48 protein-coding genes (2 of these 48 cut by a window edge) are annotated in these 57,671 nt (G+C 68.8%); 20 read left to right on the forward strand and 28 right to left on the reverse strand.

Annotated features, from left to right (window positions below; all coding sequences use genetic code 11):
- The 8 genes from WME97_RS35900 to WME97_RS35935 all read left to right on the forward strand — a co-directional run.
- Positions 1–495, forward strand: the 3' portion of a protein-coding gene (locus WME97_RS35900) for a hypothetical protein (RefSeq protein ID WP_437544414.1). 339 nt of this gene lie to the left of the window's left edge; only the last 495 of its 834 coding nucleotides appear in the window; its start codon lies off the left edge, out of view; the stop codon is at positions 493–495.
- A 249-nt stretch (positions 496–744) separates the two neighbouring features.
- The gene (locus WME97_RS35905) at positions 745–3,162 is read left to right on the forward strand and encodes a type VI secretion system Vgr family protein (RefSeq protein ID WP_437544416.1); all 2,418 of its coding nucleotides are present in this window, start codon (positions 745–747) and stop codon (positions 3,160–3,162) included.
- Between the two features lie 649 nt (positions 3,163–3,811).
- Positions 3,812–6,229, forward strand: coding sequence for a type VI secretion system Vgr family protein (locus tag WME97_RS35910; RefSeq protein ID WP_437544418.1), 2,418 nt, complete (start codon positions 3,812–3,814; stop codon positions 6,227–6,229).
- A gap of 82 nt (positions 6,230–6,311) precedes the next feature.
- Complete coding sequence (locus WME97_RS35915; protein ID WP_437544419.1) at positions 6,312–9,425, forward strand: DUF2169 domain-containing protein; 3,114 nt, start codon at positions 6,312–6,314, stop codon at positions 9,423–9,425.
- Between the two features lie 171 nt (positions 9,426–9,596).
- On the forward strand, positions 9,597–10,688 hold the full coding sequence (locus WME97_RS35920) for a pentapeptide repeat-containing protein (RefSeq protein ID WP_437544421.1): 1,092 nt from the start codon (positions 9,597–9,599) through the stop codon (positions 10,686–10,688).
- A 7-nt stretch (positions 10,689–10,695) separates the two neighbouring features.
- A complete protein-coding gene (locus tag WME97_RS35925; RefSeq protein WP_437544423.1) occupies positions 10,696–11,346 on the forward strand; it encodes a DUF3540 domain-containing protein in 651 nt (216 codons plus the stop codon).
- A gap of 33 nt (positions 11,347–11,379) precedes the next feature.
- On the forward strand, positions 11,380–11,736 hold the full coding sequence (locus WME97_RS35930; RefSeq protein WP_437544425.1) for a DUF4150 domain-containing protein: 357 nt from the start codon (positions 11,380–11,382) through the stop codon (positions 11,734–11,736).
- Between the two features lie 92 nt (positions 11,737–11,828).
- Entirely contained in the window at positions 11,829–12,299 is a 471-nt protein-coding gene (locus WME97_RS35935) for a hypothetical protein (protein ID WP_437544427.1), read from the forward strand.
- 76 nt (positions 12,300–12,375) lie between these two features.
- On the opposite strand, the gene WME97_RS35940 is transcribed toward WME97_RS35935, so the two are convergent.
- The 8 genes from WME97_RS35940 to WME97_RS35975 form a co-directional block, all read right to left on the reverse strand.
- A complete protein-coding gene (locus tag WME97_RS35940) occupies positions 12,376–13,431 on the reverse strand; it encodes a glycosyltransferase family 4 protein (protein WP_437544429.1) in 1,056 nt (351 codons plus the stop codon).
- Positions 13,422–14,288 carry a PIG-L deacetylase family protein gene (locus WME97_RS35945; protein WP_437544431.1) on the reverse strand — a complete coding sequence of 289 codons (867 nt, stop codon included), beginning with the start codon at positions 14,286–14,288 and terminating at the stop codon, positions 13,422–13,424. Before WME97_RS35945 ends, WME97_RS35940 begins: the two co-directional genes overlap by 10 nt.
- Positions 14,285–14,407 carry a hypothetical protein gene (locus WME97_RS35950; protein ID WP_437544433.1) on the reverse strand — a complete coding sequence of 41 codons (123 nt, stop codon included), beginning with the start codon at positions 14,405–14,407 and terminating at the stop codon, positions 14,285–14,287. Before WME97_RS35950 ends, WME97_RS35945 begins: the two co-directional genes overlap by 4 nt.
- Before the next feature lie 174 nt (positions 14,408–14,581).
- Positions 14,582–15,466, reverse strand: a complete 885-nt coding sequence (locus WME97_RS35955; protein ID WP_437544435.1) for a beta-xylosidase — start codon at positions 15,464–15,466, stop codon at positions 14,582–14,584.
- Complete coding sequence (locus tag WME97_RS35960) at positions 15,463–16,266, reverse strand: TIGR04290 family methyltransferase (RefSeq protein WP_437544437.1); 804 nt, start codon at positions 16,264–16,266, stop codon at positions 15,463–15,465. Before WME97_RS35960 ends, WME97_RS35955 begins: the two co-directional genes overlap by 4 nt.
- An 11-nt stretch (positions 16,267–16,277) precedes the next feature.
- Positions 16,278–17,006 carry a sugar phosphate nucleotidyltransferase gene (locus tag WME97_RS35965; RefSeq protein WP_437544439.1) on the reverse strand — a complete coding sequence of 243 codons (729 nt, stop codon included), beginning with the start codon at positions 17,004–17,006 and terminating at the stop codon, positions 16,278–16,280.
- A 40-nt stretch (positions 17,007–17,046) separates the two neighbouring features.
- Positions 17,047–18,117: a CgeB family protein gene (locus WME97_RS35970; protein ID WP_437544441.1), complete on the reverse strand. Its 1,071-nt coding sequence runs from the start codon at positions 18,115–18,117 to the stop codon at positions 17,047–17,049.
- Positions 18,114–19,091, reverse strand: coding sequence for a DUF4202 family protein (locus WME97_RS35975; RefSeq protein ID WP_437544443.1), 978 nt, complete (start codon positions 19,089–19,091; stop codon positions 18,114–18,116). Before WME97_RS35975 ends, WME97_RS35970 begins: the two co-directional genes overlap by 4 nt.
- A 462-nt stretch (positions 19,092–19,553) precedes the next feature.
- On the opposite strand from WME97_RS35975, the gene WME97_RS35980 reads away from it, so the two are divergent.
- The 3 genes from WME97_RS35980 (at position 19,554) to WME97_RS35990 (ending at position 22,054) form a co-directional block, all read left to right on the forward strand.
- Positions 19,554–20,681: an STAS domain-containing protein gene (locus tag WME97_RS35980; protein ID WP_437544445.1), complete on the forward strand. Its 1,128-nt coding sequence runs from the start codon at positions 19,554–19,556 to the stop codon at positions 20,679–20,681.
- A 15-nt stretch (positions 20,682–20,696) separates the two neighbouring features.
- Positions 20,697–21,731 carry a calcium-binding protein gene (locus WME97_RS35985; RefSeq protein WP_437544446.1) on the forward strand — a complete coding sequence of 345 codons (1,035 nt, stop codon included), beginning with the start codon at positions 20,697–20,699 and terminating at the stop codon, positions 21,729–21,731.
- Positions 21,732–21,901: 170 nt separating this feature from the next.
- The gene (locus WME97_RS35990) at positions 21,902–22,054 is read left to right on the forward strand and encodes a hypothetical protein (protein ID WP_437544447.1); all 153 of its coding nucleotides are present in this window, start codon (positions 21,902–21,904) and stop codon (positions 22,052–22,054) included.
- Between the two features lie 241 nt (positions 22,055–22,295).
- On the opposite strand, the gene WME97_RS35995 is transcribed toward WME97_RS35990, so the two are convergent.
- A complete protein-coding gene (locus WME97_RS35995; protein ID WP_437544449.1) occupies positions 22,296–23,543 on the reverse strand; it encodes a LuxR C-terminal-related transcriptional regulator in 1,248 nt (415 codons plus the stop codon).
- A 457-nt stretch (positions 23,544–24,000) separates the two neighbouring features.
- Between WME97_RS35995 and WME97_RS36000 the strand changes: the two genes are divergently transcribed.
- Positions 24,001–26,466, forward strand: a complete 2,466-nt coding sequence (locus WME97_RS36000) for an arylsulfatase (RefSeq protein WP_437544451.1) — start codon at positions 24,001–24,003, stop codon at positions 26,464–26,466.
- Between the two features lie 341 nt (positions 26,467–26,807).
- Positions 26,808–27,269, forward strand: coding sequence for a macro domain-containing protein (locus WME97_RS36005; RefSeq protein ID WP_437544453.1), 462 nt, complete (start codon positions 26,808–26,810; stop codon positions 27,267–27,269).
- A gap of 54 nt (positions 27,270–27,323) precedes the next feature.
- On the opposite strand, the gene WME97_RS36010 is transcribed toward WME97_RS36005, so the two are convergent.
- Positions 27,324–27,554, reverse strand: coding sequence for a VF530 family DNA-binding protein (locus tag WME97_RS36010; RefSeq protein WP_437544455.1), 231 nt, complete (start codon positions 27,552–27,554; stop codon positions 27,324–27,326).
- A 110-nt stretch (positions 27,555–27,664) separates the two neighbouring features.
- Positions 27,665–28,111, reverse strand: a complete 447-nt coding sequence (locus WME97_RS36015) for a DUF2147 domain-containing protein (RefSeq protein ID WP_437544457.1) — start codon at positions 28,109–28,111, stop codon at positions 27,665–27,667.
- Positions 28,112–28,822: 711 nt separating this feature from the next.
- On the opposite strand from WME97_RS36015, the gene WME97_RS36020 reads away from it, so the two are divergent.
- Positions 28,823–29,863, forward strand: a complete 1,041-nt coding sequence (locus WME97_RS36020; protein WP_437544459.1) for a MerR family transcriptional regulator — start codon at positions 28,823–28,825, stop codon at positions 29,861–29,863.
- Between the two features lie 25 nt (positions 29,864–29,888).
- Positions 29,889–31,331 (forward strand): carotenoid oxygenase family protein, encoded by a 1,443-nt coding sequence (locus WME97_RS36025; protein WP_437544461.1) that lies wholly within the window; start codon positions 29,889–29,891, stop codon positions 31,329–31,331.
- Positions 31,332–31,423: 92 nt separating this feature from the next.
- Here the strand turns inward: WME97_RS36025 and WME97_RS36030 are convergent, their stop codons facing one another.
- Positions 31,424–32,557, reverse strand: coding sequence for an ABC transporter substrate-binding protein (locus WME97_RS36030; RefSeq protein WP_437544463.1), 1,134 nt, complete (start codon positions 32,555–32,557; stop codon positions 31,424–31,426).
- Between the two features lie 173 nt (positions 32,558–32,730).
- Positions 32,731–34,026 (reverse strand): S1 family peptidase, encoded by a 1,296-nt coding sequence (locus WME97_RS36035; RefSeq protein ID WP_437544465.1) that lies wholly within the window; start codon positions 34,024–34,026, stop codon positions 32,731–32,733.
- 251 nt (positions 34,027–34,277) lie between these two features.
- Between WME97_RS36035 and WME97_RS36040 the strand changes: the two genes are divergently transcribed.
- The gene (locus tag WME97_RS36040) at positions 34,278–34,967 is read left to right on the forward strand and encodes a hypothetical protein (protein ID WP_437544466.1); all 690 of its coding nucleotides are present in this window, start codon (positions 34,278–34,280) and stop codon (positions 34,965–34,967) included.
- Between the two features lie 69 nt (positions 34,968–35,036).
- On the opposite strand, the gene WME97_RS36045 is transcribed toward WME97_RS36040, so the two are convergent.
- Positions 35,037–36,494, reverse strand: coding sequence for a formylglycine-generating enzyme family protein (locus WME97_RS36045; RefSeq protein ID WP_437544468.1), 1,458 nt, complete (start codon positions 36,492–36,494; stop codon positions 35,037–35,039).
- Positions 36,495–37,050: 556 nt separating this feature from the next.
- A complete protein-coding gene (locus WME97_RS36050; RefSeq protein WP_437544470.1) occupies positions 37,051–38,307 on the reverse strand; it encodes an FG-GAP repeat domain-containing protein in 1,257 nt (418 codons plus the stop codon).
- Between the two features lie 229 nt (positions 38,308–38,536).
- On the opposite strand from WME97_RS36050, the gene WME97_RS36055 reads away from it, so the two are divergent.
- On the forward strand, positions 38,537–41,602 hold the full coding sequence (locus WME97_RS36055; protein ID WP_437544472.1) for a hypothetical protein: 3,066 nt from the start codon (positions 38,537–38,539) through the stop codon (positions 41,600–41,602).
- Positions 41,603–41,763: 161 nt separating this feature from the next.
- Here WME97_RS36055 and WME97_RS36060 read toward each other — a convergent pair whose 3' ends face one another.
- The 9 genes from WME97_RS36060 to WME97_RS36100 form a co-directional block, all read right to left on the reverse strand.
- Entirely contained in the window at positions 41,764–42,888 is a 1,125-nt protein-coding gene (locus WME97_RS36060) for an alpha/beta hydrolase family esterase (RefSeq protein WP_437544474.1), read from the reverse strand.
- Positions 42,889–44,041: 1,153 nt separating this feature from the next.
- A complete protein-coding gene (locus tag WME97_RS36065; protein WP_437544476.1) occupies positions 44,042–44,806 on the reverse strand; it encodes a hypothetical protein in 765 nt (254 codons plus the stop codon).
- Between the two features lie 295 nt (positions 44,807–45,101).
- Complete coding sequence (locus WME97_RS36070; protein ID WP_437544478.1) at positions 45,102–45,734, reverse strand: glutathione S-transferase family protein; 633 nt, start codon at positions 45,732–45,734, stop codon at positions 45,102–45,104.
- Positions 45,735–45,909: 175 nt separating this feature from the next.
- Positions 45,910–47,643, reverse strand: coding sequence for a hypothetical protein (locus WME97_RS36075; RefSeq protein ID WP_437544480.1), 1,734 nt, complete (start codon positions 47,641–47,643; stop codon positions 45,910–45,912).
- 321 nt (positions 47,644–47,964) lie between these two features.
- A complete protein-coding gene (locus tag WME97_RS36080; protein ID WP_437544482.1) occupies positions 47,965–49,200 on the reverse strand; it encodes an RNA polymerase sigma factor in 1,236 nt (411 codons plus the stop codon).
- Positions 49,193–49,588: a YciI family protein gene (locus WME97_RS36085; protein WP_437544484.1), complete on the reverse strand. Its 396-nt coding sequence runs from the start codon at positions 49,586–49,588 to the stop codon at positions 49,193–49,195. The genes WME97_RS36080 and WME97_RS36085 overlap by 8 nt, the downstream gene beginning before the upstream one ends.
- 62 nt (positions 49,589–49,650) lie before the next feature.
- The gene (locus WME97_RS36090; protein WP_437544486.1) at positions 49,651–50,367 is read right to left on the reverse strand and encodes a DUF899 domain-containing protein; all 717 of its coding nucleotides are present in this window, start codon (positions 50,365–50,367) and stop codon (positions 49,651–49,653) included.
- Complete coding sequence (locus tag WME97_RS36095) at positions 50,336–50,584, reverse strand: hypothetical protein (protein WP_437544488.1); 249 nt, start codon at positions 50,582–50,584, stop codon at positions 50,336–50,338. Before WME97_RS36095 ends, WME97_RS36090 begins: the two co-directional genes overlap by 32 nt.
- Positions 50,585–50,630: 46 nt before the next feature.
- Positions 50,631–51,419 (reverse strand): penicillin-insensitive murein endopeptidase, encoded by a 789-nt coding sequence (locus WME97_RS36100; RefSeq protein ID WP_437544490.1) that lies wholly within the window; start codon positions 51,417–51,419, stop codon positions 50,631–50,633.
- A 222-nt stretch (positions 51,420–51,641) separates the two neighbouring features.
- Between WME97_RS36100 and WME97_RS36105 the strand changes: the two genes are divergently transcribed.
- Positions 51,642–52,499, forward strand: coding sequence for a CvfB family protein (locus WME97_RS36105; protein ID WP_437544492.1), 858 nt, complete (start codon positions 51,642–51,644; stop codon positions 52,497–52,499).
- An 82-nt stretch (positions 52,500–52,581) separates the two neighbouring features.
- Here WME97_RS36105 and WME97_RS36110 read toward each other — a convergent pair whose 3' ends face one another.
- The 3 genes from WME97_RS36110 to WME97_RS36120 form a co-directional block, all read right to left on the reverse strand.
- Positions 52,582–53,841, reverse strand: a complete 1,260-nt coding sequence (locus tag WME97_RS36110) for a formylglycine-generating enzyme family protein (RefSeq protein ID WP_437544494.1) — start codon at positions 53,839–53,841, stop codon at positions 52,582–52,584.
- A gap of 145 nt (positions 53,842–53,986) precedes the next feature.
- Positions 53,987–54,454 carry a Dps family protein gene (locus tag WME97_RS36115; RefSeq protein ID WP_437544496.1) on the reverse strand — a complete coding sequence of 156 codons (468 nt, stop codon included), beginning with the start codon at positions 54,452–54,454 and terminating at the stop codon, positions 53,987–53,989.
- A gap of 25 nt (positions 54,455–54,479) precedes the next feature.
- Complete coding sequence (locus WME97_RS36120) at positions 54,480–55,076, reverse strand: YqgE/AlgH family protein (RefSeq protein WP_437294584.1); 597 nt, start codon at positions 55,074–55,076, stop codon at positions 54,480–54,482.
- Positions 55,077–55,238: 162 nt separating this feature from the next.
- Here WME97_RS36120 and WME97_RS36125 point away from each other — a divergent pair, with 162 nt between their 5' ends.
- Positions 55,239–55,649 carry a 6-pyruvoyl trahydropterin synthase family protein gene (locus tag WME97_RS36125; protein WP_012239418.1) on the forward strand — a complete coding sequence of 137 codons (411 nt, stop codon included), beginning with the start codon at positions 55,239–55,241 and terminating at the stop codon, positions 55,647–55,649.
- A 55-nt stretch (positions 55,650–55,704) separates the two neighbouring features.
- A complete protein-coding gene (locus tag WME97_RS36130; protein ID WP_437544499.1) occupies positions 55,705–57,201 on the forward strand; it encodes a DEAD/DEAH box helicase in 1,497 nt (498 codons plus the stop codon).
- Between the two features lie 200 nt (positions 57,202–57,401).
- Here the strand turns inward: WME97_RS36130 and WME97_RS36135 are convergent, their stop codons facing one another.
- On the reverse strand, positions 57,402–57,671 hold the end of the coding sequence (locus WME97_RS36135) for a sensor histidine kinase (protein WP_437544501.1). 5,373 nt of this gene lie beyond the right edge of the window; only the last 270 of its 5,643 coding nucleotides appear in the window; its start codon lies beyond the right edge, outside the window — the gene reads right to left on this strand; it ends in the stop codon at positions 57,402–57,404.

The following is a 57,671-nucleotide window of genomic DNA, read 5'->3' on the forward strand; positions in this document are numbered from 1 at the left end:
GTGGCGTCGCATTTCAATCAATCGACGCTGTTCGACGGGGCGGTGTTCGCGCTCATGGGCATCGCCATCCTTGTGAACACGGCGCTCGCGGCGTACCTCGCGACCAGGTTCTGGGCGACGCGACCTCCGCTGCCGGCCCCGTATCTCTGGGGCATCCGGCTGGGTCTCGTCCTGTTCCTGCTGGCCTGCGCGGAAGGCGGCTTCATGTCCGCGCACAACGCGCACAGCGTCGGCGTCGCCGACGGCGGGCCAGGGCTTCCCGCCGTCAACTGGAGCACGCGAGGAGGCGACCTGCGCATCGCCCACTTCTTCGGGATGCACGCGCTGCAAGCCGTCCCGCTGGTCGGCTACTGGCTGTCGGCGCGGTCGCCGGGGTCGGGGCCGCGCGCGCGGCGGGCCGTGGGATGGGTGATCGCGTTCGGCGTCGGCTACGGCGCCGTCGCGCTGGCGCTCTTCCTGACGGCCCTCGCAGGGCGACCGCTGATCCGGATGTAGCGCGCCGAGAGCACGGCGGTCCTGCGCTGCCGGAGGCAAAGCGGCGAGCCGGCGCGTACCGCCGCCGCGTGACGATGGGCGCGAGCGGGATGTCCTCAACAGGACGACGGCGCCTGCAATGAATCCGTCACCTCATCGTCGCCGACAGACAACAACAAGCAGGCGCCACGCCACACGACTGTCACAAATTCCGTCTAGGCTATACAGCTCGTCTGCGCCTGCCGCTGTTTTCCACCCGCGAGGCTCGCCATGCCTGACAATTTCGTCGTCCAATCAAGCGCCCTGCCCTCTTCCACCAAGCTCGTAGCTTTTCATGGAACCGAGGGTATCTCGAAGCCCTACCGCTTCGAGCTCTACCTGGTGATGACGAACGATGTCGGCCAGAGCTTTGATATGGCGGCGGCCGTGGGGCAGCCGGTGAGCATCTCCCTGGAGCGGAGCGACGGCGGCGAGCCCTTCCTTCGGAGCGGCGTCCTCGGCAGCATCGAGCTCATCAACGAATTCGTCGGCCGGTCCGTCTTCCGGGCCACCATGGTCCCGCGCCTCGCCTTGCTCGCCATGTCGTTTCACAGCCGTGTCTTCACCGCGCAGGCCATCCCGGCGATCCTTCAAGCCGTCCTTCAGAAGGGCGGCGTCACGGACTGCGCGCTCCAGCTCCAGGGCTCCTACACCGCCGAAGAGCATGTCTGTCAGTACCGCGAGACCGACTATGCCTTCGTCGCCCGGTGGATGGAGCGCGAAGGCATCTATTATTACTTCGAGCACGGGGAGGGCGGCGAGACGCTGGTGCTTGTCGACAACAAGTCGGCCCATCAGCCTCATGGCGGCAAGCCCATTCGGTATTTCCCGCAGCCGGGCGGCGCCAACACCGCGAAGGACACCTTCCACGCCTTCACCTGCCGGCATGAGGCCGTGCCGAGCACGGTCCGCCTCAAGGACTACAACTACGCCACGCCGGCCGTACCGGTCACCGGGCAGGCGTCGGTCAGCCCGAGCGGCGTTGGCGAGGTCAGCGTGTTCGGCGCGCGGTTCTTCTCGGCGGGCGACGGGGCGCGGCTGGCGCGGATCAAGGCCGAGAGCCTCTCCGCGACCGGCGTCGTGTACCACGCGATGGGCAAGGCGGCGACCGTGGTCCCCGGGTTCACCTTCGAGATCGAGGACCACCCGCGGGCCGCGTTCAACACGAAGTACCTGACCATCGAGGTCGAGCACTGGTCCAACCAGGCCCCGGACATGCCCGAGCTCCGCGACTTCGCGACGTGGACCGAGAACTACCGCATGGAGGCCAGGGCCATCCCCACGACGACGCAGTTCCGCGCGCCGCAGGTCACCGAGTGGCCGCGCATCTACGGCACCGAGATCGCGATCGTCGAGGGCGCGGCAGTCAGCGAGTACGCGCAGATCGACAGCCATGGTCGCTACCGGATCAAGTTCCTCTTCGACGAGAGCGACCTGAGCGGGGGCAAGGCGTCGACCTGGGTCCGGATGCTCCAGCCCCATGGCGGCGGCATCGAGGGCTTCCACTTCCCGCTGCGCGCCGGCGTCGAGGTCATGTGCGCCTTCGAGGGGGGCGATCCCGACCGGCCGGCCATCGTCGGCGTCGCGCCCAACGCGCTCACGCCGAGCCCGGTCACGTCGGGGAACAACACGCGGAACGTGATCCAGACGGGCGGGCGGAACCGGCTCGAGCTCGAAGACCAGGCCGGGCAAGAGCGGGTCACGCTGTCCACGCCTTATGACAACACGTACATCCGGCTGGGGGCGCCCAACGGCAACGCGTCGAAGGAGTCCAAGACGGACGGCAACTCTTATACATACGTCAGAGGCAGCTCCGAGAACATCGTGCTTGGCAACCGGACGGCGATCACCGCGGGCATCTCCGAGAGCGTGATCGGGGGCGTCAGCTTGAGCGCCGTCGGGGGGTACGCCGGGAGCTTCGTCGGCGGATACTCACAGAACGTGATCTTGGGCTATCGCCACACGTTTATCCTCCGCGATGAGAAGACGACCCTCCGCGGCAGCCGAAAGACCACCATCATGGATGATCGGACCACGAAGATCGGGGGCGACGACACGTTCACGCTCGTGGGCGATCGCAGCGCTCACATCGTGGGCAACAGTGACTTGCGCGTCCTTGGGAGGCGCAACACCAGTATCCAAGGCCGGGACAAGAGCACGTTCTTCAACGGGCGAGAGACGACGATCTACACGTCGAGCCAGACGACGGTCAACGGCACCAGCGAGGTCGATATCAACGGCACGCGACGTGCGGACATCCGCGGTCACGCCACCAGCAACTTTTACGCAGGGCGAACGACCACCGTTCACGCGGGGGGAAGCAGGAAAACGGTCAGGGGTGGTAACACCGCCGAGGTCTTTGGCCCAGTCAAATTCACGCTTCACGGGCCGAAGCAAAGCACTGTCAATGGCACTGCCGAAAGCACCATCAACGGACTCTACAAAACCACGATTGGGACGCGAGTCGAGATCATCAGAGGAACCAAGACGGAGAGGATCAACGGGCTGGCATACAAATATGCCCCTAACGAGGTAAAGAAGGTGACGCGGGCGGAGATCCAGGCGAAGGGTCTCCAGTACAGGGCCGAGCTGTGTCGTATTCAATACCAGCTCGGCTTCCACAAGGGGCAGCTGCACCTCATCCAGTAATTCACCTGCTGCTTGTGGAGCAGGCTCGCGCTGAGCGCCGAGTCGAACGACCCATCGAGCCCGCCACCCTGGAGTCCGCCGGATGAAAATCGTCAAGCCCATGCGCCTCGGGGTGGTGCCGAGGGTCTTCATGAACCAGCGCAGTCCGCACCTCCTGGTCACCACCTGCGTCAGCTTCTCCTATGACCGACCGGCCCGCCTGCTCTATGAGCCGTCGGCCTGGAAAAATGCACACGGTGCAAACCACCCCGCTGCTCGGGCACTACCTGTCGGCGCAGGCGCCGGGGTCGGTGTCGCGCACACAGCGGGCAGCGCGGTGGCTCATCCCGTTCCGCGTCGGCTACGACGCCGTCGCGCTGGCGCTCTTCGCTGACGACGCTCGCAGGGCGACCGCTCATTCGAACGTAGAGCGGGCGGTCCGGCGCTCCCGGGGGCGAGCAGGCGCAAAGCACCGCCGACCGACGGCGAGGAATGATCGGCGCAAGCAGGAAGTCGTCCAGCGGATGACATCAGGTGCAACGCGTCCGTCACCCCAACGCCATCGAAAGACAACGACAAGCAGGTAGCTCGCCATACAATCGACACAATTTCCGTCTACACTCGTCAGCGCGTCTTTGCTTGCCGCCGTTTCACACCCGTGAGGCTCGCCATGCCTGACAATTTCGTCGTCCAATCAAGCGCCCTGCCCTCTTCCACCAAGCTCGTAGCTTTTCATGGCACCGAGGGCATCTCGAAGCCGTATCGCTTCGAGCTCTACCTGGTGATGACGAACGATGTCGGCCAGAGCTTTGATATGGCGGCGGCCGTGGGGCAGCCGGTGAGCATCTCCCTGGAGCGAAGCGACGGCGGCGAGCCCTTCCTTCGGAGCGGCGTCCTCGGCAGCATCGAGCTCATCAACGAATTCGCCGGCCGGTCCGTCTTCCGGGCCACCATGGTCCCGCGCCTCGCCTTGCTCGCCATGTCGTTTCACAGCCGTGTCTTCACGGAGCAGGCCATCCCGGCGATCCTTCAAGCCGTCCTTCAGAAGGGCGGCGTCACGGACTGCGCGCTCCAGCTCCAGGGCTCCTACACCGCCGAGGAGCACGTCTGCCAGTACCGCGAGACCGACTATGCCTTCGTCGCCCGGTGGATGGAGCGCGAAGGCATCTATTATTACTTCGAGCATGGGGAGGGCGGCGAGACGCTGGTGCTTGTCGATAACAAGTCGGCCCATCAGCCCCACGGCGGCAAGCCCATTCGGTATTTCCCGCAACCTGGCGGCGCCAACACCGCGAAGGACACCTTCCACGCCTTCACCTGCCGGCATGACGCCGTGCCCGGCACGGTCCGCCTCAAGGACTACAACTACGCCACGCCGGCCGTACCGGTCACCGGGCAGGCGTCGGTCAGCCCGAGCGGCGTTGGCGAGGTCAGCGTGTTCGGCGCGCGGTTCTTCTCGGCGGGCGACGGGGCGCGGCTGGCGCGGATCAAGGCCGAGAGCCTCTCCGCGACCGGCGTCGTCTACCAGGCGATGGGCAAGGCGGCGACCGTGGTCCCCGGGTTCACCTTCGAGATCGAGGACCACCCGCGGGCCGCGTTCAACACGAAGTACCTGACCATCGAGGTCGAGCACTGGTCCAACCAGGCCCCGGACATGCCCGAGCTCCGCGACTTCGCGACGTGGACCGAGAACTACCGCATGGAGGCCAAGGCCATCCCCACGACGACGCAGTTCCGCGCGCCGCAGGTCACCGAGTGGCCGCGCATCTACGGCACCGAGATCGCGATCGTCGAGGGCGCGGCGGTCAGCGAGTACGCGCAGATCGACAGCCATGGTCGCTACCGGATCAAGTTCCTCTTCGACGAGAGCGACCTGAGCGGGGGCAAGGCGTCGACCTGGGTCCGGATGCTCCAGCCCCATGGCGGCGGCATCGAGGGCTTCCACTTCCCGCTGCGCGCCGGCGTCGAGGTCATGTGCGCCTTCGAGGGGGGCGATCCCGACCGGCCGGCCATCGTCGGCGTCGCGCCCAACGCGCTCACGCCGAGCCCGGTCACGTCGGGGAACAACACGCGGAACGTGATCCAGACGGGCGGGCGGAACCGGCTCGAGCTCGAAGACCAGGCCGGGCAAGAGCGGGTCACGCTGTCGACGCCTTATGACAACACCTACCTCCGCATGGGGGCCCCCAACGGCGGCGCCTCGTACGAGGTCAAGTCGCAAGGCCACGCTTATGTGTGGATCGGAGGCAGCTCCGAGAACATCGTGACCGGCAACCGAACGGCGATCACCGTGGGCATCTCCGAGAGCGTGATCGGGGGCTTCAGCTTGAGCGCCGTCGGGGGGTACGCCGGGAGCTTCATCGCCGGATACTCACAGAACGTGATCTTGGGCTATCGCCACACGACCATCCTCGGCAATGAGAAGACGACCCTCCGCGGCAACCGAAAGACCAACATCACGGGGAATCGGACCACGTGGATCGGGGGCGACGACACGTTCACGCTCGTGGGCGATCGCGTCGCCACCATCAGGGGCAACAGCAGCTTGCGCATCATGGGGAAGCGCAACACCCAGATCAGAGGCAAGGACGACAGCACCTTCTTCAACGGGCGAGAGACGACGGTCTTCGTATCGAACAAAACGACGATCAACGGCACCAGCGAGACCGATGTCAACGGGACCCGACGCACAGACGTCCGCGGCCATGCCACCGGCAATTTCTACGCAGGGCGAACGACCACCGTTCACGCGGGGGGAAGCTCGAAGACGATCAGGGGCGGTAACACCGCCAAGATCTATGGCCCCAGAAGAACCACGGTCTATGGACCGAGCTCGAGCACCATCCATGGCACCGCCGACAGCAAGATAACAGGCCTCTACACGACCAAGATCGGGTCGCGCGTCGAGGTCATCAACGGAACCAAATACGAGAACATCAAGGGGCTAGCATTCAAACGCGCCCCCTTGGAGATAAAGAAATTGAACGCAGCAGAAATCTCGGCAAAGGGCTACAAGGCCTCAGCCGAGATCATGACGATCAAAACTCGACTCGGCCTCTCGAATGCGGACTTGCACATCCTGAAGTAATCCACCCATCGAGTGTGGAACAGGCTCGCGCCCGGCGCTGAGCCGAACGATCCATCGAGCCCGCTACCCTGGAGTCCGTCGGATGAAAATCGTCAAGCCCATGCGCCTCGGGGTGGTGCCGAGGGTCTTCATGCACCAGCGCACCCCGCACCTCGTGGTCACCACCTTCGTCGGCTTCTCCTACGATCGGCCGGCCCGGCTGCTCTATGAGCCCACGGTCTGGAAGATGGCCATGGAGGAGCTCGGCGAGGACGGCCTCCTCGACGAGTTCAACCCCAAGACCCGGGGCGAGCTCCTCGTCACGGGCCGCTGCTATCCGCCGGGGCGCGTCGCCCGCCCCGCGAGCTCGGTCCGCGTCCAGCTCGGACCCATCAACAAGAGCCTCTACGTCATCGGCGACCGGACGTGGGGGATGCTGGGCATGTCGGACCCGGCGCCCTTCACCGAGATGCCCGTCACCTGGCGAAACGCCTTTGGCGGGAAGGATTTCGCCAGGAACCCGCTGGGCAAAGGCCACGGCGACAAGAGCGCGGCGCTCCCCAACATCGAGTCGCCCAGGCACCTCATCCACGCGCGCAGCGACTGCCCGACGCCCGCCGGCCTCGACGGCTACGACCTGACGTGGCCCCAGCGGTTCTCCAAGATCGGCACCTACGACGCGGCGTGGCGCGACCAGTGCTTCCCTGGTCTCGCGCGGGATCTGGACCCGACGCTGTTCAACATGGCCCCGGAAGACCAGCAGATCGACGGGGTTTTCCGGGGCGACGAGACCTTCGTTGTCGAGAACATGCACCCCGACAGGCCCCGGATCGAAGGCGCCCTCCCCGGGGTTGCGAGTCGATGCTTCGTCGTCCTCAAGACGAGCGACGGTGTGGAGATCCACGAGCCCGCGATGAAGCTCGACACGGTGCGTCTGTTCCCGCACCGCGAGCGGGGGGTCGTCCTCTTCCGCGGCGGCATCGAGATCTCCGAGGACGACGCGGACGACGTGGTGGCCGTGCTGGTCGCCTGCGAAGCCATGGGTGCTCCCAGGCCCGTCGCCTATTACCACGATTACCTGATCCCCCGGCTTGGCCCTCTGAGCAACGATCTCCCGGATGACCAGGACGACACGCTCATGCCCGAGCCCGAGGATCCGGAGGCGCCGCCGCTGCCCGATGACACGCTCTCCGGGCTCGCGTCGAAGCTCAGGAGAGAGGGGTTTCTGGGAGGCACTCCGGCTCGATCCGTCAAGCGCGCGGCTGCAGTCGCGGCCGGCGCCGGTGTCGTCACCGCCGGTGTCCACGGAGCGAGAGCAGCGGAGGACCCCGACGTCGAGGCGGCCGAGGCCGAGCTCGAGGGGGACCAGGACGTCGAGGCGACCGAGGCCGAGCTCGCCGAAATGGGGACCGACTCCGAGTACCTCGTCGCCACGGCCGACGAGGACGAGGCGGAGCTAGCCACGGACTTCCCGGAGGGCACGGAGACGGAGGAAGAGGAGAGCCCCGCGTGGTCCCAGGCGGACACAGGGGTGGACCACGAGGCGGACCCGGAGGCGCTCGCGTTTGCAGCCTCGGCGACGACGCCCGCCCTGGAAGACGACCCCGAGGAGGCCGAAGCGCTTCGCGCGCAGGAAGCGCTCACGGAATGGGGCAAGAAGCAGCTGCGAGACCACGGCATCGATCCAGAGGCGCACCTCGCCCAGGAAGAGCCCTCAGACGACCTCGCGTCCCTCGATGACCCGGAAGCATCCGAAGAGGCTGTGGTCCGCCTGGTCGAGGGCAGGCTCGGCAGCGGGCTGACGGCGCACGGGGTCGACGTCGGTGCCCTGTTGGCGAGGGCGCGTCAGAACGCCGCCGAGGGCCCGAGCGAGATCAGGATGTCGGAGGTCCGCGAGCGCATGCGGCAGTCGCTGACCAGCGAGGGCTTCACGCCGGAGAAGACCGAAGAGCTGGTGTCGTCGCTGGATTGGCAAGCCTTCGAGGACGAGACCCAGGCCGCCGCTGACGAGGACCTCGACGACACATTCCACCTCCACGACGAGGCGCCCGAGGCTGCCCACGCCCTGCCCGAGGACGAGGCCTGGGGCGGTGAAGCCGCGGATGATGAGGGCTTCGCGTCCGCGGAGGATCTGGACGACAGGGCCTCGTCGTTCGCCGAGCTGGGCGAAGACGGGCCGCGGCTCGCGCATCTCCTGGCGGCCGCCGCGCCCCTCGACAGCGAAGAATCGCTGCGACTTCGCCGCGAAGTGGAGGCCGGGCACAAGGAGGGGCGGAGCTTCGCGGGATGCGACCTCACGGGCGCCGACCTCTCTCACCTCGACCTCGAGGGGATCGACCTCGAGGGCGCCATGCTCGAGTCGGCCTTTCTCACCGGGAGCATCCTGCGAAAGGCGAAGCTCACAGGAGCCGTCCTGGCGCGAGCCAACCTGGAGGCCGCGGATCTCTCGGAGGCCAGGCTCAACGGAGCCAATTTTGGCTCGGCGTGCCTGCGGGACGTGAAGGCCACGGGAGGCGTCGATTTCGGCGAGGCCGTGCTCGTCAAGGCGGACCTCTGGGGAGCGGATCTGTCCGGCGCCAATCTCTCGCGCGCCGACCTCTCCGAGGCCAATTTCTGCGACACCAACCTGGAGAACGTCGTCGCGGAAGAGGCGATGTTCCAGCAGGTGGACCTCACGGGAGCGCGCCTCGTGGGCGCGCGGCTCACGGGGTGCACCTTCAACGAGGTGAATGTGACCGAGGTCGATTTCACCGGCGTCGACCTGAGCTCCGCCACCTTCATCGCCGCCCAGGGCGACGGCGCCATCTTCCGGAACGTGATGGCAAAGGACCTCACGAGCGTGATGGGCTCGTCCTTCGCCGGCGCAGACTTCTCCGGCGCGACGCTCGCCGGCGCGAACCTGATGGGGACGAGCCTCGCCGGCAGCGACCTCTCCGACGCCGACCTGCGCGGCGCGCTGCTCAACGAGGCCGACCTGACGGAGGCGAGCCTCGATCGCGCGAACCTCGCCGAAGCCATGCTGACCCGCGCCAACCTCACCAGGGCGTCGCTCTACGCGGCTGACCTGAGGCAGAGCGTCATGAACCATGCGTGCGTCGAGGGGGCCAACTTCGAGAAAGCCAACCTGTTCAGCGCATGCGCCGATCGAATGGTTGGAGATGACGACACGAGCTTTGCCGGCGCCAACCTCAAGCGACTCAGGGTAATACCGGCCTAGAGCGACAAACGGGCTGAAACCACGAGAAAGAGCAGAAATTTCACAGGGAGGCGGGGAGGCGGGGAGCGAGAGACGGCAAGAGAAAGAAGTTCATTTTTTCTTCCTCCCCGCCTCCCCGCCTCCCTGTGAAATTTCTCCGGGTTTCAATGTGATCGGTGTTCTAGAGGGAGCATGGACAGGGAAGCGCTGTGCAAGCTGATCGAGCAAGAAGAGGTCGTTTCGGAGCTGGACCTGTCGGGCTGCGACCTGTCGGGGCTCGACCTCTCCGGCGGGATCTTCGAAGATGTCCGCTTCACCAACGCCAATCTGACCGGCGTCAAGGTGCGCGAGGCGATCTTTCATCGCTGTGACCTCGCGGGAGCCAACCTGAAGGGGCTGGATTTTCACCTTGGCACGGCCATGGACTGCACGCTCGCGGGGGCCGTGCTCACCGACGCCTCGCTGGTTGGAGCGAGCCTCTCGGCCGTGGACCTCGAATCGGCCGATCTGACCGGAGCCGACCTCTCGTCGGCCACCATCGACCATGCCCAGCTCAAGAACGCCCGGTTCGTCCGTGCCAACCTGACCGACGGCACCCTGTTTGGCGTCACGCTCGAGGGCACGGACTTCTCTCAGGCCAACCTGACCAGGGCCGTCTTGTTCCGTCAGGACCTGTCCCAGGCCATTCTCACGGGGATCACCCTCGTGGAAGCGATCCTTGTCGAGGTGCGGATGGGGTCCAAGGACTTCCGGCGGATGGACCTCAGCAGAACGCAATTTACCAGCGCCGACCTGCGCGGCTGCGACTTTTCAGGGGCCACGCTGACGCAATGCGGCTTCAAGGGCGCCAACTTGACCGGAGCTCGGCTGGACGGCGCCGTCGCCCAGCTTGCCGACTTCGTCGAAGCGACCCTGATGAACGCGAGCCTCACCCAGGCCGACCTGAGCCAGGCGCTCTTCGTCGACGCGCGCGCGGGCGCCACGAACCTCTCGGGAGCGCGGCTCGAGATGAGCGTCTGGCACCGGGCGAGCTGCCCGGGTGCCCGCTTCTGCCGGGCAGACCTGAGCTACGCAGATTTCTCCCACGCCGACGTATCCTTCTCCGACTTTTCCGACGCGACGCTGTCGCGCGCGCGGCTGCACCGCGTGACGGACAAGGGCACCATCTGGCCGCCGGGCAAGGCGCTGGCGCACGGAGACGACCAGGAGCTCAAGGAAGCAGAAGAGTGGCAGGCCAACGTCCTTGGGAGGCCTGCCGGCAGTCAACGCACCCCTCACTCATGAGGAAACCATGCAGAGCGCAGCAAGAGCGAGACAGACCCAGCGGGAAGCCCACGGCGAACACGGCGCCGTGCTCCGCATCGATGGCTCCGCGTACATCGTCGAGACCGAGAACGGCGAGGTCCGCGCGAAGCGCGCGACGAGCTGTCTGCTGGAGCCCGCCGCCGGCGACATGGTGCTCCTCACCGCCGTGAACGGCGCGCATTACATCCTCGCCGTTCTGGAGCGGGAGGAAGGCGCGCCCTTACACCTCGTCTCCGAAGGAGATCTCCAGATTCGCCTGCGGCGCGGCTCGCTGGGCATCGCGGCGCCCGACGGTGTCCACGTGGCCGCCGGCAAGGACCTCTCGATGGCCGCGTCGACCTTCCGTGTCCAGGCCAAGGAGGGGCACGTCGCGGTGGAGCTGTTCACGCTCCTCAGCAAGATGGCCCGCGGGGAGGTCGACCGGGCCAAGCTGATCGGCCGGAGCCTCGACTCGGCGCTCGAACGGCTGTCACAGAGGGTGAAGCGCTCCTACCGCATCGTGGAAGAGGCTGACCATGTGCGCGCCGAGCGCATCGACTACGCAGCCAAGGGCAACCTCGCCATCCACAGCGAGAACGCCAAGATCACCGCGTGCCACGTCGTGAAGATCGACGCCGATCAGATCCAGGTAGGGTGAACGACCATGTTTGCAATCACATCGCGCGGCGGAATGGACTTTGGCATCCCGGACGTCTGCCGTCTTCCGACGACCATCCCCGTCCCATTTCCAAACTTTGCGGCGAAGCCCATGGGGACGTCCCCAGCGTACAAAGTGCGCATCGGGCCCGCTCCCGCCCATACGCTGGCGACCACCATTCCGATCACCTCCGGCGACAACCCTGGGCTCCTCGGCGGCGTGATCTCCGGCCGCAACATGGGCCCCGCGAGGCGTCTCCGATTCTCTCGCAACACGTTGTGGCAGGGAAAACCGGCGGTGGTGCTCAGCGCGAACGGCCTCGGGAACCAGATCAACACGAACTCGACGACCATTGTCCCGAGCCAGACCAAGGTCCTGATCCTCAAGTGACGGCCGCTCGGTCATCCGCGAGAACCGCCCGCTCGATCACCCGCGAGAGCGCCCGAGATCCCGCCCTGTTCTGACCGCTGAGGGACACCCACGTGGCCATCGATGAAACTACCCGCATCCGCCTGGGGATCATTCAAAAGAAATACGGCGATCGCCTTGCCCGGAGCACGAACGGCGATAGCCCGCCGGACCGGCGCCAGGTGTTCATCGATGAATTCCGGCGGATCCTGGCCGACACCTTCGTTCCCACGTTCGAGGCCATCGGCCGTGAGCTCGCCTCGTCAGGCCACGCTTACCGGATCGAGCAGGACGTGGGCGAGAAGACCCCCAGCATCGAGTTTCACCTCCTGCTCCGGGGCGTTCCGGCGAAGGCGAACAACCTGATCCGCCTCTTCTACAGCGCCGAGGCCGCGGGCGACGGAGAGGTGATCGCCGAGGTCAACGTGTACCAGACCCTGACCGAGCTCACGCGGTTCCGGGTGCTGGCTCGGGTCACCCGGGAGGTCGCGGAGCAGATGTGCGTGGACGCCATCGAGCACGTCTTCGCCTGCAACGCTCGCTGAGAGGCCTTTGCGATCCCGCGGCGCGGCCGCTGGCTGAGAGCGTCGCCCTCCATCCCCAGCACGGCGACCCGGCGCTTCACCCTTCGCGCAGGATCCGGCGGTACGTCTCGAGGTACGCCGCCGCCGTCGCCGCCGCCGAGAAGCGCTCCTCGGCCGCGCGACGGCACGCCGCCGGGTCGAGCCGGTCGACCCTCGCCATCGCGTCCGCCATCTCCGCAACGCCGTCCACAAGGAACCCCGTCCGGCCGTGCTCGACGATCTCCGGCAGCGCGCCGGCGCCGCGCAGCGCGATCACGGGCGTGCCCGAGGCCAGCGCCTCCAGCGCCACGAGCGAGCTGGTCTCCTGCACGAGGCTGGGGACGAGCAGGCACCGCGCCGCCGCGAGCAGGCGGCGCTTCCGGGCGAGGCCCACCGGGCCAAGGAAGCGCCGCACAGGCCCGGGCCCGCGCAGCATCGGCAGCAGGACCTCCTGGAGATACCGCGTGTGCTCCTCGTACCCGAACGCCTGGCCGGCGAGGAGCAGCGGCACGCCGGCGCGGACCGAGGCCTCCACGGCAACGTGATAGCCCTTCTCCGGGCAGATACGGCCCAGCGCAAGGGCGAAGCCGCGCTTGTACCGCCTCGGCCGGTAGTGCTCCAGCCGGACGCCGTTCGGGATCTCGGGCAGGAGCCGCGCCCCCGGCGGACAGGCGCGCCGCTGCGTCACGGAGACGCAGTGGAGGAACGTCCTCGGCCGCTCGAGACCGAACACCGCAGGCGAATAGAAGCTCGGCGGGAGATGGAGGGTCGCGAGCACCGGCACGCCCGGCTCGGGCAGATAGCGATCGAAATCGACGCCGTGCAGGTGGACGAGGTCGATCGGATACCTGTCCAGGGCCCGGGCGACGGCGCTCCGGTGGTGGCTCCAGGCCCGCTCCCTGGCCGCCTCGTCGAGGACGGCGCCCGGCGGGGGCGCCGGCGTGGCGACCAGCGTCCCCGCGCACGAGGAGCCCTCCGGGGCGACAACGATCGACCGGTGGCCGCCGCGCGAGAGCGCCTCGTCGAGCATCGAGAGGACCTGCTCGGCGCCGCCGATGGCGTCCGGACCCACGGGCGCGAGCGGATAACCGACGAGCAGGACCGTCAGAGGCACAGCTCGCGCTCGAGGCCGAGCAGCGTGAGCGTCTTCGCCGCGAGCCGCCGCCAGCGCGCGCCGTCGATCGGGAAGCCGAGGCGCTCGTAGTGGAGCGGGCCATCGTGCGGCGGCCTGCGGAAATCGTACGCGGGCGCCGGCCGGAAGCGCTCGACCTCCGCGCCGAACGGGGCGAGCACCTCCCGCTGGCTGGCGAAGCAGGCCAGCATGGCGCGCTTCCGCGACGCCTCGATGTCCGAGAGCCGGAGCGCGATCTCGGGGACGCCGGGGTGCGCGATGAACTCGCCGGTGAGGAGGCGGCCGCGCGCGGCGTGGTACGACGCCGCCTCGAAGATCAGCGGCGCGGTGACGCCGTTCCAGAGGGCGAGCACCGCCGCCGCGTGGACGATGAGCGCCGCCGCGTCGTGATCGGGGTGGCCGCCCTCGTAGGGGTGGGTGAACACCACCTCGGGCCGCGTCCGGGCGAACAGCTCGACGAGCCGCCGGGCGAGGCTCGGCGCCTCCTCGATCGCCTCCTGGTCGACCGCGCCGAGGCACCTGAGCCGCCCCGCGGGCACGTTGCCGGCCGACATGGCGCGGGTCACCTCCTCGCGCCGGAGCGCGGCGTAGCGCTCGCGCCCGATGCCGGCGAGGCCCGCGGGCACGAAGCGCTCGTCGCGCGGCGCCCCGTCGGTCACGTGGACCACCTCGATCGGGCTGAGCCGGCCGATCCGCGCGCCGAGCCCGATGGTCTCGTCGTCCGGATGGGCGAGCACGACGAGACAGCGCGGCGCCCGGCCCGACGAGAGCCACGAGAACGGCGGCCACGCGAGCTCCTGGGCGGAGGGGCCCTGACGGCGGAGCACGGCGAGGTTCACGACGGCACCTCCGCGCGCCCGCGGCGCAGCTCGGCCCGCGGCTCCGGTCGCCTCCCCGGGATGCCGCAGTGCTCCTCGGGTCTCTTCTTTCGCTTCGGCGTGCTCGCGACGTGGGACATGAGCCACCTGGAGCGCATGCGGCCAGGTCGTCCTGGCGCAAAACGCAGCGATCCCCACACTACCAAACGGCGACGCGGCGCGCCAGACGGCGCGCAAAGCGCGGACAGACGGGCAGACGCGTACCCGCCCCTCGCCTCTTTGCGCGCGTTACGCACGTTACGCACGGCGTCGTCTCATGCGTAGCGCCGCGTCATCCGGGCGCAGAAGTCGGCGAACTCCTCGATCCGCTGCGGAGGGCTCGTGTGGTGGGGCCGGAGGCCGGCGTGCTCCGGGGTGAAGCAGTAGGTCAGGGTCACCTCGAACGGCTCGAGCGCCTTCATCTGCCGGTCGAACCAGGCCTCGGCGCCGGGGCGGAAGCTGTCGGCCCAGCTGAGGCCCGTGCGGAGGTGCCGCACCCCGAGCTCCTTCAGCCACGCCACCGCGTCGTCGAGCCGGTGGTCCTCGAAGTGGAACCACTGGCACAGACCGAATTCAGGGGTGTACTCCGGGAAGAGCCGGAGCGCGCGCTTGGGCGTCCCGTCCTCGCGGAGCAGGCCCATGTAGAAATGCCGGTAATACGACGAGCCCTCGGCCTCCCGGTGCCGGGTCGTCGCCGGCCACGCGCGCGGCAGATCATAGAGGCTGTACCAGTGGATCCGCTCGACCTTGCCGCGGAGCAGCTCGGCGCTCCGCCGGAGACCGAACTCCTGCACCTCCTCGGCGCCGAACGTGGAGACGCCGATCTCGGTGATCCAGAGAGGCCTGTCGGTCACCACGCGGATCTCCTCGAGCTTGGCGGGCCACTCGTGGATCTGCCAGTGATTCCAGTCGAGAGGGAAGCCGTGCACCGCGACCACGTCGACGTGCTCGAGCACGCCCTGCCGCCCCATGTTGGCGATGAACCCCGGATCGATCGGCGAGATGCCGCCCAGCACGCGCAGCAGCCAGTGGCGCTCGCTCCGGATCGCGTCCGCGGCGAGCTTCACCATGGTTCCGTACGTCGTCCACTCGGGGTCGATCTCGAAATCCCAGTGAGACCTGTTGTTGGGCTCGTTCCAGAGCATCACCGCCTCGATCACGCCTGCTCTCCCTTCACGAAAGCTCGCCTCGCCGGATAGACGGCGCCAGGCGGACGACCGGCGGCCCTCTCGCGCCGGCGGCAGAGGTAGACCTCGGGCTCGGGGTGGTTCACGATCTCGAAGCCGGCGCTCCGCAGCATCGCCTCGGCGCAAGCCCGGTTGGGCACCCACCAGTTGGTCGGGTCGTGCGCATAGCTGTGCTCCACGAAATGGAGCCTGGGATAACCGGCCTCGTCGAAGATCTCCTCCTCGGAGAAGGGGAAATCTTCCTCCAGCGGCGCCACGTCCGCGCTGCCGCGCTGCATGCTCTGGAAGATCAGCGTGTGTCCGACCACGTGCTCGTGGAGCAGATCGAGCGCCAGGAGCGGGTGGCGGAGGTGGTACAGGACGCCCAGGAAGAGCACGAGATCGAAGCGCTCTCCGAGGCTGCCGACGTCGTACACGGAGAGGTTCCGGAACTCGATGTCCGCCCCGGAGACCTCCGCGGCGAAGCGCGCCTGCGCCAGGTAGTCGTCGTCGCTGTCGATCCCGAGGACGCGCGCCGCCCCGCGCCGCTTCATCTCGAGCGAGTAGAAGCCGGCGTTGCAGCCGATGTCGAGGACCGTCTTGCCCGTGAGATCCGCCGGGACGGCGTCGGCGAAGCCCCTCCATTTGAACGCGGGGTAGTCGCCGAGGAAATGGTCGGGCGCCGTCTTCACCCCGCGGAGATCGAGGTTGTGGAACCACGGCCCGAGCCCGCGGACGCGCTCCTGGATCTGCTCCCGCGTCCACTTCGCCGCTCCCTCGACGCACCTCTCCATGGCTCCTCCCTTCACGCGGCGGCGCGGCTGAGGAGCTGGATGGCCTCGTGGTAGCCGTGCAGCGTCCCCACGTCGACATAGGCCTCTCCGGCCCGCACGGCGCGCGCGGTGCCGCCGCGGGCGAGGTACTCGTTCACCAGGGTCCCGATGTACGGGTCCTCCCGCCCGCGCTCGCGCCAGAGGTCATGGAGCTCCTGCATCACCGCCCCCGTGAGCCTGAAGGCGCCCCAGACCCACCGCGAGCGCGCGTTGCGCTGCTTGACCTGGATCTCGAGCACCCGGCCCTCCTCGTCGGTGACGACCGCATCGAAGAGCTCTGGATGCTCGACCGGAAAGAGCAGGAACGAGAGCCCCCCGCCGCCGAGCGAGCAGAGCCCGTGCTCCGGGAACCACACCGTGTCGGGGAGCCCCACGAGCACGTCCTCCTCCGGCCGGATCCAGGGGAGCGACCGGAAGATGGCGTCGCAGAGCCCGGCGGCGGCCGGCTGCACCACATAACAGATGTGCGCCGGGCCGACGCTCGCGCCGTAGTACTCGACGATATCGGACTTGCCCGGCGAGATCACCATGCAGAGCCGGGTCGCGCCGGCGAGCACCATCCGGTCGATGAGGTACTCGCTGACCGCGCGCGGCCGCTCCACGTCGCCGTCCAGGCGCGTCCCCACCGGGAGCAGCTCCTTCGAGAACGCGAGCGGCTGGATCCTGCTGCCCAGGCCCGCCGCCGGAATCACTCCCCACATCGCGCCGTCCCTCCGTTCGATGAGCCGACCTCGGCTCCGTTCAATGAGCCGACACCGACTCGAGAATGGCCACGAGCTCCGCCGCGCGGCGCGCGGCGCTGTGCTCCGCGAGCACCCGCTCCCGCGCCGCGCGGGCGATGGCCGCGATCTCGCCCTCCGGGAGCGAGAGCGCCGCGACCGCGTCGTCCGTTGTCGCCGCCACGAGGATCTCCCTCCCCGGCGTGAAGAACCGGTCGAGCCCCTCCCACCCGTCGCTCAGGATGGGTGTCCCGCAGGCGGCGGCCTCGAAGAGCCTCCCGGAAGGGCAGTAGCCCATCGCCGCCATCGCTCCCCGCGTCACGTTGAGCGTCAGCCGCGAGGAGCAATAGAACGCCGGGTGATCCGGCGGGGCCACGTGGCGCAGGTAATAGACGTTCTGCGCCCACGGGAAGTCCTCGGGGTAGAGCGAGCCCCCGATGACGAACCGCTTCTCGGGCAGCCTCCTCGCCGCCTCGAGGAAGAAGCGGGAGAGCGCCGCCTGCCGGTCGGCGGCGTACGTGCCGAGGTACGAGAGATCCCCGCGGAAGCCGTCCCGCGGCGGGACCGGGCGGTGCACAGCCGGGTCCGCGCTGCCGTAGAGCGGGAACACCCGCCGGGCGCCGAGCTTCGCCTGGAGCTGATCGAGCGCCGCGCCGCCCGTGTAGCTGAGCACGCAGTCGAAATCGGCGAGGCCTCGCGGGCCGATGTAGCCGACCGGCTGTCCGGCCTGGATGCGATCCAGCGTCACCGGCGTGTCGAGATCGTAGAAGACCTTGAGCGCGCCGGACTCGAGGACAACGTCGGTCGCGGGGCCGCCGTCGGGGCAGTACGACGTGACCATCGCCGCGTCGGCCTCACGGACGGCGCGCCTGGCCTCGGGGAGGACGTCCTCGAACGAGGTGTAGAGCCGGAGCGTGTTGCCGTGCGAGAGCGCCGTCAGATCCCGGTGCGCGGCGTAATACGGGACGTCGCGCTCGAAGAAGGTGACGCGGTGCCCGGCCCGCCCGAGGGCGGAGACGACGCCGCGCCACAGCGTGGCGTGGCCGTTGCCCCAGGACGAGCTGATCGTCAGACCGAAGATGACGAGCCTCATGGCGGAGCGGACCTCCTCGATGCCTGCGTCTCCGGCGCCGGCGGCCTGCCCGGCTCGCCGGGGATCATCGCTTCCACCTCGGGGCGGCAGCGGATCCGCGGCAAGAGCGCCCTCGCCTCGGGCCGGAGTCGGCGGAGCGTGTACGCCACCTTGGCGCGGGTGTGCTCGGGCCCGTAGCAGTCGAGGAACCCGGCGCTGTTCAGCGAGAAGAACGAGAGCGCGTCAGCGTCGTTGAGCAGGGCGAGCTCGGCGTCATCCCCCGGCCGCTCGTGCGACGCCACCAGGGCGCCGATCCGGTCGAGGACCTCCGGCGCGAGCCCGACGCCGGCGAGCGCGGCGCGCGTCAGGGCGGCCCCGCGCCGCGCGTGCTCGTCCTTGAACGCCTGGTAGTCCGGGGCGCGGTGCTCCATCCGGACGTCCGCCTCGGAGACGAGCCGCTCCACGTCGTGGAAGAGCGCCGCCACCTGGACGGCGACGCCGGCGCGCGGCTCGAGGCGGAGCATCCATTGCCAGACGTCGATCGCATGATCGTGGTCGGCGCGGACGAGCGGCCTGTCGAGATCGTGGAGCTCCCGGTGCCGCCCGAGGACCCGGGCGAAGACCGCCGTCGCGGAGGCGAGGTTCCTCCTGCGGATGAAGCGCTGGCACCGTGTGAGCACCTCGTAGGCGGCGCGCGCGGCGCCCGCTCGCTCGAGCCCCTCGATACGGAGGTCGAAGAGGCCGCCGGCGTCGAGCGCGTGCAGGCGGGTGTCGAGCGCCCACAGGTCGAGCGCCGACGCGCGCCACGCGCGGGCGTCGACGACAGCGTGGAGCGCCCCCCCGGACGGGCCGGGCGCGCCGCTCTCCACCTCCACGCCAGGGAACTCCCTGGAGAGCGCCGCCCTGTCGGACGGGGAGAGGAGCGGCGTCCCGCGGATCGAGCGTCCATCGCTGCTCGAAGAGGGGCCGTCGATGAGGATGAGGCGCTTGAGCATGAGCGTGCGCTCTCCGGTCAGCCACCGGGATGGAGCTCGACACAGCTGCCGCGCGCGGCTGCCGCGGACGAACCGGGATCGCAGGTGGGGAACCTATCGCCGCGGTCCTCACCGCACCATCGCGGAAATTCCGTAGAGCAACGTCGGGAAAGAAATGAGCGCGAGACATGGGATCGCCGTAGCCGCGCCAGCCGCGGCCAGCTCTCCTCGACGGGCCGCCGCGAGCTCCGGCGTCCGCTCCGCGGCCGCCCTGCCACGACGGCCGTACCTGGTCCGCCTGGGCTGCGCGCGCGCCGCCTCGGGTCGCCCGGGCGTGGCCCACCGCCCCTGATACCACATCTCCCGCTCACTGCCGTCTGCCCCCCTCTTGAGCACGAACACGTACGCCGAATTTACGAGGAGCATCACGAGGCTCACCGGCTTTTATTGCGCGCCGCAGCCCGATAAGCGAGTGTGGTGCCGATGCAGCTTGCGCAGCGCCTGGCCGGGCTTGAGGTGTCGGCCATCCCGGTGTGGGTCCTCGACGTGGACAGCTCGCGGGTCTGCTGGGTGAACGAGGCCGGCCTGGACCTGTGGCGGGCGCAGGATCGCGACGAGCTGTTCGCGCGCGATTTCTCGACGGTGCCGGCGCCGATCCGGACGCGCTTCCAGGCCCTCGCCGCGCAGGTGCGCGAGGGGGGCGTCGTGCGCGAGAGCTGGACCTTCTACCCGCGCGGGGTGCCGGTGACGGTGACGCTCCACTCCTCGAGCGTCGCGCTCGACGATGGGCGATTCGCGATCTTGAGCCAGGCGCTTCCCATGGCGGGAGCGCCTGAGCCGGAGCTCGTCCGAGGCATCGAGGCGCTGCGCCACACCTCCGTGATGATCGCGTTCGTCGACCCGAGCGGAGACCTCCTGATGCAGAACCCAGCGGCGCTGCGGGCGTTCGGCCGCACCAGGACGTGGAGCGCCTGGCTGGGTGAGCCCGGCGAGGCGGACGCGATGCTCAGGGCGGCGCTGGACGGCGACATCGTGACGCGAGAGATGCTCGTCCGCACCGTGGATGGGGAGCGCCTGCACGCGATCGAGGGGCGAGCGGTGCGTGATCCCGTGACGGGCGCCCTGGGGGTCTTGTTCCACCACACGGACGAGACGGCGCGGATAGGCGCGGAGCGCTCCGCCGAGGAGCGCGGCCGCCTGCTGGACGAGCTGAACGCGACGCTGGCGCTCGTCGAGCAGCAGCGCGGTGAGATCCTCGCCCTCTCCGCGCCCATCCTGGACGTGGGCGAGCGCGCGCTGGCGCTGCCGATCATCGGGGCGCTGAACCGAGAGCGGAGCGCGGAGATCGCGGCGCGGCTCCTGCCTGCGATCGCCGGCAGCGGGGTCGACCGCGTGATACTCGACATGACCGGCGCCGCGGCGCTCGACGACGCCGGCGCCAGGCACCTCATCGACATGGTACGCACCATCCGGCTGCTCGGCGCGTCCGCCATGATCACGGGTATCCAGCCCGCGCTGGCCCGCTCCCTGGTGGCATCGGGCTTTGACGGGACGGGCATCACCCTCGTGGGCTCCATCGCCCAGGGCCTCTCGCGTTCCAGGAAGCGCTGAGCCGGGGCGACCGTCGTGCTCCGCCAGGCGGCCGGCGTCGTCCTGGCGCATGCCCTCGGCCAACTGGCACACACGGGTCGAACCCCTGGCACAAAGTGCCACAGCAGGCTCGTAACATATCAAAATTTCATCACATTCAGGACGGCACAAAGCATGCTCGTCCTGGCCATCATGAACATCGAGATGGCAAGGCGAGCGGTTGGGGTCGGGGTACTGGCGGCGTGTACGGCCTTCGTGGGGGGATGCATGGCCGAGGTGGTGGACGGAACCGATCAAGCGCAGGATGAAGTGAAAGAAGAGGAGACCTCCTGCTGGGCTGACTTCGGCCCCGAGGCGCCCGGCGAATGCGCCATCGGCGAGGAGCGGGAATGTACGGACGATGATCCCAATACGCTGACCGCGTTTTGCCGTGAAAAGTGCGTGAACATCGACGGCAAGGCGGTCTGGGGGCTCAGGACCAACGACTTCCAGTGCCCCTATTATGAATCAGCCTGGCACATCGGCACATCGGTTGAATGTGACTGTTTCACGCCGCTCGTGCTCTCCTTCAACAATCGCGCGGTGGAGTTCACCGCCGAGGCGGGCGCCGCCTTCGATCTGACCGGCACCGGCGTGTGCCACGCGAGCGATTGGCCCACCTCGGCGACGCCCTGGCTCGCGCTCGATCGCGACGGCGACGGCGTCATCCAGGATGGAGGCGAGCTGTTCGGCTCGGCCACGCGGGTGGGGAGCGGGGGGTTCGCGAAGAACGGCTTCGAGGCGCTGCGGGAGCTCGACGCGGACAGCAACGGCGTCTTCGACAGGCAGGATCCGGCGTTCGCCAGGGTGGTCGTCTGGTCGGATAAAAACCTCGACCGGAACAGCGCGCCGAGCGAGATCACGCCCCTCGAGGCGCTCGGCGTGACGTCGATCGATCTCCGCGACTTCCGCGACATGCGCTGCGACGCGCGCGGCAATTGCGAGGGCGAGCGGAGCGCCTTTGCCTTCACGGACGCCACAGGGACGGCGCGCCGGGGGACGGTGATCGACGTGTACATGTCTCGTCGATGAGCGCTGCGAGGTGCTCACCCGGGCAGCGAGCGACGAAAAGACGAAGTCGGCGCCTTCGCGATTGAACCACATCTCGCCGGGTCCCACAAGCCGTACCAAGGTACGGATGGTCGATCCCACCTCGTATCGCTAGCTTGCGCGCGGCACCCTCCGGAAAAGGAGTATCGCTGATGAAGCGCAAGACACCGCTCGTCCTCGTGTCCCTCTTCACGCTCCTGGGCGCGCAGTCCGTCACCATGCTCAACGGGTGTACCCCCACGCCGGCGGAGGACGACCACCTGGGGAGCGGCCGGAGAACTCGGCCTGCCAGGCGGAGATCCTGAGCTGGGCACAGCAGAAGGGCGCGACCTGCCACTGAGGACAGGCGACTGGATCTGGCCCGCCGCCATCGAGGGCGGCATCGCGCTCCCGGGGACGGCGCCGTCTTCGGCAAGGCGCGCGAGGCGCGCGAGGCGCTCGGCGAGCTGCGCGCGGCGGCCGTCGAGGCGCTGAACGGGCTCGGTGGCGACCTCAGCCCCTGGGCAGCGTCACGGGTCGTCGCGCCGAGGAGACGTAGGTGTGAAGCTATTCACGTGCCTTTTGCAGCAGGATCCCGAGCTCCACCGCGGACCTCGCCCCCAGCTTGGCCATCACGCGCGCACGGTGCTCCTTGACCGTCCGCTCGGAGATCCCGAGCTCCCCCGCGATCTGCTTGTTGAGCAGCCCCCGCGCGACGCCCTCGCAGACCTCGCGCTCTCGCGCGGAGAGGAGCGCCATCCGCGCCGCGAGGGTGGCAGGCTCGATGGCGGCGGAAGGCGCCGCGAACCGGCTCGACTCCGCCTCGCCGGGCGCCGTCCCGGCGGCGAGGAGACCGCGCCGGCGAGTCTCTTCCGGGCGCTCTCCGAACGCGCGCACGTACGCCGACTCGAAGACCTCGCGCCGGGCGAAGCCGGCGGCGCGCGCGACGTGCAGCACCGTGAGGTGCGGCTCGGCGAGCAGCGCCCGCTGCGCGCGGACAAGGCGCCGATCGCGAAGGAACGTTCCGAGCGAGGTCCCGCGGTGCGCGCGGAACGCCGCCTCGACCGAGCGGGTGCTCGTCCCGGCAACGGCGGCGAGATCGATCGCGCTGATCGGCCCGGCGGCGTGCGCGTCCACATACTCTTCGACCCGCCGGAGCACCGTCCGGCTCGACGGCGGCGTGGGCCGCTCCAACAGGTGAGCGAGGTTGTGAGGCTGCCCCAGCAGCAGGGCGCGCGAGAGCGACTCGGTCAGCCCGGCGAACACCTGGGGGTGATCGATGTCCGTGCCCGCGTTGATCTCGGCGGCCATGAAGCGGCAGAGTCGCTCAACGTAGGATCCGCTTCCGGGGCGGGAGTCCAGCGAGAGCTGGAACTGGAAGTCCTCGCGGACGACCTCGCCGGTGATCGACTCGAGCTGGGAGCCGAGATAGCCTCGGTCGAAGCGCACCGTGATGACGTCCATCGCGCTGTCGTAGTTCACCTTCGAGCGGCCGTGAGCCGAGAAGATGGCTGGGCCGCCGCCGTGTCCCAGGGTCGCGCTGTCGCGTCCCAGCGCCGCGCGTCCGCTGCCGCGGACGGGAATGACGAGCATCGGCGCGTCCACCTGGGCGTCCAGGTAGATCGCGTCGCTGGTATGGTCCTGGACGAAGAGGATGGGGCCGAAGTCCACGGCGTGGGCGCGCCACTCGAAACCGCGCGGGAGCGCGGGGTCAACTTCCCCGTAAAGCCCCTCCCATATGGATACGGCGGTGTGGTGGTCGCGGGTGTGGATCTCGAACCGGCGGGGCACGTCCTCGTGAGTCGCGCGGGGCATGGGGGGTTCGCCTCCAGGATCGATCGCGGATCGGACGGCAGGAAACGTCAGCGCTGTCAGGAAAGCAAGCGCGCCCTGACGACGCAATCGTGGGATGACCTGCGGCGGGTACTCGGACTGCGGGCCGGCCTGTCATTGCCAGGGCGGCGCGCGGTCCTGCACGACGCCGGCCGCGTGTCAGCCCCTCGTGTGCCCCACGGACAGCGAGGCGCGTTTCACCCTGGACGGCACGGCGTGTCCGGAGCACGTCGGCCTCGAGTGCCCCGAGGCGCCCGGCTGCACCTCCGCGCGCTGCACGCGCGCGCTGAATCCGGGGACGGGAACAGCCTTGTGGCAATGCCTCCCGTTCCCCTGCTGAATCTCCCAAGCGCTCCCAGAGCCTCATCCAGTATTACTTTCTACGCTTTCCAATGATCGTGAATATTCCTTAGCAATTTCCCATCGAAAGGAGTCACCCATGCCGTTGGATCGAGACCTTCTCAAGCGCGAAATCCTGCCGATTCCGGACCGGCCCTATGTCGGCCCGGTGATGTACAATGCCCAGGACCCAGCCTCCCACTTCCCTCCCATCGAGCCGATCAGACCGCCCTCGAAGGCCCCCAACGTGCTCCTCATCCTGCTCGACGATGTGGGATTCGGCGCCGCGGAGCCCTTCGGGGGGGTCATTCATACCCCGACAGCCAAGCGGCTCGCCGAAGGCGGACTCAGATTCACCCGCTTCCACACGACAGCCCTGTGCAGCCCGACGCGCGCCGCCTTGCTGACTGGCCGCAACCCCCACTCCGTCGGCATGGGTTGCATCACCGAGCTGTATACCGGCGCGCCTGGCTACACCTCGATGATCCCCAACACCGCCGCCTCGATCGCCAAGATCCTCAGGTACAACGGCTACTCGACGGCCCACTTCGGCAAGTGCCACGAGGTGCCCGTCTGGGAGACCGGCCCATCGGGGCCCTTCGACCACTGGCCCACCTACATGGGCTTCGAGAAGTTCTATGGCTTCGTGGCAGGCGAAACCAACCAGTTCTACCCTACCCTCTACGATGGAACGACCTACATCGAAACGCCTCACGATGGGGACTACCACCTGACCACAGATCTGACAAACCAGACCATCAAGTGGATCGAGCAGCAGAAGGCCATGGCGCCGGACAAGCCCTTCTTCATCTATTTCGCGCCCGGCGCGACGCATGCGCCCCACCAGATCCCGGACGACTGGCTTGATAAGTACAAGGACAACGAGGACTTCGCCAAGGGCTGGGACGAGCTGCGCGAGACGATCTGCAAAAAACAAAAATCGCTTGGCCTCATTCCAGAGGACGCGGAGGCGGCGGTCAACGAAGACGTCCCAAAGTGGGATGATGAAATGTTCGACGGCATGAGGGATTCCCTGCGCCGCGAGATGGAGCTCTACGCCTCCTTCCTCCAGCAGACCGACGAGGAGGTCGGCAGGGTGATCAAGACGCTCGAGGACCTCCACCTCATGGAGAACACGCTGATCATTTACATCCTCGGCGACAACGGCGCTTCCGCCGAAGGCACCTTCATGGGCACCTTCAACGAGATGATCGGCTTCAATGGCATCCAGAAACCGCTCGATGAGCAAAAGACGATCATCAAGGACAACATAGACAAGTTCGGTACCAAGGAAGCGTACAATCACTATGCCATCGGCTGGGCCCAGGCCATGTGCACGCCGTACAAGTGGACCAAGCAAGTTGCCAGCTTCTTCGGCGGCACGCGCAACGGCATGATCGTCCATTGGCCGGGCCACATCGACCGGGGCGACAGGGGGCTGCGACACCAATTCACTTACGTGATCGACGTGCTTCCGACGATCCTCGAGGCGGCCGGATTGCCGGAGCCGTTGAGCGTCGACGGAGTGCTCCAGAAGCCCATCGAGGGTACGAGCTTCCTCCGGACGTTCAGAGAGCAGAATGCGCCCGAGTTCCGCACGACCCAGTACTTCGAGATGTTTGGCAACCGTGGCATCTACCATAACGGCTGGACCGCCGTCACCCTCCACTCGAAGCCCTGGGACTTCGAATCCAATCCGGACTACGAAAAGGATACGTGGGAGCTCTACTACACGTACCCATGGGGCGAGACGTCGCCGCATCAGGTGGACTGGACCCAGGCAAACAACCTCGCTCAGAGGGAGCCCGAAAGGCTAGCGCAGCTGAAGAACCTCTTCGAGATCACCGCGGCTCGATATAACGTCTTTCCCCTCAACGACGAAAAGACAGAGCGCCTGGAACAGTCGCCCCCCCCGGTCGGCACGAAGCAGAGGTACGTCGACGGCAGCTTCGTCTCCAACCCGTGCGTGATCAACAACTTCAACCGCTCGTTCATGATCACGGCAAAGATCGAGGGCCCCCACGGGGAAGCGCCGAACGGCGTGATCCTCGCCCGGGGCAACGATTTCGGCGGCTTTGGCCTCTATGTCAAAGACGCAAGGCTTACTTACGTCTACAACTACCTTGGGCTCGAACGGTACTACGTCCAAGCCGAATCTCTGCTGCTGCCTCTGTCCGAAGCGTACGAGGTCCGCATGAAGTTCACCTACACAGGCACGGATACGGGCGAGGGCGGCAGGGTGGAGCTCCTCATCAAGTGGCCCAGGGAGAACGACTTCAAGCCTCTCACGCTCGTCGCATTCCCGGCCATCGGAGAGGACCCGCTCAACTACACACCGAAGGATATGCCGCCGGGCCATATCCTCAAGACCAATCCGATTATCTTCAACGTGGACGCCTTCCTGATGGTCGGCAAGAAGACTGGCGGCCCGTTGTGCCCCGACTTCGCAGGTAGCGGGAACAACCGCTTCCCCGGCAAGGTGCACTGGGCGGAGATCGAGCTGACGGGCGAACCCGCCAAGGTGAGCCCCGAACACAAATTGCACGCACTGGAGGCGATCCAGTGACACGTTGAGCCGGCCGCGGGCCAGCCGCGCCGATCCGTCGCCTCGGGCGGCCGTGGTCGCCTCGCTCATCGGCCCCCTGAGCCGCACCGTCGCCCGCCCTCGGGGATGAGGTGGCGGCCTGGGTCGTTCACAAGGCGATCGGTCGGCTGCTCGGGCTGGAGGAAGAGGCCGCGCGCTGGAGCGAGCACGACCGGCTCGTAGGAGGGGTGCCGGTGCGGACGTACCGGGTCGGCCGGAACGGCGCGCTCGAGGTGGCGGGGGCTTCGGCGGCGCCTCGCCTTGCGTTCGCGGGCCCGTCGGCATCTCACGAAACTGACCGCGGCAGTGCTAGGGTGCCCCGCGTGCCGACGATCTTCACCAAGGGCGATCTCCTCAACACCCCGGATCTTCACGCGTACGCGCACGGCGTGAGCTGCGTGGGCAACATGGACACGGGGATCTCCGTGACGTTCAAGAAGCGCTGGCCGGGCCTGCTCCCGGCGTTCGAGCAGCGGAGCGCCGAGCGGAAGCTCCAGCTCGGGGAGGCCTTCGTCTGGAGCGAGGGCGGCGACACGGTGTACACCCTCGCGATCCAGGAGAACGCGACGAAGAGGCCCTCGCTCGCCGCGCTCGAGCGCTCGCTCGCCGCGATGGTGACGCACGCCACCGGGGCGGGGATCGAGCGGATCGGCGTGCCGCGCGTGGGCGCCGGCAAGACGGGCCTCGAATGGCTGCGCGTCAAGAGCATCCTCGTCAAGGTCGCCAACGACAAGCCGGTCACGCTCGTCGTCTACGAGCAGTTCGTGCGCGCCCCGGGCGCCTGACGAGACCGCGCCGCTCCCGGCTCCCGGTGCTCGGCGTGCGATCGAGCGGGCCGGTCACGGGCTGGGCTTGGCTATGTCCCGCAGGTAGAGAGCCTCCACCTGCTGCCTGGCCCACGGGGTCCGTCGCAGGAAGTGCAGGCTCGATTTGATGCTGGGATCGTACTTGAAGCAGCGAATGTCGATCATGCGTCCGAGCTGCTCCCAGCCATGCTGCGCGACCAGGTGCTCGAGGATCATCTGGAGCGTGACACCGTGAAGAGGATTGTCGGGCTGGGGCTGAGTCATATCGATGCTCGGGGGGCGATCGCCCCGGAGGGCCGGCGTGAGCCCGCGGTGTAGCACGTCGCGCGGCGGCCGCCGCACGTCGCGGCCGATGACTGGTGGATGAGAAGCTCTTACTTCTTCAGCCAGGTCTGGGTCCTGCCGAGGAGGGAGATGCCCAAGAAGCCGCGCACCTTCAGCTTCTTCCCGCCCTCGATCGCCTCGAGCTTGCAGCTGTAGGTCTCGCCGTTGTTCGGATCCAGGATCGTACCGTCATCGTACTCGTCGTCATCGCGGACCATGTTCCAGATGATGACGAGCCCCAGAATGGGCTTGTTCTTGTAGGCGCCCTCACAGGCGGTGCAGATCTTCGGCTTCCCTTTCTCGTCGAGCGGCTGCTTCAGGCTCACGATCTTGCCGAAGATCTTCCCGCCCTTCTCGTAAATCTCGACCACCGACTGCTCGACCCCCTGCTCATCGATCGTCCGCCACTGGCCGGTCACAGGGAGAGGATCCGCGAGCGCGAGCGAAGTGGCGAGGGAGCAACCCAGGGCGGCAAAAAGAGCCAAGAACCTCTTCATGTCGTCAGAACTCCTTTCATCGGTCTGCGAAGCCACGGCGTTCGGCCCTGGCGTGGTGCTTGATTGGCATGTCGGTGCGCGCCGCTCAGTGCGACATGCCTCGGAGGGGGGACGGGGCGCCGCGCCGTTTGTTCATCGGACCGGAGGGAGCGGCGGCGGGAGGCAGGCCTCTGGTCGGAGGGCGCGCCGAACTGTCGACATGGCTCCTCTCGCAGCAGCCCTGCGGCGCGGTGGACGTCATTTTTCCCCCGAGGGTACCGGGCGGGTTCGTGGAGCGCAACGGCGCCGTGCGGCGGCGCGCCGGAACGTCTGGTGACCAGAGAACGGTTGATTCCACGGGGCTGGATCCCGCCGTGGCCAAGCTGCCCATGGCCCGCGCCTCGACCGCGCGCGTCCGTCCATGCTGGGCCGGTGCGATTCCGCCGACCGAGGCGGTCATGTAAGGTTCTCTAGGTCAACCAGCGCGTGCAGCGTGGCCGTACGTGATGAAGGGATGGTTCGCGGAGGCGTGAGCCATCTCACACCGAGGATCATCCGTTCGGCGCCGATCCGGGGGCCAGGCCATCGAGGTTGCGCGCTTCGCCAGCAGGCAGCGCGTGCTGGTCGGTCGGGTCGTGGGCCTGGACAACAACGAGCGCCCACCCCGGAGAAACCCGCTTGACCCTCTCGCAACGGGAGGGTCTAGGATCCCTTCAACTCGAGAGGAAAGGCATGTTGCTGAAGATTGGCGAGCTTGCCCGCCGCACCGGGCTGACCGTTCGCGCCTTGCGGCACTACGACGAGATTGGCCTGCTGGTGCCGTCCGGAAGGTCCATGGGTGGCTATCGCCTGTACGACCCCAAAGACGTCGCCCGGCTGTACCGCATCCAGGCGCTGCAGCGCCTGAATCTGTCGCTGGCTGACATCCAGGACGTGCTCGACAAGGCGGCCGGCGGGCTCTCGGAGGTGGTGGCCCGGCAGGTGGCGCAGCTCGACCGCGAAATCCTGCAAGCGTCCGCCTTGCGCACCCACCTGCTCGCCGTGCAGGGTCAACTGCAGGCCAACGAAGAGCCCGGCGTCGACGACTGGCTCGTGGCGCTCGAAAGCATGGTCGCGGGCTCGAAGTACTTCAGCGAGGACGAGCAGCGCACGCTCAAAGCGCAGCGCGACGGTCTCACCAGCGCTGTGGCGCCCGAGCGCGCCGGATTGTCGGCGAGGCTGCACGAGCTGGTCGCGGCCGGCGCATCGCCCGAGAGCCCGCAGGCACAGGCTCTCGCGCGACGCTGGATCGAACTGCTGCTCGAAGAGGCCGGCGGCGACGAAGGCCTGCTGATGAAGCTCTACGCCATGCACTGGAACGAGCCGGCGCTCCACGCGCTGACCGGCGTGGACCGCGCCGGCATCCGGTACATCTCGCATGCGATGGCCTTCGCGCGTCTTCAGCTCTACGCGCCCTACTGCAGCGCCGGCGACATGGCCACGCTACGCCGGCACTACGTTGCGCAGACCGACGCATGGCCGCCGCTCATCGCCGAGCTTCGGCGACAGATGGCGGCAGATGCGCCCGCCGATGGCGCAGCCGTGCGCGCTCTCGCGCTGCGCTGGCAGGCGCTGTCGCTGGCCAAGGCCGGCGGCGACGCCGCGCTGGACGCGAAGTTGCAAGCCGCATTCCGCCACGACCCGGCCCTGCGCGCAGGCTCGGGCGTCGACGCGGCGCTGGCCGACTATGTCGGGCGAGCCATCGCGCGGCTCGGCGCCACATCGACCTCCTGAATGAATTGAATCCCGAAGGCCTCACGTGAACGCAAGAACGCAGAAGAATCCTCATTTCTTTACCGGCAACTACGCGCCGCTCCGCGAGGAGCACGACATCGCGGCGCTCGAGATCGAGGGGACCCTGCCGCCCGAGCTCGAAGGAAGCCTGTACCGTGTCGGCCCGAACCCGCAGTACACGCCGCGCGACGACGACTACCACTGGTTCTCCGGCGACGGCATGGTGCATGCATTCCACATCGGCGCCGGCAAGGTGTCGTACCGCAACCGCTGGGCGCGCACGCCGAAGTGGCAGCTCGAGCACGAAGCCGGGCGCGCGCTCTTCGGCACCTTCGGAAACCCGGCCACGAGCGACCCGCTGGCGCGGGGCCGCAACGGCGGCACGGCCAACACCAGCATGCTCTGGCACGGCGATCGGCTGTTCGCGCTCGAAGAGTCGCATCAGCCCTTCGAGCTCGACCCCGGCACGCTGGCTTCCAGGGGGCACCAGAGCTTCGGCGGCCGCGTGACCTCGCGCTGCACCGCGCACCCCAAGATCGACCCCGAGAGCGGCGAGCTGCACTTCTTCGCGTACTCGCCCGACGGCCCTTGCTCGCCGAGCATGCTCTATGGCGTGATGGACACGCGCTGCGAGGTCACGCAGCTGCAGTCGTTCACAGCGCCGTATGCCAGCATGGTGCACGACTTCATGGTGACGCGCGGGCATGTGCTCTTTCCCGTCACGCCGCTGACGCTCAGCGTGGAGCGCGCCATGCGCGGCAGGCCGCTGCTGGCCTGGGATGCAGGCTTGCGGACCCACGTCGGCGTGATGAAGCGCGGGAGCGCGGCCGACACGCTGCGCTGGTTCCAGACCGACGCCTGCCACATGTTCCATGTGATGAACGCCTGGGACGACGGCGACACCATCGTGGCCTACGTCATGCAGTCGGAGACCGCGCCCGGCCTGCCCGACGCCGAGGGCCGCCCCGGCGACCCCGAGGCGATGGCCGCTCGCCTGTGCCGCTGGACCTTCGATCTGGCGGATGCAGGCGCCGGCTTCCGGCGTGACTACCTCGACGATCTCGTGGCGGAGTTTCCACGGATCGACGAGCGCTACACGGGGCGGCGCAACCGCTACGGCTTCACCACCTGCCATGCGACCTCGCGCGCACGAGGCGACTCGGAGAGCGTGCTTTACAACAGCCTTGCCCGATTCGACTTCGACACCGGCGAACGCAGCATTCACACGCTGCCGCACGGCGACGTGGTGTCCGAGCCGGTGTTCGTGCCGCGCGCGGAGGACGCGGCCGAGGGCGACGGCTGGCTGCTCGCCGTGGCCTGGCGTGAACAGGCGAAGCGCAGCGACTTGCTGGTGTTCGATGCCATGCGCCTTCCCGCTGGCCCCGTCGCGGTCGCCCGCTTGCCGCACCGCGTGCCATTCGGGTTCCACGGCACCTGGCGGCCCAGCGTGGAACACCGATCAGCTTGAAAACCAGAGAAATGAGACGCCAAGGCGCCAAAAGACGCCAGAAGACGCCAGAAAAAAATAAATTTTGGCGTCTTTTGGCGTCTCCTGGCGTCTCAACTTCTCGCTGTGCTGTCTCCGCCGGCGTGAAGGAGCCGAAAGCGATCGGGGACCGCCGGATCTCTATCAACGACCTGGACTGGCGGCCAGGCCCACTGCCAGACGCTGATGCCTGGCGTGCGGGAGAACCGGATCTGCCCGCGGGTGCCTTCGACGGCGACGCGCGCCCAGGATCCAGCAGTGCGCGCCCGGTCCGCGTCGTGAGAGCGCAGCACATCGGCGAGGACGGCGACCGTGTCGTAGCCCTCGAAGGCGACGAAGGAGGGCGCTTCGGCCAGCCGCTCGCGCAGAGCCGTCTCGACCCGGGCACCGAGCGAGCTGAGCCGCTCGGGCAGGTAGCGCAAGAACGGGATCGCGGCGCCGTCGGCGCCCAGCAACGTCGCCCATCCGGCGAACTCCGGTTGCCCGGCCGGAGCACCCATCATGATCTCGGCGAGGCGCTTGTCGCGGCGGACAGACTTGACGATCGACACCGCCGGCTCAGGATAGCCGACCAGAAGAAGGAGGGCTGTCGCGCGATTGTCGACGAGCTCGTCGCACACGGCCGAGGGGGCGAGCGCGCGCATGTCGAGCTCGATGACGGCGCCGCCGCGTGGAGCGAGGTAGTCCCGCAGAACGCGGGCCCCAGACGCCCAGTAGACGCTCGAATCGGCCGCCACGGCGATGCGCCTGTGGCCCGCGCGGAGGAGGAAGTCCGCATAGATCCGCCAGCCGTGGGACTGCGCCGGGGCGAGGCGCGCGACCCATTCCGCTGGCTGTTCGGTGAGCGCGTCGAGGACCGCTGACGAGCAGAGGAACGGCAGGCCGAGGGCGTCGGCCCTGCCGGCAGCGGCGCGAGCGACGACGCTGTGATACTCCCCCGCCAAGGCAGCCACGCCCAGGCGAGCCAGATCATCGACGGCCGCCGCGGCCCTCTGTGGATCAGCCGCGGTGTCTCGGACCACCAGCTCGAGGGGTCTTCCGACGATCCCGCCGGCGTCATTGACCTCGCGAACGGCCAGCTCGAGTCCAGCGAGCAAGTGCCGGCCTGCCTCGACCCAGCCGGGCCGAGTCAGCGGAACGAGAGCGCCGATCTGGACGGAGGATCCGTCGGTCCGCTCCGCTCCAGGTAGCGGCAGTGGCGTATTCATGGGTTGGCGTCACTCATGCAACGATTCGTTGCACTATGCCCGGAAGGGGCCACCTGAGCAAGGCTCGCGAGAGCGCGCTGTCCTGGCCTCGCGCGGCCGGCGTGGGGATGACTCGGCGCTCGCCTCGCGACGCGACGCGAGGAGCGCTGGCCGCTCCGCGCGCTCGCTCGTTCCTACAGGCGCTCGATAAGGAAGCTCCGGGTCTGGTTGTCGAAGGTGTGGGAGGCGAGGTTCGCGTCTGCCGTGAGGACGCGCCACTCGGCCGAGTAGCGCCAGAGCCCGTTGTAGAGCGTCAGCTGGAAGCCGGAGGGGACGCGGACGGAGCTGACCCTCTGGTCCCATGGGGTGCTTATAAAGTAGCTGGAGCCGACGCCGTAGATGACCGATTGGCCCGAGTAGCTGGCGTGCTCGTAGAAGGTGACCACGTCGAGCTGCGGGTCCGAGGCGTTCGAGACGACGATGCCCGAGATCGTGTCGTTGAAGCCCGCGGCCACGAGATCCGTGTCCGAGGTGAAGACGCGCGCCTCGCCCCCGAAGCTGCCGTGCATGAAGGCCGTGACCCGGAGCCCGGCGGGGACCCTGATGGCGCTCGCGCGGTTGTCTCCGATGATCGTCAGGTTCGGGAGGTCGTAGCGGCCGATCCCGAAGCCCTGCGAGACGCCGGAGAAGTTCGAGAGATCGTGGAGCACCACCTGGTTGCTGGGGTGGACGGTGGGGCCGGCGGCGATCGTGGCGTCGATCCAGGCGCGGTGGCGCGCGACGTCGACGCCGAGCTGCTTCGCGTGCAGGTTCGTGCCGTTCTGCCCGTTCGAAGCCGAGAACACGGCGACCTGACGCCCATCGACGAACCACGGGCCGCCGGAGTCGCCGCTCCAGCCCGCGCCCGTCACGCCCGTCGCCAGGAGCTCCTCGACCGAGTACCAGCCGTCGATGTGGACGGTCGCCTTCTTGAGCGACGGCGCCATCACCAGCGGCGTGCCCTCGCTCCCCCAGCCGTAGGCCGTCGCGTCGCTGCCGACCGCGACCGACGTCGACTCGGCCAGCTGGACGAACGGTCCACTGGCGTCCGCGGTCAGGTGGAGCAGCACGATGTCGGCGGCGGCCGAGGGCACCTCGACGGCGTCGACCGCGATGCGCTGGCCGGCGCCGTACGTGTTGCTGCCGACGCGCACCGCCGACGTCTCGCCCTCGTCCGCGATGCAGTGCTGCGCGGTGAGCACCCAGCGCGCCGCGACGAGGGTGCCGGTGCACTGGTAGAAGTCGCCGGTGCTCCCGCGCACGTCGAAGACCTGGACGGCCCAGGGGCTCGCCTCGGCGAGCTCGCCGCCGACGATCGCGGACGAATGCGACCCGAGCGCCTCGATCGGCTCGTCCGACGCGCCTTCAATCGAGCAGCCCGTGAAGAGCCCGAGCGCGGCGCCCGCGCACGCCGCGAGACCAAGCTGATGACCAAGTTCTCTCTTCTTCATTCTGCCTCCACATCATGATTCTGTTCAGACGATCGCTCGCGCCGGCGGAGTCCGCCTCCGCCAGGAGCCAGCGTTCGTCAGCAATCAACGTGACGGGGCCTGTGATCGCGGCGTGCCAGGCTCGGCGACGGCGTCTCCGAGCAGACTCATGGGGGCACCGGGCTGAAGCCGGTAAAGGGACAGCCGGAGCGGCAGGCCCGGAGGCGGGCGTACGAAATCCGCCCGCGACGCTCAAGAATGACGTCGAGAGTATGCTGCGCTACCCGGAGCGGCGCCAGGCGGCGATCTGGAACGGCCGCGTTCGAGGCGTGGAACGAGGCGGCATCCCGCCGCACCTCGCCCGCGCCGACACCACCATTCGCCCCGAGCCGGTCGGTCTCGGAGGTACGAACGCCGCCCTTACCGAGCATGCCGTGAACGCCTGCGCGACGTGCACCATCCGGTTGACCCGGGTGGACGTGGCCAACACCGGTGGCATGTGCCTTTGCGGCCAGAACACCATCATCAAGCAGAGCTGGTTGCACGACAACTACATCGCGCACCTGGCGGACCCCTCTCTCGCGCATACGGGCAGTGTCTTCCCGTACGGGGGCAGCGGCCCGCTCGAAATCAGCCGCAACCGACTCGAGCCGGGCGTCGACGCCGCCACGGGCAACGAAGTGCCGAACTATTGGCAAGCCATCACCGCCGTGCTCTTCACCCAGAGCGTCGACGGCTCGACGCTGCAGGACTACGACGTCCACGACAACTTCGTCTCGCTCGGCGCCTATGACTTCTACCCCGAGAACGGCAAGGACATGATCCTGCGCAACAACGTCTTCGGCCCGAGCCACTGGGGTTACACGACGTCGTGCGCGACGTGTACGTACGCTGATTGGTCCAACAACGTGGTCGGCGACATCGACGGCAACCCCACGAGCGAGGTCGTCCCCCAGCCATGAGGCCGTTCGGTATCAACGTGGATGGCTTCCTTGGCGCTCGTGTGGAGGAGCCGAGCTTGCCCTCTCAATCTACGGTGTCCTCGCGCACCGGGCCGTGATGCCGCGGCTGCGGCGCGCCGGGTCGAAGTCGTCGCGGAAGGAGGAGACCAGCTCCGACGCATTGACGTAGAAGCTCCCGCCGCGGATCACCCGGTCCGAGGAGGGGGCTAAATTTGCACAATCATCGCACGACGGGTCGTACGGGTTCTCGTACCAATCCAAGACCCACTCCCACAGGCTCCCGCCCAGGTCCGCCTGCCCCCACTTTCCATCCCCCTTCGGCGACTTCGACCCGACCGCCTGAACATCGCTGAACGCGCACGAACCCTCGGGCACGCAGCCATACACCGCGTACGTGCTGTCGATCGTCGTCGAGCTCGGCGGCTTCGACCACGGATACACCCGCTGCCCGTCCGCTCCGCCGCCTCCCGCCGCCGCGTAGTTCCACTCCGCCTCCGTCGGCAGCCGGCCTCCGTCCCACGCGCAGAACGCGAACGCGACGTACCAGTCCAGGCAGTTCATCGGAAGGTGCTCGTTCGCGCCGGGGCCATCCGTCCATGTATTGAAGGTCGACTCGCACTTCACAGCGGTCTTCAATGCGTCCGCACCGGCGGGCAGGCGGCTGTCCCACGTCGCGTCCCACCCGCTCCCCGGGATCTTCGGGTGCTCTCCTGCTCGTGCCCTGGGCTTGCTCCCTGGATATGCATCCACGAACTTCCGGAACCGTCCCACGGTCACCTCGTACCTATCCAGCAAGAAGCCGCTCACCGTCGCCGGATACGCCGCGCCGTTGCTCCGGTTGAACGTTCCCCCGGGTATCGCCGCGCCCGTCGCGCAGCAGCTCTCGTTGCGCCCAGGACCGCACGTCTCCGTCAGCCCGACACAGCTCCGCGGCACGCACTTCCCTCGGTCGCACGCTGGCGCTGCCCCTCCACACGGCGCCGCATCCTCCCATTCCCCGCGCTTATCGCAGCGCTGCGGCCGGTTGTCCGTCGCCGTACACCGCACCAGCTCCGGTCTGCACTCCCCACGACACTTCCCCTCCACGCACGCCTGGTCCACGCACTCGTTCCCCCCGGGCGTACACGCCACGTCTCCGCCGTCTCCGCCGCTCCCGCCGTCTCCGCCGCTCCCGCCGCTCCTGCCGTCGCCGCCGCTCAGGCCGTCTCCCCCGCTCCCGCCATCTCCGCCGCTCAGGCCGTCTCCGCCGCTTCCGCCATCTCCGCCGCTCCCGCCAGGCCCAGCGCCGCCTGCCTCGCCGCCTGCGCCTGTGGCTCCTCCGCTCCCGCCGCTCGCCTCGCCGCCGGTCCCGGCAGCTCCACCGCTCCCGCTCCGGCCGCCTCCCTCGCCGCCTGCGCCTCCTCCGCTCCCGCCGCTGCCCTCCGCCACCACGTAGTAGCTGGGCTCCAGCCCCGCCAACCACCCGCACCCGCCCGCCGTGAGCGCCCACCCTGCCCACAGCCATCTCGCGCCCTTCCGCTTCGCCATACCTTGTCCTACTGCCGCACCGCTCTCGCTGTCCACCGGCGCTCGCCTTCCGCCTCGTGCTCGGCCGCGCCGCCGAGGAGCGACCTCACGGTGGCGTCGCATCGCACAGCGAGGCGCAGGCGCCGCACGGCGATGGATGCGCGTCAGGTTCCACCTGACAGGAACGAGACGTCGCATGGACGGATGCCGGACTCAGACGACCTCCGGTCACCTGCGGCGCTCCACGGGACACGCGATGAAATCCATGCGCCGCCGGCGTCCCGGCAGGATCCGGCGAGCGCGTCAGGGCCGGACGGACACCAGCACGGCCAGCCGGCGAGCGACGGGACGCGTGAGGTCGGCGGGACGCCCGCGCCTCTCGATCTCGTGCCCGCCATGATCGCGGCGACCCGCGCCCGGCGCTGGCGGAGACAGGCTCCGCGAGGTCCGGTGAAGCGCTCGCGAGAGGAAAGACACCCCAAAAACCATCATATCTTGGCGTCTTCTGGCGTCTCTCGGCGTCTCTTGGCGTCTCGACTTCTCGCTGCTTGCGTGCGGCTTCAACCCGTTTGTCGCTCTAGCGTTGCAGGAAGACGAAAGCGCCCTTCTTGTTCGAGATGACGATGTCCGGCCGGCCGTCTCCGTTGCCGTCCGCGACCGTGAGCTGGGTGCCTACCCCCGAATCGTCGTCGATGAGAGCGGGCTGGAAGTCGATGCGTTCCGCCGCTCGCGCCTGCTCGAACCAGTAGAGCCGGGCCGGCGCGTCGAAGTCCGGCATGCCGGCAGGCACATGACCCCAGAAGCGCTCGCCGCTCACGAGGTCCTGGAGCCGGTCACCGTCGATGTCGGCGTGAGCGAGCGCGTGCGGCTCGTGCATGAACACGCTCGACGCGGCATCGGGTGGGGTCCCCGGAACGACGACGTGCTCCACGAACGCGGCGCCGGCCGCGTTCGGAACCTGCTCGAACCAGGAGAGCCCGTAGCCGTGAGCGGCGAGCGTGGTCGCTATGTCCGCGTCCCCGTCGCCGTCCACGTCGACCACCGGCATCTGCGCTCCCCCGGCACCGAACGGCTGCTCGACGCGCGTGAACGGCAAGCCGTCGGGCGACCCTGGGCTCCGCGTGAAGTAGCCGCTCGCCTCGACCAAGTCGCTTGCGCCGTCCCCGTTGACGTCGCCTGCGCCGAGGCCGTGCGTGAACGCGCCGTACCCCCGATTCTCGGTGAGCGCCCGGAAGACCCACGGCTCGGTCGGGTCCACGCCGGGCGACGACGTTCCGAGCACGCCCCCCGACATGTGCACGAGCTCGGGCACGCCGTCGCCGGTGATGTCGGCGAACAGGGGCGACTCGTTGTCGATCGGCCACGGCAGCGTGTCGTGACGAGCCCAGAGCGCCTCGCCGTCGCGCGGGTTCTGGTACCAAGCCGCGGGCGCACCCGGAAAGCCGACGACGAGGACGTCGGTGAACCCGTCGTGGTCGAAGTCGTAGGGGAACTCGAAAAAGCAATCCGAGTAGCCGTGCGGATCGAAGGCTTCCCTCGGCCACACGGGATGGCTCGTGCCATACCCTGGACCCTCGTACCAATCCGGGCCCGCGATGACATCCGTCACCCCGTCGCGATTGAAGTCCGCAAAGCTCGCCCCCTCGCAGTAGAACTCGCGGTGCAGGGTGATCTTCACGAAGCGCGCGTCGAGGGCGGCCTCACGCGGGAGCGGTGGGGGCGCGGTGACGGTGCCCGCGGGCGGCGCGTCGGTGCCCGCGTCGACGGGCGCGCGCGAGGATTCGTCCGCGCAGGCGATGACCAAGGCGAGCGGTGTGCAGCGCAATAACCCCATTCCCGAAGCCATCTCCGAGCGCTTAGCACGTCGTGGTAGAATTGACGACGGATCGCACCCCCTCGGGAGGCATGGGCCCAACCCGGGCCCAGTGGTCTGTTGACGCTCACGATGGTTGATGCTCGATCGCGCAGGCTGTTCGATGGCCATCGCGGGGGTGAGCGCTCCCGGTCACGGCCGTGATGGTCGCGGCATGAATGCGGCGTCTGCCTCGAGCATCGGAGGCGGCATGGCAAGACCGTTCGAGTCCATCGGTTCGACTTCCGGGCTTCACCGGCGTGCCTCCGCCGCCCTGCTCCTCGCCGCCTTCGGCCCCACGAATGAATGCGGTCCGAGCGCGCCCGGCAGCAGCAGCAGCGGCGGCGCCGCGGGCGGCGGCGGGTACAGCTCCGCAACCACAGGAGACGGCGGCGGCTCCGCTGCCACGGGCAGCGGCGGCTCCACTGCCACGGGCAGCGGCGGCTCCGCAGGCCACGGCGGCGGCGGCGGCTCCGCTGCCACGGGCAGCGGCGGCTCCGCAGGCCACGGCGGCGGCGACGAGAGCAACTCGACCGGGAGCGGCGGCTCGCCGGCAGCATGCGTGCCGGGATCCATCGTCGCGTGCTACTCCGGCCCCGAGGGGACCAACGGCGTCGGGCGCTGTACGGCCGGGACGCAGACCTGTCGTCCTGACGGCTTCGGCTACGGGCCCTGCACGGGTGAGATCACCCCTGCTGCGGAGGTCTGCGCCACGCCGCAGGACGAGAGCTGCGACGGCGACCCTCATTGCCCGCGACCGGCCGCCTGGGCGCGCGGGTTCGGCATCGAGCCCACCTATCCCACATCGACCATCGCCGTCGACGCCATGGGGAATTACTACATCCTCGGCGCCTTCAAAGGAACGGTCGACTTCGGCGCCGGCCCTCTGACCAGCGCCGGTGGCAGCGACATCTTCCTTCTCAAGCTCGACCCCTCGGGCGCGCCGCTCTGGAGCAAGCGCTTCGGCACCCCCTTGCGCGAGACAGGAGATGCCCTGGCCATCGACGGAAACGGCAACGTCCTGATCGCCGGCAACTACGAGGACGACTTCTCTGGCATTGGCCTGGACCTCGGCTTCGGCGGGTGCGCCCTGCCGGCTCCGGCCGATCGTTCCGGGCAATTCATGGCCAAGCTCGACCCCGACGGTAATCACATCTGGAGCGATGGATTCCGCTTCTACCCTTCGCATCCTACCTGGGCGACGAAGGTGGCCATCGATGCTCTCGACGACGCGTACGTCGCCATCGGGTTGGACGACGCGACAGCGGTGGTGAAGCTGGACGCCATGGGCAATGTCCTCTGGAGGCGGAGCACTCCGGGCAGCCCGAGCTTCCACATGAACCTCGCGCTCGACAGCGCCGGCAACGTGGTGACAGTGAATGAAGCAGGTATCGATGGCAACTACATTGCCCTCTACACGCACGTCTCAAAGCTCTCTCCGGATGGAGATTTGCTCTGGTCCCGGAGATTGGACGACTACGGCTTCCGTGGCAAGGTGGCGGTCGACTCGGCGGGCGAGATCCTCGTGCTGGTCGAGGGAGCTGTCATCAAGCTGGATCAGGACGGCGAGGAAGTGTTCACCCAGCCCGCCCGCCACACCGGCGACATCGCGGTCGACCCTGCGGACAACATCTTCCTCGGCGGGGGTGGGCTCACGATGCTCGACCCGAGCGGCGCCGAGCTCTGGACGCGCGACTTCGCGGCCTCTGTAGCGGACATGGCCATCTCCCCGAACGGCGCGGTCGCCGTCACCGGCGTCGTGAGTGGCCCTGTCGACTTCGGGACCGGCCCGATCGCGTATACAGAAGGCCGGGATATCTATGTTGCCACATTCAATCCGCCGGCGAGCGGCGACAGCGGCGAGGGAGGAGGCAGCGGCGGCAGCGACGGCGGAGGCGGCGGAGACCCGTCCGAGACGTGCGTGCCGGGCTCGGTCATCGCGTGCTACTCCGGCCCTGCCGGGACCAGGGGCGTCGGCCCCTGCGCTGCGGGGACGCAGACCTGCCGGCCCAGCGGCCTCGGCTTCGGCCCCTGCGTGGGCGAGGTGACGCCTGCCGAGGAGCTCTGCTCCACGCCGGAGGACGAGAACTGCGACGGCGACCCCCGTTGCCCCATGCTGTCGTGGGCGCGCGGGTTCGGCGGCACCGGCGCCGACGAGGGCCTGAACATCGCGAGCGACGCCGCAGGCAACACCTATGTCACCGGCAGCTTCACAGGAACCATCGACTTCGGCGCGGGCCCTCTGACCTCCCCGCCCGGACGCCACTTCCTGCTCAAGCTCGATCCATCGGGCGCGCCGCTCTGGAGCGAGCGCCTGACGAGCGGCCACCCGCTCGTCATGGCCGTCGATGGCAACGGCGACCTCCTGCTCGCCGGCACATACTCGGGTGGCGTCGCCAGGGTGTTGAACCAGTGCCTCCCCCCCTTCCAGCCGGACCACAATACCGTAGCCTTCGTGGCCAAGCTCGACCGCGATGGCAAGGCCATCTGGAGTCAAGCGCCCATCTACACGTCGGACGTGATCGACAGCTACAGCGTTCCCGAGCGGATCGCCGTCGATGCGCTCGGCAACACCTACCTGGTCTACGCCGACCTTTGGGCGAACGGCGCCTACCTGGTAAAGCTGAGCCCTGGCGGCGATGTCCTCTGGAAACACAGGATCACGCCCCCTCCCGACGAGGAGGACTATTACAATTCCCTGGAATACCACGTCGATCTCGCGATCGACAGCGTGGGTAACGCGCTGACCGTGACCGCACCGCAGGCCGACGCAGGGTATCTCACGGTCAGCAAGTTCGACCCGACCGGCGCCGCGCTCTGGAGCCGCCCGTTCGCGCCGGATCCGTCGATCCCCCCTGGCGGCGCGTGGAAGGCGGGCTGGTCGGTGGCCGTCAATGCGGCTGACGAGGTCCTCGTGGCCGGCACCACGGACGGGACCGTCGATCTCGGCGGCGGCGTGCTGCCCGCCGGCCCCGTGCTCCTCAAGCTGGACGCCGCGGGTGCCCACGTGTTCAGCGACTCGATCCCCTTCGGCGACGCGCTCACGCTCGATTCCGCTGGTAACATCGTCGTCGCCGGAGGCGGGCTCGCCAAGCTCGACCCGAGCGGCGCCGAGCTCTGGACCCTCGGCTTCGGCGCCAGCGCACATGGCGTCACGATCTCGCCGAGCGGCGTGATCGCCCTCACAGGGGCTGCGAGCGCGGCGGTCGACTTCGGGACCGGCCCCATCCCCCACGCCGGCGGCTCCGACATCTTCGTCGCGACGTTCAATCCCTGAAACCCATGGGGGAAGGGCGCCATGGGCCGATCAGCTGCCCTCGCAGACGTCGGCGCAGGTGCCCGTCGCGCTCGGAGGCGGCCCCTGTTCCCCTGCAGGCGAGACGCCCCGAGCGCGGCGCTACGCGCGGGCGAGGGTCCCGCCCGCGGCGAGGACGTCGGTCAGAACTGCTTGAAGAACTTCCACGACTCGATGGGAATCCAGTTCGGATTGCCGTCGATGTTCGTGTGCCCGCCGCCGAAGGTGCACACCCGCGTCGGATGTTCCGGATTGCAATCCTGGAAATCGTAGCAGCTGTACTTGCCGTTCGAAGTCGGGATGTCGTTCGGGATCGTGCAGCCGTTGTCTTCGGCTTTTTCGAGGGCGATGAACTTGGCCCCCCGCTTTTGACCTTCGTTGTTCACCCAGGGGCAAGTCGTGTCGCTCATGCCCGTCGTGTGCATCCAGGCAATGGGCTTACGCGTCTTCTGAGGCAACCAGATGTTGTAGTTGGCCGGGGCGATGCCCACGGCCGCGCGGATCTCCGCTTGATGGTTCGTCGACAGCGAATAGGTGATCATCCCTCCGAAGCTGAAGCCGGTCGCGAACACGCGGGTCGTGTCGTAGCAGACGCTTTCATTCATGAGCTCCATGATGTCGTCGAACAGCGCGTGGTCCTTCTCTTGCCACGTTGCACCGTCCGAGGAGGGGGCCACGAAGATGGCTTGCTCTCCGTCGGCCTCCAGCTGCGGTTTGAGAAAGTAGAAGTCTTGCCCCTTGACGTCTTGGTAGCGGCTGCCGATCCAATGCGAGGTGTAGAACAGCCGGTAGGGCTTGTTCATGTCGTAGTTCTTGGGCATATCGACGTAGTACACGCGATTTTGGCCCGAACTCGAGATCGTATACTCCTTGCTCGTCAGCGTGGTTGCCTTGCCGCACCCCGCGCTCTTCACAGGCGCGTTCCCCATGGGAATGGCTCCTTCGGGCCAGCCACCCGTGCCAGCACCGCCGCTGCCGGTCGGCTCAGCCCCGCCACTCCCGCCGCTGCTGTCACCGCCGGTCCCAGCCGCGGTGGTGCCGCTGGAGGTCGCAACGCCGCTGCTGCTCGTGCTGCCGCTCGTGCTGCCGCTCGCGCTGCCGCTCGAGGTCGCAACGCCGCTGCCGCTCGTGCTACCAGCGGAAGCGGCCGCCGTCGCTCCGCCCCCTCCGTCGTTGTTCGAGTCGGACTCGGCGGGGGCGCACGAAATCGCGACCCAACTCGCAAGGGTGACACCAAAGGCGAGTCGGCTGAATGTTTGATATTGCATCACAGGTCTCCTACGTACCGGAATCAGGTGAAAAGGAAACAAAACGATTCGAGCGTATCAAGGGCGACTCGCCACACTCACCTCGGGTGACAGAGCGTTCCTCACGGGATCCGCCTCCCTGGCAAAGTGCCTCTTACCCGGCTCAGACGAGCTCCCGGACGGGGCCGATGTGATGACGCCGGTGCGCCCGAGGAGCGTCTCGGCACGACCCGCCGCACCCTAGGTTCCCTCGTTCCCGAGCTTGCCATCCGGTCGCTTCGCAAGCATCGCCGGATTCTCGACGAAATCATCTCCGGGGGACAGCACGCAAAATTTCACGATAGCCGTCGAACAAGCGAGGGTTGTCGCGTCCTCTGTTGGATCGCTCCTGGCAAAACGCCGATCACCATCGATCAGCGATCGCTTCCGCGACGACCGAGCGAACAGGATCGGTGTAAAAATTGACCGAATGGCTCAGATTCGACGAAGAGCTCGGTACTCAGGAGGACCCGAGCAAACCGAACAAAAGGAGGGTCCTCGGCTGGAATGTGAACGCTCACACTGCCGGTGTCAATTCCAATCGACCGGCCCGCGGGCATCTTCGGGCCCGAGGGAGGACATGGCTGGCAGGGCTCCTTCGGAGCGCCGCGTTAAGAGGGGTAGGCGCCGGACCGCGGCCATCGCCGGACTGCCCGACCACAATCGTACTGCCAGCGTGTCATGTTGCCCGCGCGGGCGAGCTCGCCCTGTCACGGATCAGCCCGTCCGTGCGCTCCGAGGCGCCCGATGGTGCGGCGACGTTGCAGGAGGGCTCCAGTCTTACAGGGTGAGAGACGCTCGAGTCTCCCGGTATCGGTTCCGCTCGGGATCGCATCAACGCTGAAGATTTCCTGCGTGACTGCGTTTTTCTCCTGTGTTCGCCGTCCTCGCGCTCATCGGCTGCTCCACGCGGCCGCAAACCGTACGAGACGACGTCGCTTCGCTCACCTTCGCCCTCGACCCGACGCCCAGGGGTGCCTGGAAGATCCGCGATCGTGCCGGTGTCTCCTTCGAGGATCACGCTCGCTTCGTCTACCACGCGGGCATGGAGAGGGTGCTGCTCGTCCGTGCTGGCCACAGCCGGAGTGCGCCCATGCGCGCATGGCAAGAAGCTCAGATCAGGCCAAGGCTTCAATCATGGACGCAACGTAAAGAACGTGTTTCCGGCCAACGTACGAAATCTCGCGAACCTGGGCCCTGGACTTCCAGTCCCTGCGGCTCTCCACCCGAACAAGCCTGTTGAGCTTGGGTCCCGGATGGCGACCCGCGACCGAGCCACATCGATAGCATTCTGTACAAAAATCCGAAAATCCAGCTGCATTCGATCATTGTCATTGTTCGCGACATTGACCATCTGCTGCAGCCGACGACGAACCGCCTGATCGTAGTTGGGATAATCGGAGAACCCATCAAACTGATCGGGGGCGCGAATGATGTCGATCAAACTTCTCGCCCCGCGCGCCCCGAATTGAGAAGGGTCGTTCGCCAATCGATTCTCCAGGACCCGTTGCATCCACCCCATGCTATCCAATGTCTCTGCTGCCAGGTAGTCTGCGTGGGAAGGACCGCGGGCCTCCGACATCAACAGTCTGGCGACAGCTCCAGCTTCAGTAGCAGGGTCCGGCAACTCTATCGCAACGTCAACCACAACCCTTAGCGTCGCCTGGATTCCGGACCGAGTCGCCGCAGTCACCGTTACAGCGCCACCACCTGATGTCGTGGCGAGCGCGTTGAGGTAAAACGAAAAATTGCCAACGGCGCGTACGCGAGGTATGCCATCGACGCTGACGACATCAGGATCACTGCTCGTTATCTTGGGCAAACCATCCGAGCGTGGAACATCGGCGAGCTCGATGCTGGCCGAAGAGTTCCCTTCGGTGCTCGATATGTGAATAGTCACATCCGCAACATCTGTTCCATGTCGCCGAAAACGCATATATCACCTTCAACTAGCGCAAGGCCCAGATCGACGCTTTGCTCCTGCATCACTCTCCAGACCCGTGCAAGGCCAGGGTCTCTCCCAGCGACTCGCGATCCGCGGCGACGAGCCGACCCACTTCTTCGTCACGAGACAACTGCTACCTCTCAAAGCGGCTTCGTCGGGTGAGCGAACCTGGGGTTCTGTGTACGGATACGCGAGTTTACCGCAGGACAGCGGCTGGGGGGGGAAGCGGCAGGCAATCGTTCAGGGCGCTCTAAGCGCCAGGCATCTTGAGGCCGCGCTCGTCCATCACGGCCTTGTTGCGCGCCTCGCTCTTCGCGTACGCCGGGCGGGCTTTGACCCGCTCGGCATATCCGGTGAAGCTCGGGCGCGGCTCGAGCATCTTGAAGTCGAGCATGTACGCGATGGTGCCGCCGAAGATGACGTCGGCCATCGAGAACTCCTTGCCGAGGACAAAGTCACGGCCAGAGATGGCCGATTCCATGGTCGCGATCATGTCGTCGTAGTTGCCCCAACCGGCGGCGCCGGCGCGGAACTCCCAGTTGCCGGCCCTGGCCATCGAGCCGGGCTCGATGACCGAGGGGGCGAAGAGCGCCCAGCGAAAATACGTGCCGCGCGCCGCGTCGTCGAGCTTCGGCGCGAGGCGGCCCGGGGCATAACGATCCGCGAGATAGAGGCCGATCGCCGCGGATTCGGTGACGACGGTGCCGCCGTCGACGAGCAGGGGCAGCTTGCCCATCGGATTGAGCTTCGTGACGTCCTCCTTCTTCTGGTCGCCGGCCATGATGTCGACGAACTTGAGCTCGTACTCGACGCCGACTTCCTCGAGCATCCACACGGTGTTGGCGGCGCGCGAAAACGGGTGGTGGTAAAGAACGATGGCCATGGTGGTGTCTCTTTCTCCGTTCGTCTCCGCCGGTCGGTCGGCGGCGCGGCCGAGGGTACCAGAGGCCGGCCCCGTTGGGCGCGGCGCCAGGTGCGGCAGGCTTGAATTCCTCTGCCCGCCGCGTTCCTGGCTCCCGCCTCGGCGCGTGGCGACCTCGACCGCTACCCGGCGAGGATCACCGGCTCGAGCCGCGGCCACACGAGGTGATGCGGAGGTCCTCGATCAGGGCCGCGCGATAGCGGTGTCGCGCAGCGGAGAGGCGCAGCGCCTCGCCCTCGTCCGCGAGCGACGCCGCGGCCATCGCGGCGTGACCCAGGCGCAGGAGCGTGTAGGCGAGGAGATACGCCGGCAGGCGCCGCTCGGGATCATCGCCGGAGCGGCGCCGGTACCGCTCCAGGAAGGCGCGCCGGGCGCCTCGCGGCATCCGCCACTCGACGATGGCGCCGGCGAGATCCCAGGCGATGTCCGTGGGGCCAGGGAGGAAGTGATCGTCGCCGTGCCCGCAGGCGTCCACCTTGACGAGCTCGCCCGAGGAGGACCTGCGCCACTCGTGGGGATCCATCCTGCCATCGACGATCACCGGACGCGCGAGCTCGAGGTGGAGCTCACCCGGGAGCTCCCTCCGCATCTCCAGCGAGAAATTGGTGCGTGCCATCGCAAGGAGCTCGTCGGCCGCAGGGCCCGGCGCAGGGAAGGCCGAGGCGCGAAAGGCGCAGTAGTCGGCGAGGCGCTCGAGCTCCGCGGCGGACAGGTCATCTGCCTGGAGCGGGCGGCCAGGGAGCCATGGATACGAGCAGAATCCCTGGCCCTCGTCGCGCGGCTCCGGCCCGAAGCCGGCCCGGAAGACGCCGTGTGCCCGCTCCAGACACTCCGCCCCGTAGCGGCCCATCCCCTCGAACTTGAGGATCCGGCGTTCGTCCCGGGAAAGGTATTTGAGGCGCTCCATGGACGTCCAGGAGGGCGGCCAGCGCGATTCGTCCTCGTAGCAGCGGCGGCGCCACGCTCCGGCGCCGATGGGCTCGCCCGCGTCGCCGGGGAGCTGCGCCCCGCCCTCGGCGCGCTCCGAGCGGAAGGACCGCCAGCGGCTGGCGCCGTCCGGCGCGACGAGCGCGTCGGGATCGGGCGCGCGGGAGCCGAGGAAAACGATGCTGGCGCGCGGGACGCCCGCGCGGACCAGGGCGTCCCCGGCGGCGAGGAACGAGGAGCCGCTGAGGCCCGGCCCCTCGTCGACCACCCAGAACCGCACTCCCTCGGCGATGCCGTCCTCGACCCAGCGGATCTGCCCGGCGTCGAGCTCGACGCGGCGGTCGTAGGGGTGACCTGAGGGGCGCACGGTCGTGCGGCCGGCCCGGATCCCCTGCCCGCGGAGCGCCGCGGCCGTCACCGCGCTCAGCGTCGTGCCGATGCTGCGGATACCGACGACCCGGACCGGCGCCGGCGGGGACGCGAGCCGCTCGGCCAGGCGGGCGAAATCGAGCGGGTGGAGCGCGTAGAACGAGAACCCCTCGGGCGGCGACGTCGAGACGATCGCCGGGACCCCGACGGCCGTGAGGGCCTCGGGCGCGGCCAGACGGCCGGCTGTCCGCGGCCAGACGTCTGGCTGTCCATGGCCAGATGTCTGGCCGCCCGCGATCGCGCACGCGCCGTCACCGCGGATCAGCGCGGCGGCGAGATCGTCGGTGAGCTGCGCCAGCGCCGAGGCGCTCTCCGCGCCGGCGTCGGCGAGGAGGGACTCGAGCTCGCCAGCGCGGATCAAGGCGCTGAGCACGACGTCGCGAGGGCGCTCCGCGCCTCCGGGGCCGGCGATCGCCCGGAGGTCGCCCGCGAGCTCGTCGACGAGCCGCCGCCCCGGGACGTCGCGGCGGCCGCCGCGGAACACGTACATGCGGTATCCGGAGCTGTCGTCCATGGCGGGCTCCGCGCCTCACCGCTGCGCGACGCGATGGGGATGAAACAGATCTCCAGCTCGCCCATCTCGGGCGCCGTCGCGTCTCCCCCCCATGGCTCTCCCCCCAGCGTCGACGCGGCAACCTACGTCAACGAAATTTTACAACGCTAATGCACAACGGGCCGCTTCGTCAAGCCGTCGGTCTCGTGGGTGGACGGCAGCGACGGGCCTGGGAATGCTGGGACGGCCTCCTTCCCCCTCTTCCCTCTCCTCTTGCAGGCCCGAAACGACCGCGCTGCATCTCGTCGTGCGCGAGCACATCGAGGCCGCGCTGGCTCGCGTTCAGCCGCGTGTGCCGGTCGCTGCCGCGGTGCGCTCGAGAAACCTGCGCACCGCCGGGTCGCGCGTCAGCCGCACGGCGACGTCGAGCGCAGCCCGTGCCTCACGCTCACGCCCGAGCCGGCGCTCGACGTGGGCGCGCGTCGCCCAGTAGGGCTGATAGCTCTCCACGGCGTCCGCGGGGATCGCGTCGAGCAGCGCCAGACCCGCCGCGGGCCCGCGCGCTTCGGCCACGGCCGCGGCGCGCCCGACGAGCGCGCCGAAGGTGGGCGCCAGGCGCACGAGACCTTCATACAGCACCGCGATCGCCGCCCAGTCGGCGCGCCGATCGCGGCGACGCGCCACGTGCGCCGACTGCACGGCGGCCTCCAGCTGAAAGCGCCCAGGCTTTCCGAAGCGCGCCGCCGTTGCCAGCAGGCGCTCCGCCTCCCCGAGCCGCCGCGCGTCCCACAGGCTCGTGTCTTGCTCCGACATGGGCACGTACTCGCTGGCGGCGGAGCGCCGCGCGGGCCGCCGCGCCTCGCAGTACTCGAGCAGCGCGAGCAGCCCGAGCCCCTCGGGCTGCTCCGGCAGGAGCTCGACGAGCAGACGCGCGAGAAAGAGCGCCTCCTCGGCGAGCCCGAGCCGCTCGGCGTCCATGCCGTCGGCGCCCTCCCAGCCGTAGCCGTAAGCGGCGTAGATCGCCTCCAGCACCGCCGACAGCCGCCGCTCGAGCTCCACCCCCGCCGGCACCTCGAACGCGATCCGCGTGTCGCGGATCTTGGCCTTCGCGCGCGACAGGCGCTGCCCCATGGTGCTCGCGGGCGTGAGGAACGCGGCGGCGATCGCGACCGCGTCGAGCCCCAGCACCACCTGCAACATCAGCGGCGTGTGCACGCGCGGGTCGATCGCCGGGTGCGCGCACACGAAGAGCAGCTTCAGCCGCTCGTCGGGAAACGCGAGCGCCTGCGATAGATCTTCGGCCTCCGCCAGGAGGCCCATGAGCACGGGCACGCCGCCGTCCCGCGTCCGCTCCCGGCGCCGCCGATCGATCAGCTTGCGGCGCGCTGCGTGCAGCAGCCAGGCCTCAGGCTTGCTCGGGATGCCGCCCGCTGGCCATGTCCGCAGCGCGGCCACGAAGGCATCGGCGAGCGCGTCCTCGGCGCCGGCAACGTCACCCGAGCGCGCCGAGAGGAACGAGATGAGCCGCGCGTAGGAGGCGCGAGCCACCGCCTCGACGGCGACGCCCGCGTCATCCACGCACGGGCCCCCCGTGGCGCGGGCCGAAGATGCGCGTCAAGTCGGCCAGCGGCCGCACCTCGACGGCGCCGTACTCGGCGGCGGGGCAGCGCGACGCCCACGCCAGCGCCGCGTCGAGCGTCGGCAGCTCGAGGAGGATGAAGCCGCCGAGCTGCTCCTTCGTGTCGGCGTACGGCCCGTCTTGCACTTGCCGCTCGCCCCCGCGCACGCGGATCGTCGTCGCCGTCGTGTCGGGACGCTCGAGGGGGCCGCCGCCCTGATAGATCCCGGCGTCCAGGAGCGACTGGTGGTAGGCCCGCCACGCGCCCCAGTGCGCGGTGTCTTCGGTCGGCCGGCGCCGCTCGTCGAACTGCTCGGAAGGCTCGTAAATCAGCATGATGTAGTGCATGGGCTCGCTCCAGTGGAGCCCAGGCAGCGCGCCTGCCTGGGCTCCGATGTGGGGCTGGGAGTTCAGGCCGCCGTCACCCCGTACCGATCGTGGTGCCGCACCCACGCCATGGGCCAGGGCAGCTCCTTTTCATCGCGCCCCTTGGGCACCATGTCGAGCAGGTAGTAGGCGCCGATCAGCGGCTCGCCGCCCCGCGCGTAGGTGGAGTAGGTGTGGAATATCGCGCCGCTCGCGTCCCTGGCGAAGACGCTGATGCCCGGCGCCTCCTCGCTCGGGAAGCCGGTGTCGGCGTAGTTGTAGAAGAACGAGCCGGCGGCGACCTCATCCTTCGAGAAGGACACGTGGAAGTCGCGATTGAAGTCGCTGCCGTGGGAGGACACCCAGGGGAGCCCCCAGCCCATGCGCTCGCGGAAGCGTGCGATCTCGGCGTAGGGGGCGCGTGACACCAGCGTCAGCGCGACGTCGCGAGCGGCGAGGTGCACGCGCGCGCCGTCGAGGTGGTCGGCGAGCAGCGAGCAGCTCGGGCAGCCCTCTTTCCAGCCGGGGCCCAGCATGAAGTGATAGACGATGAGCTGGCTGCGCCCGGAGAACAGATCGACGAGGCTCTGCCGTCCACTCGGGCCGTCGAACTGGTAGGTCTTGTCCAGCCGCACCCAGGGCAGCGCCTGCCGCTCGGCGGCGAGCTCGTCCTGGCGGCGCGTGAGCTCCTTCTCTTTTTCGAGAAGCTGCCTGCGCGCGGCGAGCCACTCAGCGGGGGATACGATCTTCGGTTGTTTCATTGGATTTTCCTGAGCTTGAGGGTGGGAGGGCAAGCGCTGGCGACCCGGCCGTCGTCAGCAGTTTCTTGATGCCGTAGGCAACGAGCCCACCGGCGGAGGCGACCTTCGCCACGGTGACGGCGGCGGCCGCGATGCAGGCAGGACACATCTCGAGGCTCCTTCCGTTCGCTTCAGCCGAATGACGGGCGAGCGCGCCGCTGTTCGACAACGCCTGCATCTATTTTTCGAGCGGCTGCCGGCCGCCGCGCCCCGCCCGGCGCCGCTCAGCGCGGGCCGCCGGCCGCGAACGCAAAATCGATGTGCACGTGCTCGTCGTGCCGCCACCACACCGGGCCGCGGGGGATCACCCCTGCGAGCGAGCCCAGCTTGCGGCCCGCGGGGCTCGCGAGCAGCAACGGCACGTACTCCGGCGCGAGGATGATCCGCTGGATCCGGAGCTTCCTTGGCCTGGCCTTCTCGTCCAGCGCCGACAGGAGCCGCGCGAGATCGTCGAAATCGATCGTCAGCTCGCCCCACCGGCCCTGCGCGTCGAACTCGAGGCCATAACCGAGCTTGTTCCAGGGATAGGTCGACACCTCCGCGGGCCGCCCCGCGCCGTCGCGCAGCGGGACGAAGATATCGACGCTGAGCCCGTTCTGGTGCGTGCGGTGCGGCCAGAACGGGCCGCCATCGCGGTGGCCCGTCTCCCCCACGACGAAGCGCCGCCCTGGCTTGGCGGCCGCGCACGCGGCGAACGCCTCTTCCAGCGCGTCGCGAACCGCGCCGTGCACGTACTGCCGTCCGAGGCTGGCGCCCAGGTAGGAGTAGGTCACATAGCCTGGCCCCGAGGGGCGGAGCGGGTGCCCGTGCAGCAGCCGGCCGCGCGCGGGACTGCCAGCGCTCTCGGACGGCGCCGCGCCGTCGAGCCAGACGCGGCCGTGCGCCACGACGGTAGGCGCGACGAGCAGGAGACCGGCGGCGACAGCGAGTCGCTTCCACGCCCGACGGGGCGCGCTCGTCGCTCGCGGAGCCACAGCGGGCGGCGCGCCCCGAAGGACCTGGAGGAGCTTCACCCCGTTCGGCTTCCTGGACGATCGATCACGTCGTTCAAGCGAGAAACGAACCATCAAGCGCGCCAAGAGGAGTTCCAACTCCTGGCGTTCTGGCGCCTCGGCAGCTCACCATTCGTCGTCTTTCAGGCAGTTTCAACTGATTTGTGGGATCGGAGGTCATCGCGCCAAAAGAGACGCGACCGGCCGACCGCGCGCCCCCGCCCTGTGCAAGACTGCGCGCCGATGCCGTACGACCATCTCCTCGGGCGCGTGGTGACCCTGCCGGTGCGGCGGTTCGGCCCGCCGGGCGCCTTCCTCTCGGCCGATCCAGACGACCTTCGCCCGGACGCGCCGGTGCTCCTCTTGCCGCGCAGCGAGGTGCCCGAGGGCGCCAGGGAGGGGGACGAGCTCGAGGTCTTCGTGTACCTCGACTCGGAGGATCGCCCCATCGCCACCACGCGCCGGCCGAAGGTCACGCTCGGCGAGGTCGCCTTTCTGGCGGTCACCGACGTCGCGCCCTTCGGCGCCTTCGTCGACTGGGGCCTGCCCAAGGAGCTGCTCGTCCCCCGCGCGGAGCAGACCCGCGACCCGCGGGTCGGCGAGCGGCACCCGGTGGGGCTGCTCGTGGACAGGACCGGGCGCCTCGCGGGGACGATGCGCGTGAGCGAGATGCTGCGGGATCAGGGCGAGTTCGATCTCGACGAGTGGGTCGAGGGTGAGGCGTGGCGCAACGAGCCGGGGATCGGCCTCTTCGTCATCGTCGAGCGCAGGTTCGTCGGCCTGCTCCCCGCCGACGAGCCGCACGCGCTCTCCCGCGGCCAGGCGGGGCGGTTCCGCGTGGCGAGCGTGCTGCCCGACGGGAGGATCGATCTCTCGCTCCGCGGTCACGCGCACGAGGAGGTCGAGAGCGACGCGCAGGAGATCCTCGCGCGGCTCTCGCGCCCGGGCGCGCCGAGGGTCGGCGATCGATCGAGCCCGGAGGAGATCCGGGCGCTCTTCGGCCTGAGCAAGAAGGCGTTCAAGCGGGCCGTCGGCCGCCTGCTGAAGGAGCGCGCCGTGGCGATCGACCGCGAGGGGTTCCTCGTCAAGAACGCGCGCTGAGCCGGGCGGAACGGGGCGGAACGGGCGGAACGATACGCGGCGCCCCGCGGCGGACGCCGCGTCCGGAGCGTCGCGCGGGCGACTACCGATCCCTCGCGCACCTGGCGCCAAGGCCGTAGTAGCGCTCGGCGGGTTTGCCAGGGAGGCGACGGGATGTCGTGAGGTTCTCGATATCGTCGTCGAAGCACCCGCCGCGCATGACGCGCTCGGAGCCGGCGGTCAGGTTCGCGCAGTTGTCGCAGAGTTCGCAGCGCTGCGATGAGATCGGGTACTCGTCGCTGTACCCGTCCAGCGTCCACTCCCACAGGCTCCCTGCCAGGTCCGCCTGCCCCCACTTTCCATCCCCGGAGGTCGCCTCGTCACCGCTCGATCTGGACCCGACCTGCAGGAGATCGGCGAGCGTGCAGGGGCGGCCCGACTCTTCCGTGTACCCGTAGCAGCCGAAGACCGCGCGGTCCTCGTCGGCCGTATCGCCCCACGGATAGCTTCGCTCCTCGTCGCCACCCGCCGCCGCGTAGCTCCACTCGACCTCTGTCGGCAATCGCCCGCCGTCCCACGCACAGAAGGCCATCGCCTCATGCCAGGTGATGCAGTTCATGGGGCGGCGCTCGTCCTCGTCCGATTCAACCGTGTCGCTCCACGTCGAGCAGCGCGCCCCGATAGCGCTGCACGTGTCGCGATCGGGAGGGGTGCACTTCCTCAGCTCCGCCATCAGCGTCGCCGTGTCCGGCTGGAGGAACTGCACGAAGCTGTCCTTCCACCCGCTGCCAGGAAGCGCCGGGTGCTCCCCGGCGCCGGCCTCGGGAGGGCTCTCCCGCGTTCCTTGCCCCGCCTCGACGAACTCGCGGAACCGGCCGACCGTGATCTCGTAGGTATCCAGCCAGAAGTCGTTCACGATCGCCCGCCTCTGCTCGGCGGAGCCCGTCGCGTCTTCATAGCTCCTCGTGTACGCGCCGCCGTCCACCGGCCGGCTGTCGCAGCAGCTGATCCCGTCCGGTCCGCACCGCGCCGCCAGGGTCAGGCAGCTCGGGGCCATCGACGAGACTGGGCCGCCCCCTGCGCCCGCGCCGCTACCGCCGTCGCCGTTCAGCCCGCATCCCCCCGCCTCACCGCCGCTCCCGGACGCTGCGCCCTCACCGCTGCTCCCGGACGCCGCACCCTCACCGCCGCTCCCGGACGCCGCGCCCTCACCGCCGCTCCCGGACGCTGCGCCCTCACCGCCGCTCCCGGACGCCGCGCCGCCGCCGCTCCCGGACGCCGCGCCCTCGCCGCCGCCGGGCTTGTACCGCTCCCAGTCCGCGCCGATGAGGTCCGAGCATCCGGCGGCGACGAGCGCTCCCACCCCGCCGATCCAACCAGCTTTCGCCCAGGTTCCGCCCATGACCCGACAGCGTCACCCTCTTCGATCACCGCTGTCAAGCCGCTCCCGGCCGGCCGGCTGCGTCGAGGGCTCCCCTCTCCGCAGCTCGGCGGCCGCGACGCGAGGGTTACTCGAGCAGGCTGCGCAGCATCCAGGCGGTCTTCTCGTGGACCTGCAGGCGCTGGGTGATCAGATCGCAGGTGGGCTGATCGTTGGCGTTCTCGGCCACGGGGAAGAGCTCACGCGCCGTGCGCGCGACCGTCTCGTGGCCCTCGACGAGGCGCTTGATCATGTCCGTGGCCTTGGGGATGCCGTCGTCCTCCTTGATGGTCGAGAGCGCGACGAACTGCTTGTAGGTCCCCGGCGCGGGGAGGCCGAGGGCCCGGATGCGCTCGGCGACCAGGTCCACGGCGAGCGCCAGCTCGTTGTACTGCTGCTCGAACATGAGGTGGAGCGTCTGGAACATGGGCCCCGTGACGTTCCAGTGGAAGTTGTGGGTCTTCAGATAGAGCGTGTACGTGTCAGCGAGGACGCGTCCCAGCCCCGCGCCGATCAGCTCGCGGTTCTTGGCGTCGATTCCGATATTGATCTCCATAGGACTCCTCTCGTGTCGTGTGCTCTCAGGCTTCTCCGATGCTGCGCATCGACATCACTTCGATCGGGCGCAGGCCGAGCAGCGCATACGCCTGCTCCCAGCGCTGGTCCGCCGCCACGTCGAACAGGATCCCCTCGTCGAGGGCCACGGGCAGCCACGCGCCCGCGGCGATCTCTCGCTCGAGCTGGCCGGGCCCCCAGCCGCTGTAGCCGAGGAGCACCGTCCTGCGCCGCGGGTCGGCGGCGGCCGTGCCGCGCACGGCGTCGGCCGCGAGCGTGTCGAACGCGCTCCGGGACGACGTGACACGCACCCGGGAGCCCACCGGGATCACGCCCGTCTCCTCGGCCCCGAGCGCCGGATCGAGGCACAGGATCCACCCCGAGCTCGGCTGGACCGGGCCGCCGAGGTAAACCGGCGCCGGGTCCTTCAGGTCGTTGCCATAACCCGCGAACGACAGGAGCTCCCCCAGCGTCATCGGCGCCGGCCTGTTCACAACGAACCCCAGCGCCCCGCCCTCGCTGTGCACAGCGAGGAGCACGACCGTCCGGTCGAAGTTGGGATCGCCGAGCGGCGGCGACGCGATGAGGAACCCTGGGGCCAGCACGCTCGCTTCGCTGTTCATCGGCGATCCTCCCTCGCAACGGTCAACCGGTCACTGCGTCCCGCACGAACCCGTCCGCCGCGGCGGGGGCCGGACGGGGGGTCGCCCCCACCTTACTCCGGCGTGCCGTGACAGGCGATTGGGATCTCCCTCCAGCGCCGGCGCGGCGGGTATAGTGGAGCCATGTACACCGTCGGCGTCCGCGATCACATCATGGTGGCCCACAGCCTCAAGGGCGTGCAGTTCGGCCCTGCGCAGCGCCTGCACGGCGCGACGTACACGGTCAGCGTGGAGGTGGAGCGCGAGGAGCTCTCGCCCCTCGGCCAGGTGGTCGAGACGAGCGCGCTGCGCGATAGCCTGCGCGCCGTGCTCGCCGAGATCGACTACCGGAACCTCGACGAGCACCCCGCGTTCGAGGGCAAGCGCTCGACGCCGGAGCTCATCGCGCGCTACATCCACCGCGAGCTCGGCCGCAAGCTCCCGGTGAGCGCCGGCAGCGCCCTCACGATCACGCTGAACGAGTCCCCCCTCGTCTGGGTGCGCTACCGCGCGCCGCTCCGGGGCGCCTCGGTCATGCCGACCGAGCTGGCCTGAGCGCCGGGCGTCTCCGCTTGGCACGCGGCCCTGCCCGCGGCAAAAGAGCGCGCCGATGACCGAGCCGGTCCGCACAGCGCCGATCGTCCTGAGCTTCCAGGGCGGCACCCTCCGCATCGAAGGCCTCGCCCCGCGCCCGGCCTTCGAGGCGACGCCTGCGCTCGACAGCAGCGCGCTGCCATCGAACGCAGACGAGCGCGCGGACGAGCCCGACGGCGGCAATGCCGGCGATCCCGCCGAGGGCGCGCCGCTCGACCCCGCGTGCCTGCCCGCGTCCTGCCGCTGGGACGCGCGGGAGCGCGTCTACCGCGTGCCGGCGATCGACTATGCCGAGCTCGTCCTGAGGCTCCGCGCCCGCGGCGTCCCGTTCACCGACGCCGCCCGCAAGTACGAGGCGCTCCCGCTCGCGCCGCTCGCCAAGCACGACCCGTTCCCCTACCAGCGAGAGGCGCTCGACGCCTGGGCCGGGCGACGCAGCCGGGGCGTCGTCGTGCTCCCGACGGGCGCGGGCAAGACGTTCGTCGCGACGCTCGCCATCGCCGCGCGGCAGCGCAGCGCGCTCGTGGTCGTCCCCACCCTGGATCTCCTGAACCAGTGGTACGACGGGCTCTCCGCCGCGTTCGGCGTCCCGATCGGCCTGCTCGGCGGCGGTTACCACGACGTCCTCGACCTGACGGTGACCACGTACGACTCCGCGCACGCCCACATGGACCGGCTCGGCGCCCGCTTCGGCCTCGTGATCTTCGACGAGTGCCACCACCTGCCGAGCCCGTCGTACGCGCTCGCCGCGAAGATGTGCCTCGCGCCCTTCCGCCTCGGCCTCACCGCCACGCCCGAGCGCACCGACGGCCGGGGCTACGACGACCTCATCGGCCCGATCGTCTTCCGCCGGGAGATCACCGAGCTCTCCGGGCAGTACCTCGCGGCCTACGACGTCGTCCGGCTCGAGGTGCCGCTCTCGGACGACGAGCGCGCCGCGTACGAGGCGGCGCGCGCCGTGTACATCGGCTTCCTGCGCTCGAACGGCATCCGCATGCCCGAGGGGTGGGGCCAGTTCATCCTGCTGAGCTCGCAGTCCGACGCCGGCCGCCGCGCCTTCGAGGCGTACCGCCGCCAGCGCAGCCTCGCGCTGTGCGCGCCCGGCAAGATCGACGTCCTCGCCCGGCTGCTCCACGCCCACCGCGCCGACCGGACCCTGGTCTTCACCGAGGACAACGCCACGGTCTACCAGATCTCGCGGCAATTCCTGCTGCCGGCCATCACCCACCAGACCAAGGTGAAGGAGCGCAGCGCCATCCTCGACGCCTTCAACCGCGGCGCGCTGTCCGCGGTGGTCACCTCGAAGGTGCTGAACGAGGGGGTCAACGTGCCCGAGGCCAACGTGGCGATCGTCCTGTCGGGCAGCGGCTCGGTGCGGGAGCACGTCCAGCGGCTCGGCCGCATCCTGCGCCGGAGCGAGAACAAGACGGCGATCCTCTACGAGCTCGTGGCCCTCGGCACGAGCGAGCAGCGGGTGAGCGACAAGCGCCGGGAGCACATTGCTTACCAATGACCTCGTCCGCGTCCGCCGCCGGGGCGGGCTGGTCGTGCCGCAGTACCTCCGCGGGGCGGCGGCGGCCGAGCTGCTGCTCCCGCTCCGAAAGTCAAGCTCCTCGTAGCGGCCGTCCCACCGCCACACTGCACGCGCTGGGTTACCCTGGAGCGCCGTACGCGATCCACCTCCCTCCTGGAAAAGTGGCGCCGCCCGCGGCATCACGCTGGCTCCGCGCAAGGAAGCTCGACGATGAACGTGGCCCCGGCGCCCGGCCGGCTCTCGCATCGGATCGAGCCCCCATGGTCCTCGACGATCCTGCGGCTGATGTGGAGGCCCAGGCCCAGTCCGCCGTAATGCCTCTCCGACACCGCGCGCTCGAAGCGGCCGAAGATCCGATCGCGCTGTTCGGGGGCGATGCCGATGCCGTGATCGCGTACGGCGAGCCGCGCCGTGCCGCGCTCGGCGCCGACGGCGATCTCGATGGGCTT

Source organism: Sorangium sp. So ce367, from assembly GCF_051520455.1.
Taxonomy (GTDB): domain Bacteria; phylum Myxococcota_A; class Polyangia; order Polyangiales; family Polyangiaceae; genus Sorangium; species Sorangium cellulosum_B.

Bases quoted from the DNA above. Each gene is read 5' to 3' on its own strand.
- WME97_RS35905 (WP_437544416.1), top strand. From the start codon at position 745: ATGCCTGACAATTTCGTCGTCCAATCAAGCGCCCTGCCCTCTTCCACC.
- WME97_RS35910 (WP_437544418.1), top strand. From the start codon at position 3,812: ATGCCTGACAATTTCGTCGTCCAATCAAGCGCCCTGCCCTCTTCCACC.
- WME97_RS35915 (WP_437544419.1), top strand. From the start codon at position 6,312: ATGAAAATCGTCAAGCCCATGCGCCTCGGGGTGGTGCCGAGGGTCTTC.
- WME97_RS35920 (WP_437544421.1), top strand. From the start codon at position 9,597: ATGGACAGGGAAGCGCTGTGCAAGCTGATCGAGCAAGAAGAGGTCGTT.
- WME97_RS35925 (WP_437544423.1), top strand. From the start codon at position 10,696: ATGCAGAGCGCAGCAAGAGCGAGACAGACCCAGCGGGAAGCCCACGGC.
- WME97_RS35930 (WP_437544425.1), top strand. From the start codon at position 11,380: ATGGACTTTGGCATCCCGGACGTCTGCCGTCTTCCGACGACCATCCCC.
- WME97_RS35950 (WP_437544433.1), bottom strand. From the start codon at position 14,407: ATGTCCCACGTCGCGAGCACGCCGAAGCGAAAGAAGAGACCCGAGGAG.
- WME97_RS35960 (WP_437544437.1), bottom strand. From the start codon at position 16,266: ATGGAGAGGTGCGTCGAGGGAGCGGCGAAGTGGACGCGGGAGCAGATC.
- WME97_RS35965 (WP_437544439.1), bottom strand. From the start codon at position 17,006: ATGTGGGGAGTGATTCCGGCGGCGGGCCTGGGCAGCAGGATCCAGCCG.
- WME97_RS35970 (WP_437544441.1), bottom strand. From the start codon at position 18,117: ATGAGGCTCGTCATCTTCGGTCTGACGATCAGCTCGTCCTGGGGCAAC.
- WME97_RS35975 (WP_437544443.1), bottom strand. From the start codon at position 19,091: ATGCTCAAGCGCCTCATCCTCATCGACGGCCCCTCTTCGAGCAGCGAT.
- WME97_RS35980 (WP_437544445.1), top strand. From the start codon at position 19,554: ATGCAGCTTGCGCAGCGCCTGGCCGGGCTTGAGGTGTCGGCCATCCCG.
- WME97_RS35990 (WP_437544447.1), top strand. From the start codon at position 21,902: ATGAAGCGCAAGACACCGCTCGTCCTCGTGTCCCTCTTCACGCTCCTG.
- WME97_RS35995 (WP_437544449.1), bottom strand. From the start codon at position 23,543: ATGCCCCGCGCGACTCACGAGGACGTGCCCCGCCGGTTCGAGATCCAC.
- WME97_RS36000 (WP_437544451.1), top strand. From the start codon at position 24,001: ATGCCGTTGGATCGAGACCTTCTCAAGCGCGAAATCCTGCCGATTCCG.
- WME97_RS36010 (WP_437544455.1), bottom strand. From the start codon at position 27,554: ATGACTCAGCCCCAGCCCGACAATCCTCTTCACGGTGTCACGCTCCAG.
- WME97_RS36015 (WP_437544457.1), bottom strand. From the start codon at position 28,111: ATGAAGAGGTTCTTGGCTCTTTTTGCCGCCCTGGGTTGCTCCCTCGCC.
- WME97_RS36020 (WP_437544459.1), top strand. From the start codon at position 28,823: ATGTTGCTGAAGATTGGCGAGCTTGCCCGCCGCACCGGGCTGACCGTT.
- WME97_RS36030 (WP_437544463.1), bottom strand. From the start codon at position 32,557: ATGAATACGCCACTGCCGCTACCTGGAGCGGAGCGGACCGACGGATCC.
- WME97_RS36035 (WP_437544465.1), bottom strand. From the start codon at position 34,026: ATGAAGAAGAGAGAACTTGGTCATCAGCTTGGTCTCGCGGCGTGCGCG.
- WME97_RS36040 (WP_437544466.1), top strand. From the start codon at position 34,278: ATGCTGCGCTACCCGGAGCGGCGCCAGGCGGCGATCTGGAACGGCCGC.
- WME97_RS36045 (WP_437544468.1), bottom strand. From the start codon at position 36,494: ATGGCGAAGCGGAAGGGCGCGAGATGGCTGTGGGCAGGGTGGGCGCTC.
- WME97_RS36050 (WP_437544470.1), bottom strand. From the start codon at position 38,307: ATGGGGTTATTGCGCTGCACACCGCTCGCCTTGGTCATCGCCTGCGCG.
- WME97_RS36055 (WP_437544472.1), top strand. From the start codon at position 38,537: ATGGCAAGACCGTTCGAGTCCATCGGTTCGACTTCCGGGCTTCACCGG.
- WME97_RS36060 (WP_437544474.1), bottom strand. From the start codon at position 42,888: ATGCAATATCAAACATTCAGCCGACTCGCCTTTGGTGTCACCCTTGCG.
- WME97_RS36070 (WP_437544478.1), bottom strand. From the start codon at position 45,734: ATGGCCATCGTTCTTTACCACCACCCGTTTTCGCGCGCCGCCAACACC.
- WME97_RS36075 (WP_437544480.1), bottom strand. From the start codon at position 47,643: ATGGACGACAGCTCCGGATACCGCATGTACGTGTTCCGCGGCGGCCGC.
- WME97_RS36085 (WP_437544484.1), bottom strand. From the start codon at position 49,588: ATGCACTACATCATGCTGATTTACGAGCCTTCCGAGCAGTTCGACGAG.
- WME97_RS36090 (WP_437544486.1), bottom strand. From the start codon at position 50,367: ATGAAACAACCGAAGATCGTATCCCCCGCTGAGTGGCTCGCCGCGCGC.
- WME97_RS36095 (WP_437544488.1), bottom strand. From the start codon at position 50,584: ATGCAGGCGTTGTCGAACAGCGGCGCGCTCGCCCGTCATTCGGCTGAA.
- WME97_RS36105 (WP_437544492.1), top strand. From the start codon at position 51,642: ATGCCGTACGACCATCTCCTCGGGCGCGTGGTGACCCTGCCGGTGCGG.
- WME97_RS36115 (WP_437544496.1), bottom strand. From the start codon at position 54,454: ATGGAGATCAATATCGGAATCGACGCCAAGAACCGCGAGCTGATCGGC.
- WME97_RS36120 (WP_437294584.1), bottom strand. From the start codon at position 55,076: ATGAACAGCGAAGCGAGCGTGCTGGCCCCAGGGTTCCTCATCGCGTCG.
- WME97_RS36125 (WP_012239418.1), top strand. From the start codon at position 55,239: ATGTACACCGTCGGCGTCCGCGATCACATCATGGTGGCCCACAGCCTC.
- WME97_RS36130 (WP_437544499.1), top strand. From the start codon at position 55,705: ATGACCGAGCCGGTCCGCACAGCGCCGATCGTCCTGAGCTTCCAGGGC.